Origin of the sequence: Pseudomonas sp. yb_2, assembly GCF_043103905.1 — a bacterium.
Lineage (GTDB): Bacteria > Pseudomonadota > Gammaproteobacteria > Pseudomonadales > Pseudomonadaceae > Aquipseudomonas > Aquipseudomonas alloputida.
The window spans coordinates 1-57,671 of the sequence record NZ_JBICKH010000002.1 but is presented as its reverse complement, the minus strand read 5'-3'; the positions used below and the strand labels follow the sequence as shown (position 1 = coordinate 57,671).

Here is a 57,671-nt window from a genome sequence, read left to right as displayed (position 1 = left end):
CTCACCGGAGAGCACCGGTTGCCCTTCGATTTTCGGCATGGCTTCGGCAAACGCCTTGGCCAGCACATCGAAGGTTTGCGCCAGCGCCAGATCAAGCACGAGGCTGAAAGCCACGGCGAACACGGCACTGGCGAGCAACACCCGGCTCCAGGGGTGCTCGGCACGCAACATGGCGGCCAGGGCCAAGGCACCCGCAATCACCAGAAAGGTGATGGGATCACCCATGACCCACACGGCCAGCCCGGCCAGCAAGCCGCCGGCGATGACCGATGTAGCATCCTTGAACCCACGCCGCAGCAGCACGAGGCTGCCGGCAGCGGCACTCAACCAGAACAGCAGCGGCAGTACCGCGCTGATGACCACCACGAGGGTGGCCTGCACACGACCGCGCATGATGAAACTTGCTAACGCTCGCATGCTAATCCCTTACTGCTTGTCGACGACCCGGTCTCAGCGGCCGTGGCTGTCGGTGTAGGGCAGCAGGGCCAGGAAGCGGGCGCGCTTGATAGCGGTAGCCAGCTGACGCTGATAACGAGCTTTGGTACCGGTGATACGGCTTGGAACGATCTTGCCGGTTTCGGATACGTAAGCTTTCAGGGTGTTGAGATCTTTGAAGTCGATCTCTTTCACGTCTTCAGCAGTGAAGCGGCAGAATTTACGACGACGGAAGAAACGTGCCATTTAATAGGCTCCTCTAAAGGTCCGTGGATTACTCGTCAGCGTTATCGCTGGAGTCGCTGTCATTGCTGTCGTCGCCTTCGGCGGAGTCAGCATGCTCAGGACGCTCGCGACGCTCACGGCGCTCGCTGCGGTTCTCTTCAGCCTTCAGCATCTCGGACTGGCCGGTAACGGCTTCGTCGCGACGGATGACCAGGTTACGGATAACGGCATCGTTGTAGCGGAAGTTGTCTTCCAGCTCGGCCAGGGCCTTGCCGGTGCACTCAACGTTCAGCATCACGTAGTGAGCCTTGTGAACATTGTTGATTGCGTAGGCCAGTTGACGACGGCCCCAGTCTTCCAGGCGGTGGATCTTGCCACCATCTTCTTCGATCAGCTTGGTGTAACGCTCAACCATGCCGCCGACTTGTTCGCTCTGGTCCGGGTGAACCAGGAAGATGATTTCGTAATGACGCATGAATGCTCCTTACGGGTTAGTAGTCTGCCAGTGAATCTGGTCAGACAAGGAGTGAATGACACTGTATGTCTTGCACGGAGGGGAGGCACATGAGCGCCTGCCAGCTCGGCAAGGGGCGCAATTGTAGAGAAGCCGGGGCGCACAAGCAAGGTGATTGGTGAATATTTGAACAGCCTGAAACATATTCACAAGCTGCGGGCCCTTTCGCGGGTGAACCCAGTCCTACAGGGGAACGCAATCACCCTGTAGGAGCGGGTTCACCCGCGAAGAGGCCGGAACAGGCTGAGAGTCAGCGCTTGACCTGCCGCTGACGCACGGCTTCGAACAGACAAACCCCGGTCGCCACCGACACGTTAAGGCTGCTGACGCTACCCGCCATCGGCAACTTGACCAGGAAGTCGCAATGCTCACGGGTGAGCCGGCGCATGCCCTTGCCTTCCGCCCCCATGATCATCACCAGTGGCCCGGTCAGGTCCTGCTGGTAGATCTCCTGCTCGGCCTCGCCAGCAGTACCCACTACCCACAGGCCACGCTGCTGCAACTTCTCAAGCGTACGCGCCAGGTTGGTCACAGCCACCAGCGGAATGACTTCGGCCGCCCCACAAGCCACCTTTCGCACAACCGGCGTCAACGTTGCGGATTTGTCCTTGGGCACGATCACTGCCGTGGCACCGGCCGCATCCGCGGTACGCAGACAAGCGCCGAGGTTGTGCGGGTCGGTCACGCCGTCCAGCACCAGGATCAGCGGCGACGTTTCTGTGCGCTCAAGCAGCTCTTCGAGCATCAGCTCGCCCCACACCTGGCTCGGACTGACCTCGGCTACAACGCCTTGGTGCACGCCTTCGACCCAGGCATCCATCTCACGGCGCTCGGCCTGGCCGACCGGCACGCGGTTTTCCGCGGCCAGCGCCAGCAAGGTTTCGAGGCGTGGCTCGCTGCGCCCTTCCGACAGCCAGATCTGCTTGACCCGCTTTGGATGGTGCTGCAGCAATGCCTGCACGGCGTGTACGCCGTAGATTTTTTCCAGCTGACTCATGAATTGCTCTTGTTTTTGCGTGGAGCGCCGGACTTCGGCGGGCCTTTACGGTGCTTGGTCGGTTTGCCGGACGGCTTGCCACCTTTCTCCGATTTGCTGCCAGCACTGCTGCGCGCGTCGGTCATCAGCGCTTTTTTCATCTCGCGGCTTTTACGCACTTCTGCGTTACGCTGCACAGCATCCTTGGGGAAGTACGCTTCGGACGCTTCGCTTTTGCGGCTGCGCGGCTTGGGCGTGGCTTTCGCTTCGGTTGTCGGCTGCTGCTCGGCTTTTTCCGCAACCGGTGCGGCGCCACGCTGCTTGCGGCCGATCGGTGCGGCGAGGGTCTTTTCCGACACTTCGAAGTCGATCTTGCGCTCATCCAGATCAACACGCATGACCTTGACTTCGATGGTGTCGCCCAAGCGGAAGCTGCGACCGGTGCGCTCGCCGGCCAGGCGATGGTGTACCGGGTCGAAGTGGTAGTAGTCACCCGGCAACGCACTGACGTGCACCAGGCCCTCTACATAGATATCGGTCAGTTCGACGAACAGGCCGAAACCGGTCACCGCAGTGATCACACCCGGGAAGGTCTCGCCCACGCGGTCTTTCATGAACTCGCACTTGAGCCAGTTGACCACGTCACGGGTGGCTTCGTCGGCCCGGCGCTCGGTCATCGAGCACTGCTCGCCGAGTTGCTCCAGGGTGTTCTCGTCGTACGGGTAGATACGCGCCTTGGGAATGCTCATGGCGCCGGCACGCTTGACGTGCGGGGTATCGACCTTGGAGCGGATGATGCTGCGGATGGCGCGATGCACCAGCAGATCCGGGTAACGACGGATCGGCGAGGTGAAGTGGGTGTACGCCTCGTAGTTCAGGCCGAAGTGGCCGTTGTTCTCGGTGCTGTACACGGCCTGGCTCAGCGAGCGCAGCATCACCGTCTGGATCAGGTGGAAGTCCGGGCGACCGGCGATGCTCGCCAGCAGGGCCTGGTAGTCCTTCGGCGACGGGTCCTTGCCCTTGTGCAGGCTAAGGCCCAACTCGCCGAGGAAGGCGCGCAGTTTTTCCAGGCGCTCCGGCGGCGGGCCGTCATGCACGCGGTACAGGGCCGGTACGCCGTGCTTCTGCAGGAACTCGGCGGTGGCCACGTTGGCCGCCAGCATGCATTCCTCGATCAGCTTGTGGGCGTCGTTGCGCACGGTCGGGCGGATTTCGGCGATCTTGCGCTCCTCGCCGAAGATGATGCGGGTTTCCTGGGTCTCGAAGTCGATGGCACCCCGGGTGTGGCGCGCCTCCACCAGCACCTTGTACAGGTTGTACAGGTTCTTCAGGTCCGGCACGACCTCCTTGTACTCTTCGCGCAGCGCCTTGCCCTCACGGGTACGCGAGTGCTCGAGCATGCTGCTGACCTTGTTGTAGGTCAGACGGGCATGGGAGTGGATCACGCCTTCGTAGAACTGATAGTCGACCATCTGGCCGGCTTTGTTCATGGTCATTTCACAGACCATGGCCAACCGGTCGACATGCGGGTTCAGCGAGCACAGGCCGTTGGACAGCTCTTCGGGGAGCATCGGTACCACGCGCTCGGGGAAGTACACCGAGTTGCCGCGCTGCTGGGCTTCGACATCCAGGGCAGAGCCCAGACGCACATAGCTGGAGACGTCAGCGATGGCCACGTACAGGCGCCAGCCACCGGAGAACAGACGCAGCTTGCCCAGCGGTTCGCAATAAACGGCATCGTCGAAGTCGCGGGCGTCTTCACCGTCGATGGTGACGAACGGCAGATGACGCAGGTCGACACGCTTCTCTTTGTCCTTCTCCTCGACTTCGGAGCGGAACTTGCGTGCTTCCTTGACCACATCATTGGGCCAGACGTGCGGAATGTCGTAGCTGCGCAGGGCAACGTCGATTTCCATGCCCGGCGCCATGTAGTTGCCGATGACTTCGACCACATCGCCTTGCGGCTGGAAGCGCGGAGTCGGCCAGTGGGTGATCTTGATCTCGACGAACTGGCCGATCTTGGCACCGCCGTTGCGCCCGGCGGTCACCAGCACTTCCTGCTGGATCTTCGGGTTGTCCGGGGTCACGTAGCCGATGCCGCCTTCTTCGAAATAGCGGCCGACCACGCTTTCGTGGGCACGGGAGATGACTTCGACCAGCACGCCTTCACGGCGGCCACGGCGGTCGACACCGGAGACGCGGGCCAAGCCGCGGTCGCCGTCGAACACCAGTCGCATCTGCGACGGGCTGAGGAACAGGTCTTCGCTGCCGTCATCGGGAATAAGGAAGCCGAAGCCGTCGCGGTGGCCGGAGACGCGACCACAGATCAGGTCCAGCTTGTCTACCGGGGCATAAGTGCCGCGCCGGGTATAGATAAGCTGGCCATCGCGCTCCATGGCACGCAGGCGGCGGCGCAGGGCTTCGATCTGGTCTTCTTCATACAGACCGAACTCTTTTGCCAGCTCCTCGCGGGCAGCAGGTTCGCCTCGGTCGGCGAGACGCTGCAGGATCAGCTCACGGCTGGGAATGGGGTTGTCGTATTTTTCCGCTTCGCGAGCGGCCTCGGGATCGAGGGATTGCCAATCGGCCATCAGAAGGGGTTCACCTTGGGGTATATAGATAGGAATTCTGGCATAGGCGTATTGAAACCGGAAATGTCTGCCTTGGACAGCCCCCGCTGCAGTGCATAAACAGCAGAAATAGGCTTGTGGAATCAACAAGTTGAATTTTTTGAATTTTTTTTCGATTGGGGGCTTTACAGCCTTGGGGAGCGTCCGTATAGTGCGCACCACAACGACGGACAACCCCGAAGTTGTAGTAGAGATGAACGACGCTGTAAAGCATCAAGTAACCTCGAATGTGTGCCCAGGTGGCGGAATTGGTAGACGCGCTGGTTTCAGGTATCAGTGACCGCAAGGTCGTGGAAGTTCGAGTCTTCTCCTGGGCACCAAATATTTTCAAGTAACAGATGACCAAGGATCTGTTACTACTGTGTGAAAGCGAACGATAGTCGCCTTCTGCAGATGATGTAAAGCTTTGCCCAGGTGGCGGAATTGGTAGACGCGCTGGTTTCAGGTATCAGTGACCGCAAGGTCGTGGAAGTTCGAGTCTTCTCCTGGGCACCATACAAAAACCCACTAGCTTGCTAGTGGGTTTTTTCTTGCCTGCGATTTATGTGCCCCCTCCCCCCCCTTGCACCATGGTCTGACCATGAATTTCTCGTCACACGGCCACTTGAGAAACAATTTCGTTTACCATTGTTTCCAAATATGTAGCCGTAAGCGAGGAAGTACCCGCATGACGATCCGCCCGCAACCGCTGATGCGTACCCTGGCCGCCGCAGTGCTGAGCCTGGTCATCGGCGCTCCGGCCGCCATGGCAGACGCACCGGTCACGCTGACCATGTACAACGGTCAGCACAAGGAAATTGGCGAAGCCATTGCCAAGGCCTATGAGGCCAAGACCGGCATTCACATCGACATCCGCAAAGGCAGCAGCAACCAGCTGGCCAGCCAGATCATCGAGGAAGGTGATCGTTCGCCGGCCGACATCATCTACACCGAAGAGTCCCCGCCCCTGAACAACCTGGGCGAGCTGGGCCTGCTGGCCAAGATTGACGACGCCACGCTGAACATGATGCCCAAGGAGTACGTTGGCGCCAACGGCACCTGGATGGGTATCACCGCCCGTACGCGCATCGTGGTGTACAACCCGAAGAAAGTCGACGAGAAAGACCTGCCGACCACGGTGATGGACTTCGCCAACCCTGAGTGGGAAGGGCGCGTCGGCTACGTCCCTACCAGCGGTGCGTTCCAGGAGCAGGCCGTGGCCATTCTGAAGATGCACGGGCGCGAAGCCACTGAAGAATGGTTGACCGGCCTGAAAGCCTTCGGCAAGACCTACACCAACAACATGGTCGCCCTCAAAGCTGTGGAAAAAGGTGAAGTGGCTGCAGTACTGGTTAACAACTACTACTGGTACGCACTTGAACGCGAACGCGGCAAGCTGGACACCAAGCTCTACTACCTGGCCGACGGCGATGCTGGCAACCTGGTCACTATCTCCGGCGCAGGCGTGGTCAAGGCCAGCAAACACCCGAAAGAAGCCCAGGCCCTGCTCAACTGGATGGCCAGCGAAGAAGGCCAGCGCGTGATCACCCAGACCACCGCCGAGTACCCACTGCACAAGGGCATGGTTTCTGACCGCGGCCTGAAACCGTTCGACGAGCTGCGCCCGCCGAAGATCTCGCCAGCTGACCTGGGCAATGCCGAGGAAGCCATCGAACTTGAGCGTGAGGTCGGCTTGCTCTGATGACTGCCGCCCTGTCCGAACCGGTGCCGGTACGCTTCGTACCGCGCCGCAAGCGCCCTTCCATCTGGGTAGTGCTGCCTGTGCTGTTCCTAGTGGCAATGAGCTTGCTGCCACTGGCTTATGTCGCCATCAAAGCCTGGGAAGCCGGCTGGCGCGAAGCCTTGCACCTGCTGTGGCGGCCCTTTGTCTGGGGGCTGATGCGCAACACCCTGCTGCTGATGGTCGGGGTGACGCTGACCTGCATGGTGGTCGGCCTGGCACTGGCCTGGCTGCTGGAGCGCAGCAACCTGGCCGGCCGCCGGTTGTGGGGCGTGGTGCTATGCCTGCCATTCGCCGTGCCGTCGTTCGTCAGCAGCTTCACCTGGGTGTCGCTAAGTTCGGACTTTGAAGGCCTGGGCGGCGCGATCATGGTCATGGCCCTGTCCAAATACCCGCTGGTGTTCCTGCCCGTTGCCGCGACCCTGCGCAACCTCGACACCTCGCTGGAGGAGTCGGCACGCACCCTGGGTTGCAGCCGCTGGGGCGTGTTCAGCAAAGTCACCCTGCCGCTGCTGTGGCCGTCGATGCTCGGCGGTGCGCTACTGATTGCCCTGCATATGCTGGTGGAGTTTGGCGCATTGTCGATCCTCGGCCTGCAAACCTTTACCACGGCGATCTACCAGCAGTTCGAACTGGAGTTCAGCAACGCCAACGCGGCCATGCTGTCTGCCGTGCTGCTGGCGATGTGCCTGGCAATGCTGTGGCTGGAACTGCGGGTGCGCGGCAAAGCCCGCCATGTACGCATCGGCCAGGGCGTAGCGCGGCGTGCGCAACCGGTGCGGCTGCGCGGCTGGGCGGTGCTGGCGCAACTGTTCTGCGTGGGCCTGGCGGTGCTGGGCAGCGGCATTCCGCTGGCGATGCTCGGTTACTGGCTGAGCGTGGGTTCGTCGGCGGCATTCCCGGTGGCGGCCATCTCGAAGGCGTTGTTCACCTCGCTGTCGGTGTCGCTGGGCGGTGCCGGCTTCTGTGTGCTGCTGGCTCTGCCTATCAGCTTCCTGGTGGTGCGCTACAAAGGCCGCCTGGCGATTTGGGCCGAGCGTCTGCCCTATCTGCTGCACGCCCTGCCCGGCCTGGTGATTGCCCTGACGTTGGTGTTCTTCGCCCTGCACTACGTGCCGGCGCTGTACCAGACCACGGCCTTGCTGCTGTTGGCCTATGCGCTGCTGTTCCTGCCGTTGGCGCAATCACCGGTGCGCACCGCGCTGAACAAGGCTTCGCCGACGCTGGAAGAAGCCGCGCGCACCCTTGGCGCGAGCAGCTTTGCCGCGTTCTGCCGGGTGACCTTGCCGATCATCTTCCCGGCCATGGCGGCAGCCTTTGCGCTGGTGTTCCTGGATGCCATGAAAGAGCTGACGGCTACCCTGCTGCTCAGCCCGACCGGCATGACCACCCTGGCCACCGAGGTGTGGGCACACACAGCCAACGTCGAGTTCGCGGCGGCGGCGCCGTATGCGGCGTTGTTGATTGTGGTGTCGGGGTTGCCGGTGTATTTGCTGACTACGCGGATGTATTTGAACAAGGCTTGAAAGCTTGCCCAGGCCGCCATGTGGCCTGGGCACAAGCCTGAGTGCCTAGACTTCATCACAAGTTCACTTTAAAACTCTCACTAGCCAGTTGAAAGCAAAGAACAAGGTCGTAGATACTACAAGCCCCACCCAAGAGGGTAACAAAACTCTTTTCATAGACCTTGGAAAATTCTCGAGATCTGAAATATCTGCCACACCTTTTCGAACAAACAACCCTGGAATCATGAGCATATTTGCTGCCAGGCAAGTACGCATTAGTTTTCCAGCAAGGCCAGCCGCTGAAAAGTTTTTTCCCTATTATTCTGAATATACTTGCATTTCGCTAAAGCTTTTTCGATAGCTTCTATAGATCGACAAGCTGGGGTTTCAGCTGGCGGCTGCTTGAGTGCTTAGAAAACAATGGGTTGCATTCTTTTTGACCAGGGCTTACCTCAAGTACTCTATCCAAACAAAAAAAAGAACAATCAGTGCAATCAGCAAAATTTGCACGGTCCACAAGCGCACTAACAGCCTTTGCAGGTCGGCGGGAGCCTTAGCAACATCATTGCGATCTAATAGGCCCTTTCGAACGCTAAAATATTTCATAGACAGCATTGCAGAGATTGATCCTAGCCGCATGACTTTCCCAAGCAGCCCAGCATGAGAATATATTTCTCTGTTCACAGCCACCATTCGGCTATTTGACAAGATTGATTCGATACGATCCAGATATCGATACGCAACGAATACCCACACACCAAACATCAAAAACGGGGAGATAATTACAAACACACCAAGCACTGCCAGGTGCAAGTTACTCATCGCACTGCCTCATACAAAATCTCCACCACGCTTTCTCCCAATACCTCACCAAACTCACCGCCAGCAATACCTCCAGCCGCTCCCCCCAATACCGCACATGCGAAAGTTGCCGTTCCACCGGTGGGAATACCTACAGCAACACATGCTATTGGCCCCAATAGGCCCCCGACATGTCCACCCATTCCTCCTAGCCCCAAGCTCGCAACTAGCGAACTCCTCTCGACATACTCAGCCTTTCTGCACTCCTCCTCCCGCCCAAGCACGCAAGCGTTACGAATTGACAGTTCGGTTGACGCCACTTCTTCCAGGACGACTTCGTAGTACTTGAGCTTGTCGCCACCCGCACGACACAGCACGAGCTTCACTTCCTTCAGGTGCTGCCCGGCACAGCTCGCCTCCAGCAGCTTGCAGCTGGCACTGTCCAGGTACTTAGTGAAGGTGAAGTTGGTGAGTGTGGTGCGGCCTGACGATGCGCCGCCTGCGGAGCTTGCGGTGGCAGAGGTGCTCTGGTTGGCACCGAACTTGTAGCCGATGATTTCGATCCAGTTGGCGTACTGCTCATCCAGTGCTTCGCCAGTGACTTCCGCGATATGAACATAAGCATCGAAAGCCATGCTTACCTCTCCCTGGTAAAGGTCCGGCTGATAACGACGATGTTCAGACGTCGTCATCCTGAGGTTGCTCCCGAAGTAAAACGGCGGCCGGTACCGACCGCCTTCAGGCTCAATACAACACTAACCCCTGTGTCAGCCCTTGCAACAGCAAACGCCCTATCAAGGAATATTTGGGAAATCTCCTACAGATTCGACGATGATAACGATTTGGTCAGTAAAAGAATGTTTCCTGGTCAGTTTCGATGCTGCTTAAAGCTTCTCCAGCATTTTCCTTACGATCAGGCCATGCACCATGCCGACCGGCAGCATGTACAACCGGCCAAAAGTATTGAGGCACAGCACCGATGTGGTCACGCTTAAGCTTTGCCCGTACACATCCATGCAGACCATCACCGCCAAGTGCGTATCACGCGAAGTCAGCACCAGCTGCTGGTCGCTGATGGTCTCGACAGTGAAGAAGTCCAGGCGCTCACCGACGGCTGGCACATGCGTTGGATCGCCGCGAGTGAAGCCGTGAATATCGGCGACATTGAAACGGCGTGAGATAAAGTCGCGAATGCGGAAGGCCCGGGCCAGCCAGCAGGGGACGTCCGAGGTCATGGCGCAGTAGGCTTGCAGGGCGGTCATCGGGTCAGTGAGCTTTACGCTGTCACTGTGCAGGAAATTCAGGTCGGCCTGGGCAGCGATTAGTTGGGCGGACATGAGCAACTCCTTTTGCCATGTGTCGCCGACAGCATAGCAACACCGCTCAGGTGTGGAAGCGGCCTTGTGTCGCGAAAGGGCCGCATAGCGGCCCCGGCAATTTCCGCGTGTATGCAACAAACCTGGGGCTGCTATGCAGCCCTTTCGCGACACAAGGCCCACAAAGGACCGCGCAGGCTTCAGGCCCGGAACTGGCCCAGGCTGGCGCGCAGCTGAGCCGCCAGATCATCCAGCACCTTGCTACTGGCCGTGGTCTGCATCACCACCTCAGCCGAGCGTTCGGCCTGGGCATGGATGTTCTCCACCCGCCCCCGCACCGCCTGAGCGCCATGGGCCTGCTGTTCGGCAGCGCGAGTCGCCAAACCAATGGCCGCGTGCACCTGCTCCACCGCAGCCTGCACCGACTGCTGGCGACGCTCGTTGTCACGCAGCACCAACAACCCTTCACTCGCCTTGAGTCCAGCCTGACTGATGGTGGCCACTGCTTCCTTGGCACCTTTTTGCAGCGCGGTAATGTGCGCCTGAATGTCGCCGGTAGAGCTTTGCGTCTTGCTCGCCAGCGCCCGCACCTCATCGGCCACTACAGCGAATCCGCGGCCAGTTTCACCAGCGCGCGCGGCTTCGATTGCAGCGTTGAGGGCCAGCAGATTGGTCTGCTCGGCAATGCCATGGATGACAGTCAGCACCACTTCAATCTGTTCGCTCTGCTTGGCCAGGCGCTCGATCACCTGAGAGCCCGTTTCAACCTGCCCGGCAAGGTTCTCAATCAGGCTCGCCAGTTGCGTCGAGGAACGGCTGTTCTCATCCGTCGCCTGACGAATGTCCACCACCTGCTGCAACGCCGCCTGCATGGCATGGCTTTCAGCCTGAGCCTCGTCAGCCATGCTCGACAGGTCGCGCAGGCTGGCGGCCACTTCGTCACGCTGCAACGCCGCCGCGGCATCGGCACCGGCATTGCGCTGGGCCATGGCGCCGATCTCGACGCCGGTACGCTGGGCCACCTCGCCGGCCTCGCGGACGATGGGCTGCAGCTTGTCGACAAAGCGATTGACCGCCGACGCCATGTCGCCGATCTCGTCGCGGCTGTCGAGGGTCACGCGCTTGGTCAGGTCGCCTTCGCCAGCGGCAAGGTCGTTGAGCGCTGCGATCAGCAGGCGCAGTTTGCTGAGCACCCGGCGGCCTAACACCAAAGCGACCACCAGCAGCACACCCAGGCCCACCACCACCAGGCCCAGGCCAATCCGCCAGCGCAGCTCGGCAGCCGCATCGCGCACGGTCTGTGCAGTGTTGGCCTGCATCGCGGTGGCGCTGGCCTGCGCAACTTCCAGGCGCTCGCGCAGGGCCTTGCCACTGTCGGCAGCCGCCGCGCCCAGGCTATCGCCAACCAGTTGCTCGCCACTGGCGATCAGGGCACTGAAGCGCTGGTCGAGCGCCTTGAGCTCCTGGTCAATGCCGGCTGTAGAAACCCCCATCAGGACTTTGCCGATCTCGGCGCCATTGGGGTTGATAGAGGCTTCGACGAAGTACACCAACGGATCACGACGCGCGGCATCGAGCACCTTGTCCAGCGCTCGTTCGCCCTGGCCCTTCTCGATGAGCGTCTGGTTGATCGGGTTCTGCCGGTTCAGGTAGCGAGTCAGGTGCTGGCCCTGGGCATCGTCATAGATCACGAACAGCACGTTCGGGTTGCGCTGAGCGCGTCGTGCGAAATCCGAGAGCACCGGCACGTCGTTGTCCCAGATCGCCCGCGGCGCAACCGAAGCCAGCAGCTCGGCCATGTCGTTGGCGGAATCCTTGAGGTTCTTTTCCAGGGTGCTGCGTAGTTGCTGCTGCTCGCTTTGCAGGCGCTCCGACAACCCTGCGCTCAGGCGCTGGCGGGTACTGCTGGACAGGCCGTCGAGCCCAGAGCGCACATCTTGCCCGGCTTGCTCCAGATCGCTTGCGAGTTGGCGGCTGTCATTACCCAGCCGTTCGCCAAGGTCGGCCTCCAGGGCGGTGACCGTGCTTCGGGTGAGCGCAACGGCAACCAGCACCTGCACCAAAAGAGCGATACCAAGGGCAACAAACACAGGCCGCAAGAGGCGGCTTCGTAACAGTGAGAGGATGGCAGACACGGTGTAACCCTCGTGTTTTCTGGCGCCACTATTTTGATGGCATCTACAGAAACTTCTTACAGCAAGGGTTGTGCCGCAGGCAGCGGGGAAATGCGCCAAGGTCTAGCAATGGGGTTTCGTGTGCAGGCCCATTCGCGGGTAAACCCGCTCCTACAACGGCCTGCGCCCAACCATCGTTGTGTGCCCACATAGGAGCGGGTTTACCCGCGAATACGGTAGCGGCGGCAACGGTGGATTACCGGTGGATATTGGCCAGCACAGACATGCCCACAAATGAAAACGCCGCGGCCCTTCTCAGGGCCGCGGCGTCAGATCAGCCTGGAAGGCAGATCAGGCGAACGGGTGACGCAGCACGATGGTCTCGTTGCGGTCCGGGCCGGTCGAAATGATGTCGATCGGCGCGCCAACCAGCTCTTCGATGCGCTTGATGTAGTCACGCGCAGCTTGCGGCAGCTCTTCCAGGGTTTTCACACCCAGAGTCGACTCGCTCCAGCCTGGCATCTCTTCGTACACCGGCTCAAGGCCAATGTAGCTGTCGGCATCGGAAGGCGCGTCGATGACGGCACCGTTCTCGTTCTTGTAGCCAACGCAGATGTTGATGGTTTCCAGGCCGTCCAGTACGTCCAGCTTGGTCAGGCAGATGCCCGAGATGCTGTTGACGTCGATGGCGCGACGCAGGATCACGGCATCGAACCAGCCGCAACGACGGGCACGGCCGGTGGTGGAACCGAACTCGTGGCCACGCTTGGCCAAGGTAGCACCGGTCTCGTCGAACAGTTCGGTCGGGAACGGACCGGAACCCACGCGAGTGGTGTAGGCCTTGGTGATACCGAGGATGTAGTCGAGGTACATCGGGCCGACGCCGGAACCGGTGGAAATACCACCGGCAGTGGTGTTGGAGCTGGTGACGTACGGGTAGGTGCCGTGGTCGATGTCCAGCAGCGAGCCCTGGGCGCCTTCGAACATGATGTCCTTGCCGGCGCGACGCAGGTTGTGCAGCTCGGCGGTGACGTCGAGCATCATCGGCTTGAGCTGTTCGGCGTAAGCCATGCACTCGTCCAGCGTCTGCTGGAAGTCGATGGCTGGCTCTTTGTAGTAGTTCACCAGCTGGAAGTTGTGGTAATCCAGCAGCTCACCCAGCTTGGCAGCGAAACGCTCGCGGTGGAACAGATCACCCACGCGCAGGCCGCGACGTGCCACCTTGTCTTCGTAAGCTGGGCCGATACCACGGCCGGTGGTGCCGATCTTGGCTTCGCCACGGGCTTTTTCGCGGGCCTGATCCAGGGCCACATGGTACGACAGGATCAGCGGCGCAGCCGGGGAAATGCGCAGACGCTCGCGCACCGGTACGCCTTTCTCTTCCAGCTTGGTGATTTCACGCATCAGTGCATCCGGGGCAACGACCACGCCGTTACCGATCAGGCACTGCACGCCTTCACGCAGGATGCCGGACGGAATCAGGTGCAGAACGGTCTTTTCACCGTTGATCACCAGGGTGTGACCCGCATTGTGGCCACCCTGGTAGCGCACTACGGCGGCAGCATGTTCGGTCAGCAGATCGACGATCTTGCCTTTGCCCTCATCACCCCACTGGGTGCCCAGGACGACGACATTCTTACCCATTACATTGGTCCTCATTCACGCAAACTTGGTTGCCGGCCTGTTGCCGACGCAGAAACTCACTGGGCCAGCGGCAGAACCTGCCAGCGCCCGTCTTGCTGAATCAATTGCCGATCACAATCCGCCTCGAGAGCAGCACTCAACGGCTGGCCAGGCAGAGCCTGAACCACACGCTGGCCCTCGTTGCGCAACTGGCAGACTTGCTGCCAGAGGGCCGCATCGCCACTGTCCGGCATCCAGATGCCGCCAGTTGGCAATACGACCTCCGCTCGCCCCAGTGTGACCAGGGTCTTCAAATCCGTGGAGAAACCAGTGGCCGGGCGCGCCCGGCCAAAGTCGGCGCCGATATCGTCGTAGCGACCGCCCTGGGCGATCGATTGGCCTTCGCCTGGCACAAACACGGCGAACACCACGCCCGTGTGGTAGTGGTAACCACGCAGCTCGCCGAGGTCGAAGTACAGCGGCAGGTCCGGGTAGCGCGACGCCAGGCGATCAGCGATCGCCAGCAGGTCATCCAGCGCCGCCAGCACGCTGGCCGGGGCGCGACCGAGGCGCACGCGGGCTTCAGCCAGTACTTCCCGACCACCACACAGCTCGACCAGGGCGCGCAGCATGCTGCCCAGGTCTTTCGGCAGGTCGGCCGTCAGCGCCTGCACTTCATCGACAGCCTTGCGTTGCATGGCGTCGAACAGCTGCTGTTCGACCGCGCCGGACAGACCGGCGGCACGGGCCAGGCCGCGGTAGATGCCGACATGGCCCAGGTCCATGTGAACATCCGGCACATCGGCCAGTTGCAGCGTGGCGAGCATCAGGCTGATGACTTCGACATCGCTGGTAGGGCTGGCATCGCCGTACAGTTCGGCACCCAGCTGGATCGGGCTGCGCGAGGTGGACAAGGCACGTGGCTGAGCGTGCAGCACGCTGCCGGCATAGCACAGCCGGCTCGGGCCTTCACGGCGCAGTGTGTGCGCATCGATACGCGCTACCTGCGGGGTGAAGTCGGCGCGGAAGCCCATCAGGCGGCCGGACTGCGGGTCCACTACCTTGAAGGTGCGCTGATCCAGGTCCTGGCCGGCGCCGGTAAGCAGCGACTCCAGGTACTCGATATGCGGGGTGACGACCAGTTCGTAGCCCCAACTCTGGAACAGGTCCAACACCTGGCGGCGCGCGATCTCGATGCGCGCAGCCTCAGGTGGCAGTACTTCCTCGATGCCATCTGGCAGCAGCCAGCGGTCTACCGTTGCCATTACGCCATTTCCCCTCTGGTCCGGGCGGCTTGCCAGCAGGCAAACCGTCAGAAAAGCCGGTATCGCGCACAGCAGCGGGCAGCACTGATCCCAGCGCAGCCACCGTACCCGACACCCTCAAATTGCCTTGCGAGCTGACCAAACCGTCAACCGGCGCTGAGCCAATCAACCTTGCAGACGCAAAAAAGCCGGGAAATTTCCCGGCTGCCTCATCATACACCCCTTTTCATTCAGGATGCACCCCGCCTGGTGCATTAGCTGCCAGGCGGGGCGCCGCTGCATGAAAATCAGGGCCTGAGCATCAAGGCCTGCTCTTGTCCAGGTAACGGAAGAACTCGTTCTTCGGATCCAGGACCATCACGTCGCTCTTGCTCGAGAAGCTCTCGCGGTATGCCTGCAGGCTACGGTGGAACGCATAGAAATCAGCGTCCTGGCTGTAGGCCTTGGCATAGATAGCGGCCGCCTGGGCGTCGCCATCACCACGGGTTTCTTCTGCTTCGCGATAAGCCTCGGCCAGCAGCACACGGCGCTGACGGTCGGCATCAGCACGGATACCTTCAGCCAGCTCGTTACCCTTGGCACGGTGCTCGCGGGCTTCACGCTCACGCTCGGTGCTCATGCGGTCGAACACGCTGCGGTTGACTTCCTTCGGCAGGTCGATGGCCTTGACGCGCACGTCGACCACCTCGATGCCCAGTTCCTTGCTCGCCATGCGGTTCAGCGATGCAGTGATGTCAGCCATCAGCGCGTCACGTTCACCGGAAACCACTTCGTGCAGGGTCCGTTTACCGAACTGGTCGCGCAGGCCACTTTCCAGACGACGCGACAGACGCTCGTCGGCGATCTGCTTCATGCCGGACGTGGCGGTGTAGAAGCGTTCAGCGTCCTTGACACGCCACTTGGCATAGGCGTCGACCATCACCGCTTTCTTTTCCAGGGTCAGGAACCGCTGGGTCGGAGCGTCGAGGGTCATCAGTCGGGCGTCGAACCTGCGCACCTGGTTAACGTATGGAATCTTCACGTGCAAGCCTGGCTGAACATCCGCCTCGACCACCTTACCGAAGCGCAGCAGTACCGCACGCTCGGTCTGGGACACGATGTAGAAGCTGTTCCAGGCCACGATGGCCAGGACCACGGCGGCGATCAGGGCGATCAGCGATCTATTGCTCATCAGCGGCTCTCCCTAGTACGCAGCGGCTGCTGTTGCTGTTGCATGTCCTGTGCGGCACGGGCGGCCGCATCGTTGGCCGATGGCGACACGCTGGTGGTTGGCACGGACGGCCTGCGGCTGCCCTCGACCATCTTGTCCAGCGGCAGGTAGAGCAGGTTGCTCTGCCCGTCCTTGGTTGCCACCATGACCTTGCTCGAGTTGCTGTAGACCTCTTGCATGGTCTCCAGATACAGACGCTCACGGGTTACGTCAGGTGCCTTGCGGTACTCGGCAAGCAGCTTGGTGAAGCGGTCTGCCTCACCCTTGGCGCGGGCGATGACTTCGTCGCGGTAACCATTGGCGTCCTCGATGATGCGCTGGGCCTGACCACGGGCTTCCGGCACCACGCCATTGGCATAGGACTCGGCCTGGTTGCGGGCACGCTGCTCGTCTTCGCGGGCGCGGATCACGTCGTCGAAGGCTTCCTGCACTTCACGCGGGGCTGCCGCGCTCTGTACGTTGACCTGGGTAACGGTGATACCGGTACGGTAGGTGTCGAGGAAGCGCTGCAGGCGTTCGCGGATATCCACGGCCATCTGCTCACGACCCTCGGTCAACACCTGGTCCATCGAAGTGGAACCCACCACGTGACGCAGTGCACTCTCGGTCGCGTGCTGCAAGCTCACCTCAGGCTGGTCGACGTTGAGCACGAAGTCCTGCAGGTTGCTGATCTTGTACTGGACGGTCAGCGGCACCTCGACGATGTTCTCGTCTTCGGTCAGCATCTGGCCCTGCTTGGTGTAGGCACGCTCACGCGTGACGTTTTCCATGTACTTGCGATCAAGCGGCGGGAAGTAGATGTTCAGGCCGGGACCGACCGTCTCATAGTACTTGCCGAGGCGCAGCACAACCGCCTGCTCCTGCTCGTCGACCACATACACGGCGCTGTACAGCCAGATTGCAGCCAGCACCGCCAGGCCGATGCCCAGCAGGCCCAGGCCACCGCCCTTGCCGACATTGCGATCACCGCCGCCACGTTTCTTGCTGCCGCCGAACATGCCATTCAGGCTGTCCTGCAGTTTGCGGAAGGCCTCGTCCAGATCCGGTGGACCTTTCTTGTCACCACCGCCGCCACCGCCACCGCGGCGGCCGCCCCAGGGATCCTGATTGTTCGAGTTGCCACCCGGCTCGTTCCAAGCCATAGCGCTCTCCATCTGATAAAGCAAAGACGCGCCCACGGCGCGCCGTCCAATGCTACAGAATGCCTGTCACTGCTGCCCGGCGACCTCGACGAGCATTTATTGCAAAGTGTGTTGCTGGACAAACACTTGCGGCTCCATGCCTTCGCGGCTGACCAGGCGATTCAGTTCGACCATGGGCAGTCGCACGCTCAGCAGGCTGCGCCCTTCTTCATCATGCTCTTCACTCTGCACGGCACCCAAGGCAAAGAATTGCGCGCGCAAGCGGGCAAAACGCTGCTCCAGGCACAGGGTACCGACAAACAGATCATCCCCCAGCAACTCGGCAACCGCCTGGCCAACCAGCTCCAGGCCACGCCCATCGCGTGCCGATACCCAGACCCGTTCCGGCTTGCCATCGGCATTGCGCTGGATCTGTGGCTCGACATCTTCGAGCAAGTCGAGTTTGTTGTACACCTCCAGGATCGGCAACCCCTCGGCACCAATCTCGCCCAACACCGCCAGCACCTGCTCGATCTGCTCCATGCGCTCTGGCTCATGGGCGTCGATCACATGCAGCAGCAGGTCGGAGTTGCTCGACTCTTCGAGCGTAGCCCGAAATGCCTCGACCAGCTTGTGCGGCAGGTGGCGAATGAAGCCTACGGTGTCGGCCAGCACGATCGGCCCCAGGTCGTTGAGCTCGAGCCGGCGCAGGGTCGGGTCGAGGGTGGCGAACAACTGGTCCGCGGCATACACCTCGGATTCGGTCAGGGCGTTGAACAGCGTGGACTTGCCGGCGTTGGTATAACCCACCAGCGACACCGAGGGGATATCCGCGCGCTTGCGCCCGCGACGCGCCTGCTCACGCTGGCTGCGCACTTTCTCCAGGCGCGACTTGATCTGGCGTATACGCACCCGCAACAGGCGGCGGTCGGTTTCCAGCTGGGTTTCACCCGGGCCGCGCAGGCCGATACCACCTTTTTGTCGCTCAAGGTGAGTCCAGCCGCGCACCAGCCGCGTGCTCATGTGCTCCAGCTGGGCCAGTTCGACCTGCAGCTTGCCTTCATGGGTACGCGCCCGTTGGGCGAAGATATCGAGGATCAGCCCGGTACGGTCGAGCACACGACACTCGAACACACGTTCAAGGTTGCGCTCCTGACTGGGCGTGAGGGTGTGATTGAAAATCACCAGGTCTACCTGTTCGGCATGGACCAGGTCGTGCAGCTCTTCGACCTTGCCACTGCCAATCAGGTATTTGGCGGAAGGCTGATGCCTTGTCACCGTGACCAGCGAGACGATGTCGGCACCGGCCGACAATGCCAACTCCTGAAACTCCTGCGGGTCTTCGCGCGCCTCAGGGTTCTGACCTTCCAAGTGAACGAGCAACGCCCGCTCACCACCACCGTGGCGCTCAAAGAACAATGCAGGCTCCTATCAGGCGTTGCCTGGCTCGCTGTCGCCGTGCTCGCTGTCGGTCGGGCTTGGCAGGCGGACCGGACGGGCCGGAACTACGGTCGAGATGGCGTGCTTGTAGACCATCTGGCTGACGGTGTTCTTCAGCAATACCACGAACTGGTCGAACGATTCGATCGAGCCCTGCAGTTTGATACCGTTGACCAGGTAAATGGATACCGGGACCTTTTCTTTTCTCAAGGTGTTCAAGTAAGGGTCTTGTAGCGAATGCCCTTTTGACATATGCCGCACTCCTGTAAGGATAAATAATAGAAAATCAATAAAATCGATAAATTAGGCCGCCCCTTCGCAAGAATAGACGGCAATCAGCAGGGACTCAGCTCAATATGGAGATGGCCCCAAGGTATTTCAAGGTGCGGGACAGATTGTCGCAGGCCAGGCTGTCAAGCCAGTGCACTTCAGGCCAGCCACGCAACCAGGTGAACTGCCGCTTGGCCAGCTGCCGGGTAGCGATGATACCGCGTTCACGCATCTCATTCTCAGTCAGCTTGCCATCCAGGTAATCCCAGACTTGCCGATACCCCACTGCCCGTATAGACGGCAGCCCGGCGTGCAAGTCACTTCTGGCTCGCAGCGATCGGACCTCGTCAACGAAGCCCTGTTCCAGCATCTGCGAAAATCGTAACGCAATTCGCTGATGCAAAATGTGACGATCTGTAGGAGCAATCGCCAAACTGGCGACAGTATAGGGCAAATGTCCGCCGGCGCCTGCGTCTGCGCCGCGACTTTCCGCGAATTGACGCCGACGATGAGCTGTCATGCTCTCGCCACTCACCCGGTATACCTCCAATGCCCGGATCAACCGCTGCGGGTCATTGGGGTGGATACGTGCCGCGGACTCCGGGTCGACTTCGGCCAACTGGCGGTGTAGCTCGGCCAGGCCCAGGGCTTCAGCCTGCGCTTCCAGCTCGGCGCGCACCGTCGCATCGGCGGCCGGCATGTCGGCCAGGCCATCGATCAACGCCTTGTAATAGAGCATGGTGCCGCCGACCAGCAGCGGGATCTTGCCGCGCGCGGTGATCTCGGCCATGGCCTCCAGCGCATCGGCACGGAACTGCGCGGCGGAATAGCTCTGGGCCGGGTCGAGAATGTCGATCAGCCGGTGCGGGTGGGCAGCGAGGACTTCTTTCGACGGCTTGGCCGAACCGATATCCATGCCACGGTAGACAAGTGCCGAATCGACGCTGATCAGTTCACACGGCAGCACTGTGGTCAGTTCGATGGCAAGGTCGGTCTTGCCGGCCGCCGTCGGACCCATCAGGAATATTGCAGGGGGCTTGCCGCTCATTTCATCGACCGCGCAGGAAAAGTTTGTCCAGATCGTCCAGCCCCATCTGAGTCCAGGTAGGACGGCCATGGTTGCACTGGCCGCTGCGCTCGGTGTTTTCCATGTCGCGCAGCAGGGCGTTCATCTCGGGAATTGCCAGACGCCGGTTGGCGCGCACGGCACCGTGGCAAGCCATGGTGCCGAGCAGCTCGTTGAGGTGCGCCTGAATGCGATCACTGGTGCCGTACTCCATAAGGTCGGCAAGCACGTCCTGCACCAGGCGGTTGGCTTCAGCCTGCTTGAGCAAGGCCGGGATCTGGCGAATCGCCAGGGTCTCGGGGCCCAGGCGCTGCAATTCGAAGCCCAGGCGCTGAAACCACTGTGCATGCTCTTCGGCACAGTCGGCTTCACGCTGGCTGAGGGCCAGGGTCTCCGGCACCAGCAGCGGCTGGCCGCTCAGGCCCTCGCTGGCCATGGCCACCTTGAGGCGCTCGTACATTATCCGCTCGTGGGCGGCGTGCATGTCCACCAGCACCAGGCCAACAGCATTCTCGGCCAGGATGTAGATACCCTTGAGCTGCGCCAGGGCATAGCCTAGCGGGGGAATGTCGCCCTGGCTTTCGGGCAGTGCCGTCGCAGGCGCAGCACCTGTTTCCAGCGGCTTATAGAACTCGCGGTACACCGCCTGTGCCTCTGCGGCCGGCAGCGGCTGCGAGGGACGTGGGGTGTATTGATACTGGTAACCGGCGCCGCTGCCACCATTGGAAAACGACTGTTGCGGGGCTCGAGGCTGTTCAAGCACCGGCGAGGCCAGGCGCATTTCACCCTGGGGCCCGAACTCACCGGCCTGCTGGCCGGTGGGGCGAACCAGCTCAGGTACGGCAGCAGGTGCGGCCAGCTGGTCTTCCGGACGTACATCGGCCAAGGCACGGTGCAAGGTGCCATACAGGAAGTCATGCACCGAGCGCCCTTCGCGGAACCGTACTTCATGCTTGGTTGGGTGCACGTTCACATCGACGCCGTTGGGCTCCAGTTCCAGGAACAGCACGAACGTGGGGTGGCGGCCGTTGAACAGCACGTCCCGGTAGGCCTGACGCACGGCATGGGCGACCAGTTTGTCGCGCACTGCCCGGCCATTGACGAAGAAGTACTGCAGGTCTGCCTGGCTGCGCGAGAACGTCGGCAGGCCGACCCAGCCCCAAAGGCGCAGACCGTTGCGCTCGACGTCGATCGGCAGTGCCTGCTCCATGAAGCCCGGGCCGCAGATGGCACCCACCCGCCGTGCACGGGCGATTTCGTCGTGGGCCTCGTGCAGGCTGAGGATGCTCTTGCCATTGTGGCGCAGGTGGAAGCCGACATCGAAACGGGCCAGCGCCAGCCGCCGGATCACTTCCTGCAAGTGATCGAATTCGGTTTTCTCGGCTTTGAGGAACTTGCGCCTGGCCGGGGTATTGAAGAACAAATCGCGCACTTCCACCGAGGTACCGACCGGGTGCGCCGCCGGCTGCACCCGCGGCGTCATGTCGCGGCCTTCGGTTTCTACTTGCCAGGCCTCACTGGCACTGGCGGTACGCGAGGTCAGGGTCAGGCGCGCCACCGAACTGATCGAGGCCAAGGCCTCGCCACGGAAGCCCAGGCTCAATACCCCTTCTAGGTCTTCCAGCTCGCGGATCTTGCTGGTGGCGTGTCGAGCCAGGGCCAGCGGCAGGTCGTCGGCAGAAATGCCGCTGCCATCATCCCGCACCTTCAGCAGTTTGACGCCGCCCTGCTCGACTTCGATATCGATGCGCCGGGCACCGGAGTCCAGGCTGTTTTCCAGCAGTTCCTTGGCCACAGACGCCGGCCGCTCGACAACCTCGCCGGCGGCAATCTGGTTGGCCAGCCGCGGGCTGAGCAACTGAATTCGCGAACCGCCACTCATCATTGCGCGGCCAAGGTTGTGGCGGGTACATCGAGGCGCTGGCCAACCTTCAGCTCATCGGTCTTGAGGCTGTTGATGCTGCGCAGACTGGCCACACTGACCTGGTAACGCACGGCGAGCATCGCCAGGGTTTCGCCAGGGCGTACGGTGTGTTCACGCGGGCCGGCGGCGATCTTGCCGGTGTCACGCAGCCAGGCGATATAGGTGCCAGGTGGTGGGTTCTGCTGGAAGTACTGGTGCACCCCAGTGCGGATCGAACGGGCCAACGCTTGCTGGTGGCTCGACGAGGCCAGCTTGGCTGCTTCGTTGTTGTTCGAGATGAACCCGGTTTCAACGAGGATCGACGGAATATCCGGCGACTTCAGCACCATGAACCCGGCCTGTTCCACGCGCTGCTTGTGCAACGAAGTGACCCGCCCCATGTTGCCCAATACCTTTTGCCCCACGTTGAGGCTGGAGCTGAGCGTAGCGGTCATCGACAGATCAAGCAGCACGCCAGCGAGCATGCGGTCCTTGTCGTCGAGGCTGACATTACCCGCACCACCGATCAGGTCAGAACGGTTTTCCGTGTCGGCCAGCCAGCGCGCCGTCTCGGAGGTGGCTCCACGATCGGACAGGGCGAACACCGAGGCGCCAAAGGCTGCGCGCGACGGGGCCGCGTCGGCGTGAATCGAAATGAACAGGTCGGCGCCTTTCTTGCGGGCGATTTCCGTACGCTTGCGCAGCGGGATGAAGTAATCGCCGGTGCGGGTCAGCTCTGCACGGAAACCTTTTTCGCTGTTGATCTGACGCTGCAGTTCCTTGGCGATCTGCAACACGATGTCTTTTTCGTGCTGGCCACGCGAGCCGGAAGCGCCAGGGTCTTCGCCGCCGTGCCCGGCATCGATGGCAACCACGATGTCACGCTTGCCACTGGGTACCGGTGGCAGCTTGATCGCCGGCTGGGTCGGCGTCACGGGCACCGCGGGCGTTGTTGCAGGCGTTTGTACCGGGGCCGGCGCAGGTGGCGGCGTGCTGGCCGCGATAGCGTCAGCCTCCTGGTCATACAGGTCGACCACCAAGCGGTTGCCGTACTGTGCGTTGGGCGCCAGGGTGAAGCTTTTCGGGGTAACCGACTTTTTCAGGTCGACCACAACCCGAAGGTCGGTTGGCGTACGCTGAGCCGAACGCACACTGCTTATCGGCGTGTTGGAGGTGGCCACATTCAGTGGCGCGGCCAGTGTTGCGCCATTGATGTCGATGACCAGGCGATCGGGTGCGCTCAGGGTGAAGACACTATGCTGCACGGGGCCAGACAGGTCGAAGACCAGCCGCGTGTTGTCCGGTGCGCGCCACAGGCGCATGCTCTTGACTTGAGTGACGGCCAGAGCCTCAACGGTCACCGTTGTCAGCAGCAGCCCAACGATGGCGACCAGTGCGCGTATGCGCATACCTACCCCACTTACTGTTTATAGTGTTCGGCCAGTGCCACGCACCAGGCCTCGCCGCGAGCCCCCTGCGGCGAAAGGTTCAGCGAGCGTCCACTCGCTTGGGGGCTTATGGTAATGGTCAGGTCAGGCTTTGGCAAAACGCCCGCACCCTTTTGTGGCCATTCGAACAGGCACAGCGGGTCGCCCTCGAAATAGTCACGAATGCCCATGAACTCAAGCTCCTCCGGGTCGACCAGGCGATACAGGTCGAAGTGAAAGGCTCGGACCTCGCCGATTTCATAGGGTTCGACCACGGTGAACGTCGGGCTTTTCACAGCACCAGTATGGCCCAGACCGCGGATCAGGCCACGCGACAGGGTCGTTTTACCCGCGCCCAGGTCGCCCTCGAGGAAAATCACGCCGCGACCGCCGGTCACCTCGGCCAGTGCTGCACCGAATTTGACCGTGGCCTCTTCATCGGCCAGAAACAGATTTAAGCCAGACACGCAGAATGCTCCTCCAACAACTCACGAATGGCCGGCGCCAGATCACTGGCCGCCAGGCCTCTACCTTTTTTCCCAAGGCGCTCGCCGGCACAGGCGTGCAGCCACACCCCCAGACAGGCTGCGCCCCAGGCATCCAGGCCTTGGGCCAACAGGGCTGCCAGCACGCCAGTCAGCACATCGCCCAGGCCGGCGCCGGCCATCGCCGGGTGCCCGCGCTCGCACAACGCCAGCTGCCCGCTCGGGGCTGCCACCAGGGTGCCGGCACCTTTGAGTACACAGACGCTGTTATAACGGCGCGCCAGCTTGCGCGCAGCACCAGGACGGTCGGCCTGCACGGCTTCAGTGGCAATGCCCAGCAGCCGCGCCGCCTCCCCTGGGTGCGGAGTAAGGATGCTGCCACTGGGCAGGGCCAGCGGGGTTCGCGCCAGCAAATTCAAGGCATCGGCATCCCACACTTGCGGCCGCTCGGCGTTGGCCACCGCCGACAACAGGCTACAGCCCCACGCCGCCTGCCCCAGGCCGGGTCCGACCACCAGGACCGAGGCGCGCTCCAGCACACCCATCAGTTGGTTGGCCGAACGGACACCCAGGCACATGACCTCGGGCAGGCGCGCCAGGCTGGCCGACACGTGCTCGGGCCGGGTTGCCACGCTGACCAGCCCGGCGCCGCAACGCAGGGCGGCTTCGGCACTGAGCAACACAGCGCCTCCGGTACCCAGGTCGCCCCCGACCACCAGTACATGGCCAAAGTCGCCTTTGTGGGCATGCGCCTGCCGTGCCGGCAGGCGGGCAACCGTCACGCTGCTGAGCAATTGTGGGGCATTACTGGGGTGTTTGGTCTGCGGCATGGGGTCAAAGGCTCCAATGTCTGGCAGAATTATACGCACCTGAGCCCGTATTGCCTTGCCCATCCATGTCCGCCTCTACACCTGACCTCGCCCAACTGGCCCAATCGATCAAGATTTGGGGCCAGGAACTCGGTTTTGCCCATGTTGGCATCGCCGGGGTCGACCTTGGCGAACACGAACACCACCTGCAGCGTTGGCTCGACGCCGGTTATCAGGGTGAAATGGAATACCTGGGCGCCCACGGCAGCAAAAGGTCACATCCCGACCAACTGATCCCCGGCACGGTACGCGTGGTCTCGCTACGTATGGACTACCTGCCCGGCGATACGCAGATGGCGCAGCGCCTTGCCCAGCCCGAGAAGGCCTACGTGTCACGCTACGCGCTTGGCCGGGACTACCACAAGCTGGTGCGCAAGCGCGTGCAGTTCCTCGCCGACCGCATCCAGGAAGCCATCGGCCCGTTCGGCTACCGCGCCTTTGTGGACAGCGCCCCGGTACTGGAAAAAGCCCTGGCCGAACAGGCTGGGCTGGGCTGGATCGGCAAGAACACACTATTGCTCAACCGCAAGGCGGGTAGCTACTTCTTCCTTGCCGAACTGTTCGTCGACCTGCCGTTGCCGGTGGACGAAGCCACCACCAGCGAGCACTGCGGGCGTTGCCAGGCCTGCCTGGACATCTGCCCGACACAAGCGTTTGTCGGGCCCTATGTGCTGGATGCGCGACGCTGCATCTCGTACCTGACCATCGAGCTGAGGGGCGCGATTCCTGTCGAGTTACGCGCAAAGATGGGCAACCGGGTATTCGGTTGCGACGACTGCCAGATCGTCTGCCCCTGGAACCGTTTTGCCAAGCACAGTCAGGAGCAGGACTTCCAGCCACGGCACGGGCTGGAAAATACCGACCTGGCGGCGATGTTCCTGTGGGATGAACGCACCTTCCTGCGCAAGACCGAGGGCGGGCCTTTGCGGCGGGCGGGGTACGAGCGGTTCTTGCGCAACCTGGCGGTGGGATTGGGCAATGCGCCCTCCACGATTCCGGTGATCGAGGCGCTGAAGGCCAGGCGTGACGATGAATCGGAATTGGTGCGCGAGCATGTGGAGTGGGCGCTGGCCCGACACGGAGCTCAATAGCGACCAGCCTCAGAGCATGCGTCATCCTTGTGGGAGCGGGCGCGCCCGCGAAGCAGGCAACACAGGGAATGGCACCACTTCGCCGGTGTTCGCGGGCACGCCCGCTCCCACAAGGGCCATGTTGCGCTTGTAAATTGCGTCACTGCTGGTCGTTGTAGTGGAACTTGGGCATTTCCCAGTGGAAGCGTATCGCCAACAGGCGCAACAGGAAGCCGCCAAACAGAGTCAGCAACATCGCCTGCTCCGCCGGCACCTTGAAATACACGCATCCCAGATAGAACCAGGCCGCCGCGAATGACACGCTGGCATACAGCTCACGGCGGAACACCAGCGGGATGTCGTTGCAGAAGATATCCCGCAGGATCCCGCCAAACACCCCGGTGATCACCCCGCTGATCGACGCCACCAGCATGCCCTGCCCCATCTCCAGCGCCGTCATGCAACCTATCAGGGTAAACGCCACCAGCCCCAGGGCATCGAGCACCAGGAACAGCGAGCGAAGGCGGCGCATCATTGGCGCGATGAAAATGGTCAGCAGCGCCGCAAAACTGGTCAGCACCAGGTACTCCGGGTGCTTCACCCAGGTCAGCGGATAATGCCCGAGCAGCACATCACGCACCGAGCCGCCCCCAAGCGCAGTGACGCAGGCGATCAGCACCACGCCAAACCAGTCCATGCCGCGACGCCCGGCAGACAGCGCGCCAGTCATGGCTTCGGCGGTAATGGCGATAAGGTAGAGCATCAACAACATGGTGCGGGTCCGTGCAGGAAAGGCGCGCAGTCTAACCAGTTGCCCAGGGCACCAAAAGGGGGCGCAGATACAATATCTGCGCCGATTCGACTCACAGCTTGATGAAGTGCTCGCGATAGTGACGCAGTTCGGCGATCGATTCGCGGATATCGTCCAGCGCCAGGTGGGTATTGCCTTTCTTGAAGCTGTCACGCACGTCCGGCGCCCAGCGCGCGGCCAGTTCCTTGAGGGTGGAGACATCCAGGTTGCGGTAGTGGAAGTAGTTTTCCAGGTTGCGCATGTGGCGGTAGAGGAAACGACGATCCTGGCAGATGCTGTTGCCGCAGATCGGCGACTTGCCTTTAGGCACCCACTGCTCGAGGAAGGCGATGGTCTGCGCCTCGGCTTCGGCCATGCTGACCTTGCTCTCGCGCACGCGCTGGGTCAGCCCCGAAGCGCCATGGGTGCGGGTGTTCCACTCGTCCATGCGCGCCAGCACTTCGTCACTGTGGTGGATGGCGATCACCGGGCCTTCGGCCAAGGTATTGAGCTCGCTGTCGGTGACGATGGTGGCCATTTCGATGATGACGTCGCTGTCCGGATCCAGGCCGGTCATTTCCAGGTCGATCCAGATCAGGTTCTGTGGGTTTTGCATGCAGGGGCTCCTCATATAGGCGGTCATATTAGCCTAGTGGCCAAGGCACGCCCATTCACGGCACAAAGGTGAGCAGAATAGTCCAGCGGCGGGCGTGCTAAACTGCCTGCCGTTTTCAATGCCCCACGCCGGGCCTCTCTTACGGTACCTTCATGGCCAAACGCCAGCTCAATCGCCGCCAAAACTGGCGGATCGAAAAAATCCAGGGCGAGCGCGCCGCTCGCGCGGCCAAACGCGAGCAGCATGCACTGCAGGAACTGGAAGGTGGCGATCTGGGGCCGGAACAACTGGGCCTGGTGATCGCGCACTTCGGCGTGCAGGTAGAAGTTGAAGCTCAGGATGGCGAAACCGCAGGCCAGGTGTTCCGCTGCCATTTGCGCGCCAACCTGCCAGCACTGGTCACCGGCGACCGTGTCGTGTGGCGTGCGGGTAACCAGGGCATCGGCGTGATCGTGGCGCAGATGCCGCGCAGCACCGAACTGTGCCGGCCGAACAACCATGGTCAACTCAAGCCGGTGGCAGCCAACGTCGACCTGATCGTGATCGTGTTCGCCCCGGCGCCGGAGCCGCACCCGAACCTGATCGACCGCTATCTGGTAGCGGCCGAGCACGCCGGCCTGCGCCCGCTGCTGCTGCTGAACAAAGCCGACCTGATCAACGACGAGAACGGCCCCGGCCTGCATGCGCTGCTGGAGGTCTACCGCGAACTGGGCTACCCGCTGCTGGAAGTATCGGCTCACCAGGGCGACGGCATGCAGCGCCTGCAGCAACAACTCGACGGCCATATCAGCGTGTTCGTCGGCCAGTCGGGGGTGGGCAAGTCGTCGCTGGTCAACAGCCTGCTGCCAGACGCCGGCACCCGCGTCGGCGACTTGTCGGAATGGTCAGGCCAAGGTACCCACACCACCACCACGGCGCGGCTGTACCACTTCCCCAACGGCGGCGACCTGATCGACTCGCCGGGTATCCGCGAATTCGGCCTTGGCCATGTCAGCCGCGACGACGTGGAGGATGGCTTCATCGAGTTCCGCGACCTGTTCGGCACCTGCCGCTTCCGCGACTGCAAGCATGACCGCGAACCGGGCTGCGCGCTGCTCAAGGCACTGGAAGAGGGGCGCATCAAGCCGCAGCGCATGAACAGCTACCGCTCGATCATCGCCAGCCTGGCAGAAGACAGCTACTGAAACGCTCGAATTGAAAGTTGCCGCGATCCCTTGTATGAGCGGGTTTACCCGCGAATACGGTGGCGACTGCAACGGTGAACGGCGGGTGGAAATTGGCCAGCAGGTCCGGCCCTTTCGCGGGTGAACCCGCTCCTACGACGGCCTGCGCCCAATCACCGATGTGTATGTAGCGGCTTTAGCCGCGAACACCGGCAACGCCGGTGCCATTCACCGCGCTGGAGGCTTCGCGGGTAAACCCGCGCCTACAGTGATCGCGCCAGCGTTCAGGTGTTGGGTAGCACAGTTGCCCACCCCCAAAAAGCCGCTTACTGCTCCTTGGCTTCATCCATCTTCAGCGTGCCATCTTCAAAGATGTTCAGCTTCTGGCGCAGCTCACGCGGTTGCATCGGTGGCTGTTCAGTTGCCACTGGGGCAGCCGGTGCCGAAGCCCCTGGCGCTGCAGGAGCAGTTGGCGCAGCTGGCGGTGTTTCCGGCGCACCCTGCTCACCTTCGATATTGCGCTGGGCTTTCTTGGTCAGCACGATGATGTCGATACGGCGGTTGACCGGGTTGAACGGGTCCTTGCGGTCGAACAGTGACGACGAGGCGTACCCCACCACCCGTGCCACCTGGCCGTCCGGATACCCCCCCGCCACCAGGGCACGCCGCGCGGCGTTGGCGCGGTTGGCCGACAGCTCCCAGTTACCGTACTCGCCAGTGCCAGCATACGGCTTGGCATCGGTATGGCCGCTGATGCTGATCTTGTTCGGCACCGCCTTGATGGTGTCGGCCATGGCCAGCAGGATATCTTCGAAGTAGGGCTGCAGGCGCGCGCTACCGATGTCGAACATCGGTCGGTTCTCGGCATCCATGATCTGGATGCGCAGGCCGTCCTGGGTGATTTCGAACAGGATCTGGTCCTTGAACTTCTGCAGTTGCGGGTTCTCTTCCACCTTGTTCTGCAGTTCCTGCAGCAGCAGCTCCAGACGCTCGCGCTCGACCTGCTCGGCCATGGTCTCGACCTGGTCCTTGCTCAGCTGAGTGGGGGACTGCTGCGTCGGCTCGGTCTTCACTTCCGGATTGATGGTTTTGTCCGGCGCCATCTCCGGTGAACCACCCAGGTCGATGACATAAGGCGTGCCACTCTCGGAGAAACCGATAGGGTCCTGGAAGTACCCGGCAATGGCGATCTTCTGCTCAGGCGTGGCCGTGGACAACAGCCACAGCACCAGGAAGAACGCCATCATCGCCGTGGCGAAGTCGGCAAAGGCGATTTTCCAGGCGCCACCATGGTGGCCGCCGCCAAAGCGCTTGACGCGCTTGACGATGATGGGCTGATTGTTCTCCATGACTCAGCGACCGCGAACCGCTTGTTCCAGTTCGGCGAAGCTTGGGCGGTGCTTGGGGTACAGCACCTTGCGCCCGAACTCGACCGCCAGCGAAGGAGGCATGCCCGACGCCGAGGCCACCAGCGAAGCCTTGATCGATTCGTAGAGGTTCAGTTCTTCCTTGGCATCGTGCTCCAGGCACTTGGCCAAAGGGCCGAAGAACCCGTAAGCCGCCAGAATACCGAAGAAGGTACCCACCAGCGCCGCACCTACGTGCATGCCGATGGCCGCCTGATCGCCATCGCCCAGCGAGGCCATGGTCACCACGATACCCAGTACCGCCGCAACGATACCGAACCCGGGCATACCGTCGGCGATGCCGGTCACCGCGTGGGACGGGTGCTCCAGCTCTTCCTTCATGCTCAGCAGTTCCATGTCGAACAGGCCCTCGAGCTCGTGCGGGGCCATGTTGCCGGTGGACATGATGCGCAGGTAATCGCAGACGAACGCGGTCATGCGCTCATCGGCCAGTACCGTCGGGTACTTGGCGAAGATCGGGCTGGCAGCGGCGTCCTCGATGTCGGCCTCGATGGCCATCATGCCTTCGCGACGGCTCTTGTTGAGGATTTCGTAAACGAGGCCCAGCACCTCCAGGTAGAAGGCATGGCTGAAGCGCGAGCCGAACATCTTCATCGACTTCTTGATGACGTGCATGGTCATGTGGCCAGGGTTGGCCTGCAGGAATGCACCAAAGGCCGCACCGCCGATGATCAGTACTTCGAACGGCTGGATCAGCGCTGCGATCTTGCCGTGGGAGAGCACGTAGCCGCCGAGCACGCTCGCGAATACGACGATGATGCCGATAATTTTAGCCATAGGTTCAAAGCACTTGCTGTCGTGGTCAGGGGAAGAGACGGGAGCTTTAAAACTCTTCTTCTACTTATCGGCAGAACTGCGCCAGACTATAGCCACTCAATGCGAAAAGCCAGTTCGGACTGATGTCAAAATGCCAATTGAAACCAAGGTGCCCACTCAGGCCCCGCGTACGCTAGAGGCCTGGGTAAAGCTGCTCGAGAGTGTTCGCATCCCCGTGCCGAAGCACAGCTACGACCGGGTCATGGCTGCCATCCACGATAGCCGTCGCTCGCTGCGCGATATCGCCGAACTGATGCAGGATAGCCCGGCACTGGTGCTGTCAGTGATGCGCGAAGCCAATCACCCCACCAATGCCAGCCTTGCCGAACCCGCCGAAAGCCTGGAGGTTGCTCTCAACCGCCTGGGCCTGGAGCGCAGCGAGCAGCTTCTCAAACGCCTGCCGGCGCTGCCCGTGGAGGAAATTCCGCCGGTACTGTGCCAGTTCCAGATGATCAGCCAGCATGCGGCACAGCAAGCCAGCGGCCTGTTCGCCAGCCGCCTGGCACGGCTGTGGCAAGAGATTCACTGGGGCAGCCTGCTGTTCCTGTCGCCACTCTGGCCACTGGCACTGGCCTACCCCAAGCTGCTCGACACCTGGGAGCTGCGGGTTATCCACAAAGGTGAAGACGCCGCCCACGTCGAGGAAGAACTGTTTGGCGTGCGCATCATGGCGCTGTGCCAGACCATGGCCGAGTATTGGCGCCTGCCCCAGTGGGTCACCCAGGGTTATCGCCTGCTGCTGGAAGAGCGCGAGCAACTGGCCCAGGTGCTGAATATCGCCCGCGACGAAGACCTGCTCAGCCAGCAACACCGCATGGATGCCGAGCCCGGTCTGCGGCGCTGGTTCAACCAGCCGGCCAATACCGTACTGCTGGCCAACAACCTGGCCCTGGCGGCACAGGTCGGCTGGGACAACCCGCATCTGCTGCGCTGGCAACTGCTGACCGCGCTGTACCTGCAAACCTCGCTGGAAGACGTGCAGCAGCAGGTGCACCAGCAGGCGGCCGCCAGCGCCCGCCGCCACGCCCGGCACGCCCTGTTCCACCCGGCCGAGGCCTTGATCTGGCCGTGGCACCAACGCCGCCCTCACCCGGACATGCTGGCCCCGCCACCGCCCAGCAGCGACGACCTGGCACGCTGGCGCACATTGTGCCAGCACCTGCTGGCCCAACCCAGCCCGTTCACCAACGCCGTGCACCTGGCCACCCAGGCCCAAGAAGCCCTGCTGGCCTGCGGCATGCAACGCATCATGCTGCTTAGCCTGGACAAGGCCAGCGACTACCTGCGCGTGCAGCAAATTGCCGGCCTGCCCAAGGAGGCCGGTGCCCTGGCCCTGCAGGTATCGCAGAACAAACTGCTGCAAAAGCTGCTGAGTCAGGCCGGGCAGCTGCGCATCACACCGGAAAACCACAGCCAGTTCTCGGCGCTGTTGCCCGCCCCGCTGCGCACCTTGTTCCGCAGCGAACATGTACTGCTTCGCTCGCTGGCAGCCAACGACCAGGTGCTGATGCTGTTGGTGGCCGACCAGGGCTGCCGGCCTTTGGCGGATATCAGCGTGCAAGCCTTCGGCAAGACCGCACAATGCATCGAGCGGGCCTTGTCGGTGTTTACCAACCGCAAGGGTTGAGCCTTGCGCTACAATCGCCCCTCTTTCCACACTGGAGACCGTGGATGACCGACTTTTCCGGCCTGCCCCTGGTGATCGAAGCTGCAGACCTGCTGCCACGCCTGGATTCGCCGCAGCTGATCCTGGTCGACCTGAGCAGCGCCAACCGCTATGTCAGCGGGCATATCCCCGGCGCACGCTTTGTCGAAGGCAAGCGCACCCAGCTCGGCCAGCCCCCGGCGCCCGGCCTGCTGCCAGCCCTGGGCGAGCTCGAAAAACTGTTCAGCGAACTCGGCCACCGCGCCGATGCCGTGTATGTGGTGTACGACGATGAAGGCGGCGGCTGGGCCGGGCGCTTCATCTGGCTGCTCGATGTCATCGGCCACAAGCGCTACCACTACCTCAATGGCGGTATCCAGGCCTGGCCGGCAGACAAACTGTCCACCGCAGTGCCTGCCATTGGCAGCGCCCCGGTGCACCTGCACATAGACAGCGCACCCACTGCCACCCGCGAGTACCTGCAAAGCCGCCTGGGCGCCGATGACCTGGTCATCTGGGACGCACGCGGCCCGCAGGAATTCAGCGGCGAAAAAGTGCTGGCAGCCAAAGGCGGCCACATCCCCGGCGCGATCAACTTCGAGTGGACCGCCGGCATGGACCTCAACGACCACCTGCGCATTCGTCAGGACATCAAACAAGTCCTCGAGCAACTGGGCATCACCCCTGACAAGGAGGTGATCACCCACTGCCAGACCCACCGCCGCTCCGGTTTCACTTACCTGGTGGCCAAGGCCCTCGGCTACCCACGCGTCAAGGCCTACGCCGGCTCGTGGAGCGAATGGGGCAACCACCCGGACACGCCTGTAGAAGTCTAAGGAACCTGCATGAAATCCCGTCTGTTCATCATCAGCCAGTACCTGCTGCCGCACCACCTGCTGTCGCGGCTGGCCGGCTGCATCGCCGAGTGCCGCGTGCGCTGGTTCAAGAACGCCTTCACCGCATGGTTCGCCAAGCGCTACCAGGTGAACATGAGCGAGGCGCTGGTCGAAGACCTGAGCGCTTACGAGCACTTCAATGCGTTCTTCACCCGCGCCTTGAAACCTGGTGCCCGTCCGCTGGACGAAACCCCGGGCGCCATCCTGTGCCCGGCCGACGGTGCGGTCAGCCAGCTTGGCCCGATCGAGCACGGTCGTATCTTCCAGGCCAAAGGCCACGGTTTCAGCGCGCAAGAGCTGCTGGGCGGTGATCCGGCCATGGCCGCGCCGTTCATGGGCGGCGAGTTTGCCACCATCTACCTGTCGCCCAAGGACTACCACCGCGTGCACATGCCGCTGGCCGGCACCCTGCGCGAAATGGTCTATGTGCCGGGCCGCCTGTTCTCGGTCAACCAGACCACTGCAGAGAATGTCCCCGAGCTGTTCGCTCGCAACGAGCGTGTGGTCTGCCTGTTCGATACAGAGCGTGGGCCAATGGCTGTGGTACTGGTCGGCGCGATGATCGTCGCTTCGATCGAAACGGTATGGGCCGGGCTGGTCACGCCGCCCAAACGTGAGCTGAAGACCTTCCGCTACGACGAAGCCAGCCGCACGCCGATCCACCTGGAGAAAGGTGCCGAACTAGGCCGCTTCAAGCTGGGTTCGACCGCCATCGTGCTGTTCGGGCCGGAGCAGGTAAAGTGGGCTGAAAGCCTGGGTGCGGGTTCTGCAGTGCGCATGGGGCAGCAGCTGGCGGCGCCTGTGCAGGCTTGATTCGAGCCATATGAAAAAGGCCCTGCAGAGGCAGGGCCTTTTTCGTTGGGCCATGCGGCCCCAGATTCACGGATCAGCCGCGGGCGTCGCGATCACGCAGGCCCAGCAGATACAGCACCCCGTCCAGCCCCAAGGTGGAAATCGCCTGCTTGGCCGACTGGCGCACCAGCGGCTTGGCACGAAACGCCACGCCCAAACCGGCCAGCGACAGCATCGGCAGGTCATTGGCACCATCGCCCACGGCGATGGTCTGCTCCAGTTGCAAGCCTTCGTCGCTGGCCAGCTTCTTCAACAAATCGGCCTTGCGCTGGGCATCGACAATCGGCTCAACAGCCACGCCCGTCACCTTGCCATCGACCACTTCAAGTTCGTTGGCGAACACATAGTCGATACCCAGGCGCGCCTGCACCTGACGAGCGAAATAGGTAAAGCCACCGGACAGAATCGCGGTCTTGTATCCCAGGCGCTTGAGCTCGGCAAACAGGTTCTCGGCACCCTCGGTCAGGCGCAGCGATGCCCCGATCTCGTCCAGTACCCCCACATCCAGGCCCTTGAGCAGCGCCATGCGCTCTTTGAAGCTGGCGCGGAAGTCCAGTTCACCGCGCATGGCGCGCTCGGTGATCGCCGCCACCTGCTCACCCACACCCGCCGCCTTGGCCAGTTCGTCGATGACTTCGGCCTCGATCAGCGTGGAGTCCATGTCGAACACCGCCAGGCGGCGGTTACGGCGGAACAGATCGTCCTTCTGGAAGGCGATGTCGACGCTCAACTCTTCAGCCAGGGCAAAGAAGTCGGCACGCAGGGCCTGGGCATCGCTCGGCACACCGCGCACGGAGATCTCGACGGCTGCCTTGCCCTTGTCGGTTTCGGCATCCAGTGCCACCCGGGCCGACAGGCGCTCGATACGCTCGATGGTCAGGCCGTACTGGCTGATCACCGCACTCACCCGCTGCAGTTGCTCGGGAGTGATCTTACGGCTGAGCAGGGTAACGATGTGGCGCGCTTCGCCATGCCCATCAGCCCAATGCTGGTAGTCCGCCTCGGAAATCGGCGTGTAACGGGCCTGCAGGTTCAGTTCGTGGGCTTTAGCCTGCACGCTTTGCAACAGCGCGGTAGCCACTTCGTTGTCCGGGATGTCGACCAGGATGCCAAACGACAAGGTGCCGTGCATGACCGCCAGGCCGATGTCGAGGATACTCACACCGCCCTGTAGCAGGACGCCGGTGATAGCCGCAGTGAGACCGGGACGGTCCTCACCGGTGATGTTGATCAGGACGATTTCGCGCACAACCTGGCTCCGACTTCGATGAAAAATGCGCATTCTACCGATTTTCCATGACCATCGGGCGCCAACGATACTTTGCCGACAAAACCCGGCTCGCTATACTCCCCCCACTTTCATGCCATTAAGAGCCGAGCTCTGTGAACCGGCCCACGCCAGTCAAACCAGACAATTTCTTCCTGATGATCTATCGCGCCCTGAGTCAACGTCGTGTGCCGCTGGCACTGCGCATCGCCTGCACCAACATTTTCCTGGTGGCGCTGGCGCTGGTGATCTACGCCTGCGTGATGGGCCTGCAGTTCAAGCAGGCCATGCATGAGCAGGCCGATGCCTTGGGCCAGAGCCTGACCACCCAGACTGCAACATCGGCCACCGAGCTGCTGGTGTCCAACGACATCCTCAGTCTCAACGTGCTACTGGGCAACCTGGTTAAAAACCCGCTGGTGGCCCATGCGGCAATCTACAGCGTGGATAACCGTATCCTCGCCGAAGCCGGCCAGCGCCCGCGCAATAGCCTGCTGGGCGAGGCCGAAGGCCTGTACCAGACCAAAATCACGTTCCAGGACGTGACGGCCGGGCAGCTGCGCATAAGCCTGGACATGAGCCAGTTCCAGCAGCCGATGCTGATCAGCCTGCAGAGCATGGGCATTCTGGCCGCCATCCTGCTTACCCTGGCCTTGGCCCTCAGCTTGCGTCAGGGTCGCTTTATCACCCTGCCACTGCTGCAACTGCGGGTATGGCTGCGCGACCCGCAGCCCTATACCCCGGCCACCGACCGCCAGGACGAGATTGGCGACATCGCCCGCCAGCTGCATGCACGCCTGGCCCCGCCTCCGCCCCCGGAGCCGGAGCCCGAGGAAGACGACGACGAGCAGTTCGACGACCTGCACGCAGCGGCCCCGGCACCCAAGGCCGCACCGCGCGCCAAGGTTGCCCTGGAAGACGAGGATGACGACGAAGCCTTCGCCGGCCTGCTGGACGACGACACTGCCCCCAAAGCCGCCGCAGAGGTCGAGTCCGACGAGCCGCAGTACAGCGCTGTGCTTGCCGTGCAGCTGGGCTCGCAGGAGCAACTGCGTCGCCTGCCACGCACACGCCTGGCCGAGCTGACCGAGCGCTACCGTGATTGCCTGGAGCACGCGGCCTCGCTCTACGACGGCGAAACGCACACGCTGAACGACGGCAGCACCCTGGTGCTGTTCCACAGCCGCGAGTGTGGCGAGGACTACCTGACCAACGCCATTTGCTGTGGCGAACTGTTGCGCGCCCTGGGCCACGCCCTGCAGATCGAGGTAGCTGACAGCGGCATTACCTTGCAACTGCAGCTAGGCCTGGTCTTGGGCAACGACCTGCATGGGCTGGAACTGGTTGACCTGCTGATGGCCGAGAAGGTCCAGGATGCCCTGGCGTTGTCGCAGCACAGCCGCAACCTGTTGCTGGTGGAGCGGCAGATCAACGATGACGCCCTCATTCGCCAGCGTGCACGTATTCGCCCGATCGCCAGCCCCGAAGGCGCCTGCTGTGTGGAGCGACTTATGGAGCCCTACCCGTCAATGCTGGAACGGCAACTGGCGCGCATGCATGAGCACCGCGCCTGACAGGTAGACGCGACATCTACAGCGCATGTCTTGAGCCAGGCTGGTTTCCTTGCGATCACCTGCCTGGCGCAAGATCCAGCCAATAGCGCAAACCCGCTCCTACGAAGACCGGCAGATACAAAAAAGCCCGCAGCGAATGCGGGCTTTGTCGTATCTGGCCGTTTGATCAGAACCGATAAACTTCCATATCGGTGCGAATCGGCGAGGCCATCGGGATTTTGGGTTTCTCCGGCCCCTTCTTCACCTGCGTCGGTGCAGCGGGCTTTTTCGGTGCTTCTTCGGCAATCGCCGGCTGGTTGGCCAGCGGCTTCACCGCCGTGCTCAGCTGTTCCGCCAGCTTCTGCAGCAGTTGGCCCTGAGCCTGCACCTGCGACGACTCACTGCCCTCGTGCTGCTGCTCGAGGTGGATGATACGGTTGTCACGCACATGGCCACGGCGGTCAAGCAGACGCCACTGGGCATCCAGGATGGCCGGCTGGTTCTTGCCAGAATCCAGGCGTGTGATCGACAACAGCACTTGTACGTCCGGGCTGAAGCCTGCGGTCGCCGGGGCCAGTACTACGCGTTGGCTGTCCAGACGCCAGGCCAGTTGACGCACCAGCAGCTGGTCGATATCCGATGAAAGGCTGCCAGCCCAACGACCGTCGGTCGCCGCGCTCAGGCTGCCATCAGGTTGACGCTGCAGGAATGTCTCACGCTGAAGGTAATCGGCCACCGATACCGGGCCGAGTACCACGGCCATGCCCGCACTCTGCGACGGCTGGCCAGGATCACCACTGTCGAGCTGATACAGGGCAACCGGCTGATGCATGGTGCACCCGCCAAGGCCCAGCAGGCCAGTCATCAACAGCGCAAATGGAAGGCGCAGAAATTTCATCATCCCATCCAGGCGGCTGCCACAAGGCACACCGCAGTGATACATGTAGATTCAAACGGGCACACGGCCACGCCGGCACCGCAAGAGGCATATCATCCGCGAAATAACCGTCCGACTCCAGCATTTCTGCCCGAAACGGCGTTGAAATTGCCGTTCCAGACATTACAACCGGTTATGTCGGCACTTCCACCTGCAACCCATCGACGCGCTGGAACCCGCGTGGCAGCTTGCTGCCGCGCCGACCGCGCTCGCCCTTGTAGTGCTCCAGGTCGTCCGCCTTCAAAGACAGGGTACGCTTGCCGGCCTGCAATACAAGGGTCGCGCCTTCGGGAATCACGGCCAGATCGGTAACAAATTCTTCACGGCTGGCCACCCGGTCACCCGGCACGCCAATGATCTTGTTGCCCTTGCCTTTACCCAGCTGTGGCAAGTCGCTGACCTTGAACACCAGCAGGCGGCCTTCGGTGGTCACCGCCGCCAACCAGTCCTGCTCGCGATCGGCCACCGGGCGCGGGGTCATGACCTTGGCCCCGTTGGGCAAGCTGAGCAGGCCTTTGCCGGCCTTGTTCTTGGCCTGCAGGTCTTCACCCTTGACCACGAAGCCGTAACCGGCATCCGAAGCCACCACGTACAGCGCATCGTCGTCAGGCAACAACACACATTCGAAAGTCGCCCCCGGTGGCGGCGTCAGACGGCCAGTCAGCGGCTCGCCCTGGCCACGCGCCGATGGCAGGCTGTGGGCGGCCAGCGAGTAGCTGCGACCGGTGGAATCGATAAGCACGGCAAACTGGTTTGAACGCCCGGCCGCAGCAGCCTTGAAGCCGTCGCCGGCCTTGTAGGAAAGGCCAGTGGCGTCGATATCGTGGCCCTTGGCGCAGCGCACCCAGCCCTTCTCCGACAGCACCACGGTGACGGGCTCGGTCGGCATAAGCTCGTTTTCCGACAGCGCCTTGGCTTCGGCACGCGCTACGATCGGCGAGCGACGATCATCGCCATAGGTTTCGGCATCCTTGATCAGCTCGCTGCGCACCAGCTTGCGCAGTTTGGCCTCGCTCCCCAGCAAGGCCTGCAGCTTGGCTTGCTCCTTCAGCAACTCATCCTGCTCACCGCGGATCTTCATCTCTTCCAGGCGCGCCAACTGCCGCAGGCGGGTCTCGAGGATGTAGTCGGCCTGTATCTCGGTCAGCTCGAAACGTTCGATCAGGGCCTGCTTGGGATATTCCTCGGTACGGATGATGTGGATCACTTCATCCAGGTTGAGGAATGCAGTGAGCAAACCGTCCAACAGGTGCAGACGCTTCTCGACCTTTTCCAGACGATGCTGCAGGCGGCGACGAACGGTATTGGTGCGGAACTCCAGCCACTCCACCAATAGGGTTCGCAGGTTTTTCAACTGCGGCCGGCCGTCCAGGCCGATGATATTCACGTTGACCCGATAGGTGCTTTCCAGGTCGGTGGTAGCGAACAGGTGCTGCATCAGCTCGTCGACATCGACGCGGTTGGATCGCGGGATGATGACAATACGGCACGGGTTCTCGTGGTCCGACTCGTCGCGCAGGTCGGCGACCATCGGCAGCTTCTTGGCCTGCATCTGCGCGGCAATCTGCTCCAGCACTTTGGCCCCGGAGACCTGGTGCGGCAGCGCAGTGACGACGATGTCGCCATCCTCGACGCGGTACACGGCGCGCATGCGGATCGAGCCGCGGCCGCTTTCGTACATCTTGAGAATTTCAGCCCGCGGCGTGACGATCTCTGCCTCGGTCGGGTAATCCGGCCCCTGAATGTGCTCGCACAACTGCTCGATGGTTGCCTTGGGCTCATCGAGCAGTCGCACACAGGCACTGGCCACCTCTCGCAGGTTGTGCGGCGGTACGTCGGTGGCCATGCCCACGGCGATACCGGTGGTACCGTTGAGCAGGATGTTGGGCAGGCGCGCAGGCAGCACGGCCGGCTCCTGCAATGTGCCGTCGAAGTTCGGCACCCAGTCCACGGTGCCCTGGCCGACTTCGCTGAGCAGCACTTCAGCGTAGCGTGACAGCCGCGCCTCGGTGTAGCGCATGGCGGCGAACGACTTCGGATCATCCGGCGCACCCCAGTTGCCCTGGCCATCGACCAGGGTGTAGCGGTAGCTGAACGGCTGCGCCATCAGCACCATGGCCTCGTAGCAGGCCGAATCGCCATGGGGATGGAACTTGCCGAGCACGTCACCGACGGTACGTGCCGACTTCTTGTGCTTGGCATCGGCATCGAGCCCCAACTCGCTCATGGCGTAGACGATGCGTCGCTGCACCGGCTTCAGGCCGTCGCCGATATGCGGCAAGGCACGATCCATGATCACGTACATGGAGTAGTTGAGGTAGGCCTGTTCGGTGAAGTCAGCCAGCGAGCGGCGTTCGACGCCGTCCAGGCTGAGTTCCAGTGAGTCGCTCATGCGGGCCTCGTCATTATTTCAGGTTCTGGCGCAGCAGCATGGTGCCACCGCGCTGGGTAAATTCAAGTTGTTGCAGGGCACTCATGCCCAGCAGTACGGTGGACCCATCCAGGCCCGGCACCACGATGGCGCGTACGTTCTGCAGGCGGATATCGCCCAGTTGCAGGCTGGTCAGGCGCGTGCGGTAACCTTCGGTGCGGCCGTTGGCGGTGCTCAGTAGCACCGGGCTACCGCGCTCCAGGCTCAGTTCACGAGCCAACGCCTCCGGGATCGCCACGTCGGTGGCGCCGGTGTCGAGCATGAAGTGCACCACCTGGCCGTTGATGGCACCATCCACCACGAAGTGGCCCTGGCCATTACTCAGCAGGCGCACTTCGATAAAGCCTTGACCATGCTCGGATTGCACCTGGCGGTTGGGGTTACGCTGGCTGTCTTCCCACTGGCCGAAAAAGCGCGTGGCAAGAAACAGCGCCGCCGCCCAGGCGACGATCATCAGTAACTTGCCCGCGCGCTTGCCCGGCGCCTGGCTCATGGTTTGGCGCTCCAGCCGCCTTCCGGTGCGTCGAAGCGCCAGACGACCGGCCGGGTTTCACCGTCGGCACGGGCGCCGTTGTTGTTGTCCAGGCCAATCCAGGCGCCCTTGGCATCGATCACCAGTGCTTCGGCCAGGCCAAACGGCTGCGCGTAGCGCCGTGACTCGACCAGCGCATCAGCAGCGAACGACCAGCAACGCTCGACCTTGCCACTGTCGATATCACGTCGGCACACCCGGTAGGCGTTACGTTCGAGGGTAAACAGCTTGCCCTCGAACCAGGCCAGGTCAGCGAAGTCGCGCGACAGGGCCCTGGCATTGGGCATCTGCGCGGGTTGCATTTCGACCCCCGCCTCGCTCAGCAGCACGCAACCACGCCCGCAGGTCCAGACCGACTGCTGGCGCTCGATGGCCACCAGGCCACGGCGCTCACGCTCGGCAGCCAGCCACAGGCGGTCACCCGCCGGGTTGATCGCCAAACCTTCGAACAGGGCATTGAAGTTCAGCAGCATGCCGCTTGCCCGGGCCTGGCGCACCATGGCCGAGTCGATCCGCAACCAGTCCGGCTCGCCGTCCAGCGGCAATTGCAGCACCGCGGCATGCGCCTCGCTGACCAGATAGAGGTTACCCGCCTGATCACAGGTGATACCTTCGAAATCCAGCTCGCCACCGCGAATGTACGATGCCGCCCAGTTGCGCGACTTCAACCCCCATGGCAGGCCGCTTTCCGGGACAGCCGGCGGGGTGAAGGTAAGCGGCTGCGCGCGCCAGGTCGGGTTCTGCTGATCGAAGCGGTAGATACGGTCGTCGTCACGATCGGACACGCCCCACAACCCGCCCCGGCATTCCACCAGCCCCGACAGGTTGCCACCGCGCATACCGTCGATCGGGTGCTCGGCTGTCATCTTCAGCTCTGGCCAGTTGCCCGCCAGACAAGGCAGGGCAACCAGCGCCAGGCAAACGGCAAGTACTTGCCGAATCAAACCATGACCTCGGCCAGGTTGCCCTTGGTTTCCAGCCAACTCTTGCGGTCACCGGCGCGCTTTTTGGCCAGCAGCTTGTCCATCAGCTCGCAGGTGGCCTCTACGTCGTCCAGGGTCAGTTGCACCAGGCGCCGGGTGTTCGGGTCCATGGTGGTTTCGCGCAACTGCGGCGGGTTCATCTCGCCCAGGCCCTTGAAGCGTGTTACCTGCGGCTTGCCGCGCTTCTTCTCGGCCACCAGGCGGTCGAGGATGCCGTCACGCTCGGCTTCGTCGAGGGCGTAGTAGATTTCCTTGCCCAGGTCGATGCGGTACAGGGGCGGCATGGCCACATAAACATGCCCAGCCTCGACCAGTGTCCGGAAGTGTTGAACGAACAGCGCACACAGCAATGTGGCGATGTGCAGACCATCGGAGTCAGCGTCGGCGAGGATGCAAATCTTGCCATAGCGCAGCTGCGCAAGGTCGGTTGCCCCCGGATCGACGCCAATGGCCACGGCAATGTTGTGCACTTCCTGGCTGGCCAGGACTTCACCACCGTCCACTTCCCAGGTGTTGAGGATCTTGCCGCGCAGCGGCAGGATGGCCTGGAATTCCTTGTCCCGCGCCTGCTTGGCCGAACCACCGGCCGAGTCACCCTCGACGAGGAACAACTCGGCACGCATCGGGTCCTGGCCCGCACAATCGGCCAGCTTGCCGGGCAATGCCGGGCCCTGGGTGATGCGCTTGCGCTCGACCTTCTTGCTGGCCTTGAGGCGGCGACCGGCGTTGCTGATGGCGAGTTCTGCCAGTTGCATGCCCAGCTCGGGGTGGGCGTTGAGCCACAGGCTGAAAGCATCCTTGACCACACCGGAGACGAACGCGGCCGCCTCGCGTGATGACAGGCGCTCTTTGGTCTGCCCGGAGAACTGCGGGTCCTGCATCTTCATCGACAGTACGAAGGTGATGCGCTCCCAAACGTCTTCCGGCGCCAGCTTCACCCCGCGCGGCAGCAAGTTGCGGAACTCGCAAAACTCACGCATGGCATCCAGCAGGCCCTGGCGCAGGCCGTTGACGTGGGTGCCGCCCTGGGCGGTGGGGATCAGGTTGACGTAGCTTTCCTGAATGCTGTCGCCGCCTTCGGGCAGCCACAGCAAAGCCCAGTCAACCGCTTCCTTGTTACCCGCCAGGCTGCCACAGAACGGCTCGTCGGGCAGGCGCTGGAATTCGTTGACCGAGTCGACCAGGTAGGAGCGCAGGCCATCCTCGTAGTGCCATTCCACCTTTTCGCCGCTGGCCTTGTCCTCGAAGCTGACCAGCAGCCCCGGGCACAGTACCGCCTTGGCCTTGAGCACGTGCTTGAGGCGGCTGATGGAAAACTTGGGCGAGTCGAAGTACTTCGGGTCGGGGCTGAAGTACACGCTGGTGCCGGTGTTGCGCTTGCCGACCGAGCCGACCACTTCCAGCTCGCTGGCCTTGAAGCCATCGGCAAAGGTCATCTGGTATTCATTGCCGTCACGCTTGACGCGCACACGCACCTGCGTCGACAGGGCGTTGACCACCGAGATACCCACCCCGTGCAGGCCGCCGGAAAACTGATAGTTCTTGTTGGAGAACTTGCCGCCGGCGTGCAGCTTGGTGAGGATCAGCTCGACCCCGGACACGCCCTCTTCCGGATGGATGTCCACCGGCATGCCGCGGCCGTCGTCGCTGACTTCCAGCGAGTGGTCGGCATGCAGGATGACCTGCACCGAACGCGCGTGGCCGGCCAGTGCTTCGTCGACACTGTTGTCGATGACTTCCTGGGCCAGGTGGTTGGGGCGGCTGGTATCGGTGTACATGCCCGGCCGCTTGCGGACCGGATCAAGGCCCGAGAGGACTTCGATGGCGTCTGCGTTATAGGCGCTAGCGCTGGGATTGGCCATAGGGTCTCGTCGTCAGTCTGGTGAATGCAAAAAAGTCAAAATACAGAAAAATCGAGCGCCGCATACTGCCCACGGGCAATGCCGGCGAACGCCAGCAGTGTCGGCAGGCGCTCGGCGAAGCCCTGGAAGCTGTGGTCGCCACCGGCCTGGATACGCAGGGCACAAGCACGGTAATAGCGCTCGGCGTGTCGATAGTCCAGGGTTTCATCGGCGGTCTGCAGCCACACTTGATAGCGGTCGGCATCGGCCGGGGCCGCGACTTCCAGCTCGGCCAGGGCCTGCACGTGATCGTGGGTCAGCTCCCAGGTTTCACCGCTGTAATGATTGCGCTGGGTGCCCAGGTAACCGTCGAAATGCTTGTGCGGGGTTACCGCCGGGTTGACCAGCAGGGCCTTGAGGCCATGGCGCTCGGCCAGATGGGTGGCATAGTAGCCGCCGAGCGAACTGCCCACCAGCAGTGGCGCACCCAGTTCGGCGATGGCCGCTTCGAGCTGGACCATGGCTTGCCGTGGGTGGTGGTGCAGGGCCGGCACTCGCAGCTGGTCGGCCAGGCCGAGCTGCTGCATGACTGCCTCCAGCTGACGCGCCTTGGTCGAAAGCGGCGAGCTGTTGAAGCCATGTATATAGAGGATGGAACCCGACATGCTGCCCCCGGAATCTGTGGCTTCGCGCCTGGTAATGCGGGCGCAGGGACGCGCAGTGTAGCGCGTTCGCCGGGTTTTGACGCAGTGCCACGGATTTCGCAATACATTTCCGGCAGGCTGACGTGGCCTGCTCAATACCCTGGGCTGTCGAAGTCGAGCTGCACCTCGAAATCCAGCGCCCGCTCCACCCCGGTCTCCAGCCGCCCGTCGGCATGCAGGCGCAACCAGCGGTACCCCGGATGCTCTTCGCTCACCTGGAAGTCTTCGCTGCGCGCCGCGAACTGAATGCAGGTCGACGGCGTGGCCAACAGGCGCCGCCCCTCTCGAACCTCATCCCATTCCTGATGCACATGCCCCCATAGCAAAGCCCGTACCTGTGGATATCCTTCAACGATATCGAAAAGCGCCTGGGCATTGCGCAAGCCGATCGGCGCGATCCAGGCGCAGCCGATGTCCACTGGCTGATGGTGGAAGCACACCAGGCAATGCCGCTCGCCGGCCTCTTTCAAGGCGGCTTCCAGTACGGCCAGCTGGTCATCTTGCAGAAACCCGTGGGTAGCACCCTGCACGGCGGTGTTGAGCATGACCACCCGCCACGCGCCGATATCAGTCACCGCCTGCACCAGTTCCGGCGCCACCTGCGCCATCACCTGAGCCTCGTCATGGTTGCCCGGCAGCCAGCGAGTGGGTACGGCAAACGGTGCGGTCAGCTCCCGAAACGCTTCATAGGATGCCACGCTGGCATCCTGGGACAGGTCGCCCGTGCACAGCAGCAAGTCGACAAGCGGCTGCTCGCGCCGCACCTGGGCCACCACGTGGCGCAGGCTGTCTCGGGTCTTGAGGCCCAGCATGCTGCCAGCCGGGTCGGCGAACAGGTGGGCATCGGTCAGTTGCACCACATGCACGGGGCGGGATTGGTCTGGCGGCGACAACGGCCATCTCCTCGAATGGATTCAGCGGGAATTATGGCTGTGCGACGGTGACGAGCAAACACCCGCAAACGACTCACGTCACAATTCAGCGAACACTTGCCAGTTCGTGGCCGCAGGCCAGGCAGTGGCTGAGCCATTCACCCAGGAACAGGTTGAGCTGGGCCTTTTCGTCCGGCTGGTGCATGGCATCGTTCGGATACGGGTAGATGCTGCGCAGGCGCCGGGTGTGTTCGGCGCTGACCACTTCGGCCATGCGCGCATCGTGATACACCTGCACTTCCAGGTGTGGCACTGGCAACCACGGCAGGCTGTGTTCCTGGCGCACATGCAGGGTGGTGGTATACGGGCAGGCCAGCACCACGTCGAGCACCAGCACGCCAAGCATCTGGTCACCCTGGGTCATGCCGATGCGGCGCGAGCTCTGGGTGGTGCGCATGTCGGGCAACAAGCGCATCAGCCGGGCATAGTTGGCCTCGCAGGCTGCCTGCAGCCCGACCAGGTCAACTCGATAGCGCTCGCGCAGCAGGTTCACTTCCACATACCTCTTACTTCGTCACGGTTCAGCGCCAGCCATTGCAGGCCAATGATGGTGGCCGCATTGCAGATGCGCCCGTCGCGCACCGCCTGCAGGGCATCCTCGAACGCCCACACGCGTACGCGAATGTCTTCGCCCTCTTCCTCCAGGCCATGCAGCCCTCCCGCGCCCTCGCTGCTGCAACGGCCGAGGAACAGATGAACGTATTCGTCACTGCCGCCAGGCGACGGGAAGTAGCGGGTCATCGGCCACAGGGCGCTGAAGGTCAGGCCGGCTTCTTCTTCAGCCTCGCGATGGGCGACTTCCTCGGGCTGCTCGTCTTTGTCGATCAGCCCGGCAACCATCTCGATCAGCCAGGGGTTGGCGACCTTGTCCAGGGCGCCCACGCGAAACTGTTCGATCAGCACCACTTCATCGCGCGCTGGGTCGTACGGCAGCACGCATACCGCATCGTGGCGCACAAACAGTTCGCGACTGATCTCGCGCCCCATGCCCCCGGCAAATAGCTCGTGGCGCAGGCGTAACTTGTCGAGCTTGTAAAAGCCCTGGAAGCAATTGGCCCGCTCGATGATTTCGAAGCCCTTGGGCACAGCGTTCAACGCGTCTGACATGGAAATCCTCATTACCTCGAATACTGCTTCGCGCCATCCTACTCCGCACGCCTGTTGGTTTCACCCCTTTCCAGCAACCGCTGGCGCACTCGGGACAGCAGCCCTTCACTCTGTTAGCTTAGTGGCGAACTGAAGGCCGCGCAGACGGTCAAAGGCCGACTTTTCCCTGTTCTGCAAGGATCATCATGACACTTGTCAAACTGACTTCCGTGGCCGTGCTGGCACTCGCTCTGGGCGCCTGCCAGAGCCTGTTCACGCCCAACTACCGGGCCCCGCTCGAGGTCAAGCGCGACGCCTGGGAGCATGTCAAACCCGGCTGCAGCGAGAGCGACTGCCCGCTGGTGAACATCGACATGATCCACTTCCCGGCCCTGCCCAAGCTCGACGGCATCGTCGAAAAACGCCTGCTGCAACTGACCGAAGACAATCAGCATGGCACCGCACCAGCCACCCTGCAGGCCTACGAACAGCAATATCTGGCCAGTGCCGACAAACGTAACAGCAGCTACTTGCAAGCCAAGGTACGCGAGCAGCATGACGGGCTGGTGATCATCGAGTTGTCCAGCTACCTGGACAGCGGTGGTGCCCACGGCATGCCCGGGCGCGGCTTCATCAACTATTCACGCAAACTGGACAAGGTGCTGACCCTGCAGGACATGCTGGTGCCCGGCCAGGAAGACACCTTCTGGAAAACCGTCGAAGAATCGCACCGTGCCTGGCTGATGAGCGTGGGAATGGACAAGGATGCCGAGTTCGTCAAGACCTGGCCGTTCAAGAAATCGCCGCACGTCGCCCTGACGTACGGCGCGGTAGTGGTCAAGTACGAGGTCTATGCCATCGCGCCCTATTCCATGGGCCACGTGGAACTGAAGATCCCCTACCCGCGCCTGAATGGCGTACTCAAGCCTGAACTGTTTCCCGGCCGCGGCTGAGGCTTAGCAGCCCATGCAGCACACCTGCCAGCAGCAATGCGGGCAGGGTGGCGCCCAGTTCGGGCGCCTTGGCGGCAATCAGGTGATAGGCCACCGCCCCGGCAAACCAGGCCACCAACGCCTGCCAGTGCAAGCCATTGACCTGTGCTGGCAGACGGCGTCGACGGACCACGTAGTGGTCCATCAGCACCACGCCGAACAGCGGTGCGAACACCGAACCGATCAGCAACAGGAAGTTTTCGTACTGTGCCAGTGGCGCCAACAGGGCGATCAGGGTGCACATCACGCCGATGGCCAACGCCAGGTGCTCGACCTTCAGCGGTAGCAGCACACCGGTGGAAACCGCCGCCGAGTGGATGTCGGCGAAGGCCTTTTCCGACTCGTCCAGCAGAATAAGCAGCAGCGGAATCCCCATGCCGGCGCCCGCCAGGGCCAGCAGCAAGGCATTGACTTCGCCACTGGCGGCGAACGCCAGCGTGTACGCCACGCCCAGGCTCATCAGCCAGGTGTTGCCGATGAAGTAGCCCACTACCGTACCGCCGAACACATGCCTGCCATTGCGGGCAAAGCGCGAGTAGTCCGCGATCAGCGGCAGCCAGGACAGCGGCATGGCGATGACGATATCGAAGCCAACCGCCAGCGACATCGAACCATCCCCGGCACGGTTCCACAGCTCCGCCAGGTCGGCCTTGGCGAACAGGTTCCAGCTCAGCCACAGGCAAGCGCCCAGCAACAACCAGATGCCCCAGGCGCGCAGTACCTTGCGCACGAAGGCCAGTGGCCCGCTGACAGCCAGCAGGGTGGCCAGGGCACCGAAGCACAGCGTCCAGAGCATGGGGCTGTTCCAGGCACTTTCCTCACCGAACGCTCGCGCACCCAGCAAGCTGGCAGCATCGCGCATGACGATAATCTCGAAAGCGCCCCAACCCACCAGTTGCAGCAAGTTGAGCAGCGCCGGCAAGCGCGCGCCATGGCTGCCCAGGCTGAGTTTCAGGGTGCCCATGGCGGACAGGCCGGTGTCGCTGCCGATAACCCCCGCCGCACCCAGCAACAGCACACCGACACCGGTGCCCAGGGCGATGGCCAGCACGGCGCCAGCAAGGCCTAGGCCTGGCGCCAGCATGGCGCCGACCTGCAGCACCATCAGGCCGATGCCGAGGGAAAACCACAGTGAAAACAGGTCGCGAGCACCGAAAATGCGCTGCTGGATGGGGATTGGATGGTCGGGAGAGAACTGGCTGGGTGATGTCATGGTCATGTCCGCAGGAGTGATGTTAAGTGGCATACACCACCCTGTGGGAGCGGGCTTGCCCGCGAACACCGGCAAAGCCGGTGCCATGCACCGCAGTGCTTGCTTCGCGGGCAAGCCCGCTCCCACAGGGTAAGGTGCTGCGGTTTAGACTTTGTGGTACAGCTGGCTGCCTTCCTGGCGGAACCGCTCGGCCTGCTCACGCATGCCTTGTTCGACCGTCACATCCACGGCCTCGATCTTGGCAGCGTACTCACGCACTTCCTGGGTGATCTTCATCGAGCAGAACTTCGGCCCGCACATCGAGCAGAAGTGCGCGACCTTGGCCGATTCCTTCGGCAGGGTCTCGTCGTGGAAAGCACGGGCGGTGTCCGGGTCGAGGCCCAGGTTGAACTGGTCTTCCCAACGAAACTCGAAACGCGCCTTGGACAGGGCATTGTCGCGAATCTGTGCACCCGGGTGGCCCTTGGCAAGGTCGGCGGCATGCGCGGCGATCTTGTAGGTGATGATGCCGGTCTTGACGTCGTCCTTGTTCGGCAGGCCCAGGTGCTCCTTCGGCGTGACGTAGCAGAGCATGGCGCAACCGAACCAGCCGATCATTGCCGCACCAATGCCCGAGGTGATGTGGTCGTAACCCGGCGCGATGTCGGTGGTCAGTGGGCCGAGGGTGTAGAACGGCGCCTCGTCGCAGCACTCCAGCTGCTTGTCCATGTTCTCTTTGATCAACTGCATCGGCACGTGGCCGGGGCCTTCGATCATGCATTGCACGTCGTGCTTCCAGGCAATCTTGGTCAGCTCGCCGAGGGTTTCCAGCTCACCGAACTGCGCGGCGTCGTTGGCGTCTGCAATCGAGCCAGGGCGCAGGCCGTCGCCCAGCGAGAAGCTGACGTCGTAGGCCTTCATGATTTCGCAGATTTCGTCGAAGTGGGTGTACAGGAAGTTTTCCTTGTGGTGAGCCAGGCACCACTTGGCCATGATCGAGCCACCGCGGCTGACGATGCCGGTGACCCGCTTGGCGGTCAGGGGCACATAGCGCAGCAGCACACCGGCGTGAATGGTGAAGTAGTCCACGCCCTGTTCGGCCTGCTCGATCAGGGTGTCGCGGAACAGTTCCCAGGTCAGGTCCTCTGCCACGCCGTTGACCTTTTCCAGGGCCTGGTAGATCGGCACGGTACCGATCGGCACCGGCGAGTTGCGAATGATCCACTCGCGGGTTTCGTGGATGTGCTTGCCGGTGGACAGGTCCATGACCGTGTCCGAGCCCCAGCGGATGCCCCAGGTCAGCTTGGCCACCTCTTCCTCGATCGAGGAACCCAGGGCGCTGTTGCCGATGTTGCCGTTGATCTTCACCAGGAAGTTGCGGCCAATGATCATCGGCTCTACTTCCGGGTGGTTGATGTTGGCCGGAATGATCGCGCGGCCACGGGCGATTTCCTGGCGGACGAATTCAGGGGTGATTTCTTTCGGGATGTTGGCACCGAAGCTGTGGCCGGCATGTTGCTCATTCAGCAGGCCGGCAGCGCGGGCCTCCTGTAGCTTCATGTTTTCGCGGATGGCCACGTATTCCATTTCGGCGGTGATGATGCCCTGACGGGCATAGTGCATCTGCGAGACGTTGGCGCCGGCCTTGGCCCGGCGCGGGTTGCGCACATGGGCAAAACGCAGCTTGGCCAGCTCTGCATCGTTCAGGCGCTGCTGACCGAAGTCGGAGCTCAGACCTTCCAGGCGCTCGGTGTCACCGCGGGCTTCGATCCACGCCGAACGCACATCGGGCAGGCCTTTGCGCACGTCGATGATCACGTCGGGGTCGGTGTACGGGCCAGACGTGTCATACACCAGCACCGGGGCGTTGGACTCGCCGCCGAAATCGGTCGGGGTGTCATCCAGGCTGATTTCACGCATGGGGACGCGGATGTCCGGGCGCGAGCCTTCGACATACACCTTGCGCGAACGCGGGAAGGGTTGCACGGACTGCTGATCGACTTGTGCCGATTCGCTGAGGTTGATCGCTTTTTCTTGTTTGGTCATCACAGGCTCTCCTGACGGCTTCCTAGCAGTGGAATGTCGGGGTGAACCTGAAACGCGCGGACGCACCCTCTTTGGGTGCAGTGCCGGACATGGGGGTGCCTGAAGCTGTATGCAGCTGTGACAATCCCGGACCTGGCACAAGAGGCTCCCCGGGAAGGCGAGCAATCTTGTTCCCTACGCAGGCGCTAACCTGATCAGGTTCAACGGGATCCGCACCTCTGCGATCTCAGCCTTTGCTTCAAGGCACCCCGACAAGAACATGCGCAGTCTAGACTGGAGTGGTCAGCAAAGCCAAGCAGGTAAATGCGCGGATGATGAAAGGCACACCGAGCGATTGTTGCCGGGTGCGCATGGCACTACACTGGCCCATCGCTCGATACTCAACAGTTCAGTAATTAAATTTCGTACAAGGATTGCCTCTATGCTGCGCAAACTCTCACTGGCGATAGCCGTGTCTTGTGCGTCCAACGGAGTGGTCTGGGCAGCGGACGTGCCCTCGACAGTCAAAACCGATCTGGTCAGCGTCTACCAGGAAGCAGTGGACAACAACGCCGACCTGGCTGCAGCCCGCGCCGATTACGGGGCGCGCCGCGAAGTGGTGCCGCAGGCCCGCGCCGGGTTGCTGCCAAACCTGTCGGCCGGTGCCGAGATGATGAACACCCGCACCAAGCTGGACGAGCCATCCATCACGTCCAATCGCAGCGGCAACTCCTGGAGCGCGACCCTGGCTCAGCCGATCTTCCGCGCTGATCGCTGGTTCCAGTTGCAAGCCGCCGAAGCAGTCAACGAACAGGCAGCCCTGGAGCTGTCGGCGACCGAGCAAAACCTGATCCTGCAAACCGCGCAAAACTACTTCGCCGTCCTCCGCGCCCAGGACAACCTGGCCGCCACCAAGGCAGAAGAAGCCGCCTTCAAGCGCCAGCTGGATCAGTCCAACGAGCGTTTCGACGTGGGCCTTTCGGACAAGACCGACGTGCTGCAATCCCAAGCCAGTTATGACACTGCACGGGCCAACCGGATCATCGCCGAACGCCAGGTGCAGGATGCCTTCGAGGCCCTGGTGACCCTGACCAACCGTGAGTACACCTCTATCCAGGGCGTGGTACATAGCCTGCCGGTACAAGTGCCAACGCCCAACGATGCCAAAGCCTGGGTCGAAACCGCCGGGCGCCAGAACCTCAACCTGCTGGCCACCAACTACGCGGTTTCTGCCGCAGAAGAGACCCTGCGTCAGCGCAAGGCCGGGCATGCACCGACCCTGGACGCAGTGGCCAAGTACCAGAAGGGTGACAACGATAGCCTTGGCTTCACCAACCCATCGCAACTGGGGGTGCGCTACAGCGGCGACGTCGAGCAGACCAGCGTTGGCCTGCAACTGAACATACCGATCTACAGCGGCGGCCTGACCAGCTCGCAGGTACGCGAGGCTTACCAGCGCCTGAGCCAGAGCGAGCAACAGCGTGAAAGCCTGCGCCGCCAGGTCGTGGAGAACACCCGCAACCTGCACCGCGCAGTGAACACCGATGTGGAACAGGTACAGGCGCGCAAGCAGTCGATCATTTCCAACCAGAGCGCGCTGGAAGCCACCGAAATCGGCTACCAGGTCGGTACCCGCAACATCGTCGACGTGCTTGATGCCCAGCGCCAGCTGTACACCTCGGTGCGCGACTACAACAATAGCCGTTACGACTACATCCTCGACAACCTGAGCCTGAAGCAGGCAGCCGGCACCCTGAGCCCGCAAGACCTGCAGGACCTGAAGCGCTACCTGAAACCTGACTACAACCCGGACAAGGACTTCCTGCCGCCGGACCTGGCGGCGGCAGCGGCCAAGAACTTCGAGCGCAGGCCTTGAGATAGGGGCTGGACTCTTCGCGGGCTTGCCCGCTCCCACACGGTGCCAGGCCTGAAGGCATGATGCACCTGTGAGAGCTGGCTTGCTGGCGATAGGCCTCCAATATCACTCCAGCCCTGAACGACAACGCCTAGGCGGCTACGGCAATCGTCGAGTCGATGCGTTGCGCCGACATATCACCTATAAGCACAGGCCCCGCAGGTTCAGGGGCGAACGCAGCCATTGCGTCAACAAGATTCCCCAGGCTCGGTAGCGAGTGCTCGACAGCAACCAGCGATGACCCTGCTGAAAGGGCGGAAATCTCTGCCACGGCAACCGCTTCAGATGTGACCATTGCCGGCTGCGCGAAGATAAAGTCCTCCGCTGTCACCTGCGCAACTTCGAGCGCATCCAGGTACAGCATCTTCACTATACCTTCCTGCCCCGGCACTGCCTGGGTATCAACGGCTACACCGTGAATCTGCGCAAAGTCATTGAGTTTGAAGCGCTGGACTTTGCTGACGTGCAGATCCTCGAAGCGACTGATGCCTACCTGGGTCAGGTCAATCTTGTCGATACCGTGTCGGAACCCCCGAAGGGTGTTCTTGTAATCGCTCACACCTTCTTGTTTTGTCACCAGAAACACGCTGGGCGCAACCGTCGGCGGGGAATATATCGTGCCTGCCAACGAAGCCACCAACTGCCCGGATGCGTCACTGGCAAGCGACACGCCACCTGCACCACCGGTAAGCAGAACATTCGCGCTGACAGGCGGGGTCGTCTGCTCTTCAGGGCTGCCCTCGAAATAACCTGGCGCAGCGGTGAAAGCGTCAAGGAAACGGAAGTTCGCTGACCGCAGTTCGGCAATCGTAGTGTCCGCAATCGTCAGCTTCTGCCCACTGCCAAGGTCGAGCAAAGTCGAATTGCCGTCCTGTTGCATCTGCAAGTCAGCAAACCCTGAACCACCAAAGCCGACCAGGTCGATCACCTCACGCGAAGTCTCGAACTGCTTGAGTACATCGTTACCGCCTGCACGCCTGTGGATGACAAAGCGGTCGGTACCCTCACCCCCCTTGAGGAGGTTGTACCCACGGCCACCATCCAGTAATGCCCCGGCGGTCCCGGCAATCAAGGTATCGTCGCCATCACCACTGATAAGGTTTTGCACCGAACCAGGGGCTATGGTGAGCGCCGCACCGGCAATACTGGCGCTGCCGCTGGCCAGATCCACCGAGATACTGCGACTTACTGCAGCCGCATTCAACGTATTGCGCCCGCCAGCGGTGCCGCTGATGGCATCGTCAAGCTTCGCGCGCCCTGGGTTTTCTGCCACCAGGTTCGCGTAGTCATCGGTGAAGTAATAGACATCATCGGTGGTGCCGGGGCTGCCGACGAGGCGCAGCGTCCAGCGATCAAGCGTTAACGGTAAGCCAGCAACAGCATTACGCACCTCAAGCTTCCACTCCCCAGCCGAGCGCTCTGCGCGATGATGGGTCGACATGAACCCATATTTGAACGCCCCTGAACGCGAATCGCCCAGATCGTCATCACCAGAGCCCGGCGCCTTGCCTGTGCGATCGAGCAGTACGCTGCGCGTGCCGCCAGGCGACACCAGCGTGAGCGTCATGTCGCCAAGGCGGCCGACCATCGAGTGGACATCGACCTCCACATGCTCCACCAGCAAATCAGCCGGCAGGGTCAAAGACAAAGTCGCAACCTGCCCCGCCGCAACCTGTTGAGCCACTGGTTCACTGCTGGCTGTCAGCAGCCGTTCATTGGCCTTGGTCGCCCGGCTCCCCCAGGACTCGGCAAGGCGCACCGCCGCGCGGGCGTCGATCATGCCAAAGCCGTAGTCGTGGCTGGCGTGCATGCCACCGCCATTCCAATTGCGCCCTGCGTTGTAAGCCCATTGGGTTGATGCGTCATCCACTTTGCGCGCAGACAGTGCGAGGATCTGCTGAACATCCCGGTAACCCAACCCCGGGTTGGCCTGCAACATCAACGCCACCACGCCTGAGACGATCGGCGCGGCGAAGCTGGTGCCCTGAGTCGTGCTGTAGGCGCTGCCGACCGACGCACCGCGCTCCGCTTCAAGGCTGACGCCACTGGATAGAACATGGCTCCCCGGTGCAGCGACCAGCAAGCTGGAGCCTGGATTGGAAAAGGGTGCCGTGGCAGCTTGCAGTACCGAGAGGTCTGCCTTTGCGTTGATGGCCGCCACTTCAATGGCGTGGCGGTTGTTGTTGGTCAGCGAGCCCTGTGCATTACCGCCTTTATGGCGCTGGTTGCCACCAGAGGCGACGACGATGGTGCCTAGCCCGCCACGGCCGTTGGTGGCGGCAAGCGTAGTGCTGAATGCCAGCGCCAGAGCAGTATCGACTTTTCCTTCTGGAACATTTGTAAGTCCGAAGTCCGTTTTGAAACCCCAACTGTTGTTGGCTATGTCGTAGTTGACCATTTGCCCCAGATTGGTCAGGTCATCGCCTTTGTTGGCCAGGTAGTGCCCGCCGATCTTCGCCTCATATGCGATGCCGATCCCTCCTTGATCATTGCGCGCGCCAACCATGACCCCAGCCACTTGAGTGGCATGATTGGACGCCAGAGCGGGCAGCGTGCCATTGGTGCGTTGGGTTTGCAGCCAGATGGGATCGATATTCGGCTTGAGATCGGGGTGCCCGATGTCGAAGATTTCCGGCGCCACGGCAAACTCCCCACCCGGCTCGAACTGCCCTATCCTCACCCCCTTGCCCGTGAAGTCACGCCATACCGGCGCGACATTGATCTCGTCCAGATACCACTGCCGCCCCGACAGCGGGTCAGCGGGGGATTGTTCATGGCGCAACGTTACCGTTGCCCGCAAGGGTGCTGATGCAGCACTGCCCACCTCGGTCACACTCATGGAGGCGTTGCCGGCAGCATCGACCAAGTCGTAGCGGAAACTGACATCACCGTCATGGCCTGGCAACGGCGTGACCTCCACATCACCCTGCTCATTCAGCCGCACTGTTGCACCCTTGCCAGCGCTGACTGAGGCGATGCGCAATGGCCCGCTGCTGCCAAGTGGCTGGTCATTGCCCAGCAGCGCCGTTGCAGGGACTATCAGCGCCGTGTCAGTGGTGGCGAATGTAGCCAGTTGCTCAGGCGAGAGCCTGTCGCCGATTGGCATGGCTCCCCGGCCGAGAAGATCGATGGCAGCAATGTCGGCGAAGCTGAGTTTCTGGATGTTGCTCAGGCTCAGGCGGCCATCTCGTCCCGCCACGGTGTCGGTGATCAGGTGGCCCGATTCGGTACGTGTGATCAGGTACTCGTCGTGAGCACCATGCAAACTGACCAGGTTGGTGCCCGCGCCTCCGTCGATCGTGGCATCGCCGCGTCCGGCCTCGATCACGTCATCGGCAGCACCGCCCGTAATCCGATCAGCGCCACCACCGGCGTAAATGATACTTCCGCCCGCCGAGGCCCGGATGCGATCCCCCTTGGGGCCCGCATAGATCACCGACTTGCCGGTACCACCGATGATGTCGTTACGGCCTGTACCACCCACAAGCACATCGTTGCCGCCCCCGCCAATCAGCAAGCTGTCGCCCGAGCCGCCCTTGATGAATACTCCGCGTTGACCGCCGCTGGCGATGATGTCCTTACCCCGCCCGCCTTGCGCAATGGTCAGCCCGGCCTTGGCCATGTTCAGCCCAACGCCATGCTCCCCCACGATCAGTGCCGTGTCGCGCCCACCATTGCCCTGCATGTTCGCCCAATCGTCGCTGGCACTGATCACGAATACATCGTCGCCCGCCCCGCCGTGATAGGTGTTGCTGCCACCGCCACCAACCAGCCAACTGCCCTCTGGAGCCGCGGTCAAGACATCATCGCCCGCGCTGCCGTACAGCGTCTGTACGCCGAGCGCTGCGGCGTCCAGCGTGCTTTCTTGAGCACTCTGGCTGATGTAGGCCCTTCGGGAAGTGGGCCCGCTTGACGAAGTCAGTAGAGTGCCACCCTCCTGGGCCTCGATCCGATTACCGACGGTATCGGCAAGAAACCTCACCGCCAGTACTTCCCGGTCCTCACCATTGACAGTGAAAGCGCCTCGGGAAATGACCTCGTTACCTTGACGCACCTCTCCTACCGGCTCGACCTGGCCGAGCTTGATCTGGCTAATGCCATGCTCCTGCAATGCCCTCAGCTCACCGGCATCGGCACGCCCGTCGTGGTTGCCATCGACCCACACCTTCAATTGCGCCCAGACGGCGTCTTCAACGTTGATGACGCCATCGGCGTTGGCGTCAACACTTGCCAGGGCGGCGAAGCCATCCTTGAACGGTGTTTCACCAGAGCTGCCGTCGCTGCCTGCCTTGCCGCCGTAGTATTCGGAGAACAGCTGGCTGACGTTGCTCACCTGGCCAGTACCGTTGTCATGCACCAGCATCCCGCTCAGCCGGTCTGCCCAGCCGGTGCGGCGCAGTGAACCACTGTTGTCGATATCGAACAGTACGCCCTCCTCGATACCCGTCAGGCCAACGCCCTTGCCGCTGAGGTCGAGCAAGAGCGGGTCGACAAACGTGTTCACCGTAGTCATTGCTGCCAACCCGTTGAGTACCACGGCATTGCGCAGGCTGAAATCCGGTTGTTCATTGCCATCACGATAGAACTGAGCCAGGTGCTGATTGGGTCGCACGTTGGGGTCGATCTGGAGCTCGCCGGGGCGAACACCACCGCTGGCCAAACTGCCCAACTGAGCGGAGGTGAAGTCGGTGTTGTCGAGGGTGCTGTCGGTGAATGCGATACTGTGGGTCAGGCGACGATCGACGTAGCCGTTGGAGACGTCATTGCGGATATCGTCCTGGCCTTGGAGGTCGCGGCGGGATTCGGTTGTGGGGGTGATTTCGATTTTGATTGAGGCGTCTGATGCACCTCCACCTAAACCAGTATCTTGATGTATGAAAAAATCAACCAGTTTGTCGAAAGTAGTTGACGCAAGATCGAACCATCCCGTGGGTGCTTCGATATGATGAAACCACTTTCTAGCAGCTCCAATTACCTCTTTTGAACCCAACACACTTTTTTGGCTCATAAAAGCATGGGTACGCCCTGCCAGCTCTAGCTCCTTCGCGGGATCCCCCGCAGAGGACAAAACCAGTCCCCAATATATCTGTT

46 protein-coding genes, 2 tRNA genes, 2 pseudogenes and 1 riboswitch (1 of these 51 running past the window's edge) are annotated in these 57,671 nt (G+C 62.2%); of the genes and pseudogenes, 12 read left to right on the top strand and 38 right to left on the bottom strand.

The annotated features are described in order from the left end of the window. The 5 genes from ACF8FB_RS00705 to rnr form a co-directional block, all read right to left on the bottom strand. Positions 1–417 carry the 5' portion of a hypothetical protein gene (locus ACF8FB_RS00705; RefSeq protein WP_003249565.1) on the bottom strand. It extends 447 nt beyond the left edge of the window, so 417 of the gene's 864 nt are visible here — the first part of the coding sequence; its start codon is at positions 415–417; its stop codon lies off the left edge, out of view. Positions 418–450: 33 nt separating this feature from the next. Continuing rightward, positions 451–681 carry a 30S ribosomal protein S18 gene (rpsR, locus tag ACF8FB_RS00700; protein ID WP_003249563.1) on the bottom strand — a complete coding sequence of 77 codons (231 nt, stop codon included), beginning with the start codon at positions 679–681 and terminating at the stop codon, positions 451–453. Between the two features lie 28 nt (positions 682–709). After that, positions 710–1,135 carry a 30S ribosomal protein S6 gene (gene rpsF / locus ACF8FB_RS00695; protein ID WP_003249557.1) on the bottom strand — a complete coding sequence of 142 codons (426 nt, stop codon included), beginning with the start codon at positions 1,133–1,135 and terminating at the stop codon, positions 710–712. Between the two features lie 289 nt (positions 1,136–1,424). Then, a complete protein-coding gene (rlmB, locus tag ACF8FB_RS00690) occupies positions 1,425–2,171 on the bottom strand; it encodes a 23S rRNA (guanosine(2251)-2'-O)-methyltransferase RlmB (RefSeq protein WP_392510806.1) in 747 nt (248 codons plus the stop codon). Beyond that, positions 2,168–4,741 carry a ribonuclease R gene (gene rnr / locus ACF8FB_RS00685; protein ID WP_392510804.1) on the bottom strand — a complete coding sequence of 858 codons (2,574 nt, stop codon included), beginning with the start codon at positions 4,739–4,741 and terminating at the stop codon, positions 2,168–2,170. The genes rlmB and rnr overlap by 4 nt, the downstream gene beginning before the upstream one ends. A gap of 272 nt (positions 4,742–5,013) precedes the next feature. On the opposite strand from rnr, the gene ACF8FB_RS00680 reads away from it, so the two are divergent. From ACF8FB_RS00680 to ACF8FB_RS00665, 4 genes are all read left to right on the top strand, one after another. Beyond that, positions 5,014–5,100 (top strand) — tRNA-Leu (locus ACF8FB_RS00680). Between the two features lie 88 nt (positions 5,101–5,188). Then, positions 5,189–5,275 (top strand) — tRNA-Leu (locus tag ACF8FB_RS00675). Positions 5,276–5,447: 172 nt separating this feature from the next. Further along, positions 5,448–6,461, top strand: a complete 1,014-nt coding sequence (locus ACF8FB_RS00670; RefSeq protein ID WP_003249550.1) for an extracellular solute-binding protein — start codon at positions 5,448–5,450, stop codon at positions 6,459–6,461. After that, positions 6,461–8,026: an iron ABC transporter permease gene (locus ACF8FB_RS00665; RefSeq protein ID WP_020192088.1), complete on the top strand. Its 1,566-nt coding sequence runs from the start codon at positions 6,461–6,463 to the stop codon at positions 8,024–8,026. Before ACF8FB_RS00670 ends, ACF8FB_RS00665 begins: the two co-directional genes overlap by 1 nt. Before the next feature lie 426 nt (positions 8,027–8,452). Here the strand turns inward: ACF8FB_RS00665 and ACF8FB_RS00660 are convergent, their stop codons facing one another. The 16 genes and pseudogenes from ACF8FB_RS00660 to ACF8FB_RS00585 all read right to left on the bottom strand — a co-directional run bounded on the left by ACF8FB_RS00660 (position 8,453) and on the right by ACF8FB_RS00585 (position 24,876). Beyond that, complete coding sequence (locus ACF8FB_RS00660; RefSeq protein ID WP_392510598.1) at positions 8,453–8,827, bottom strand: hypothetical protein; 375 nt, start codon at positions 8,825–8,827, stop codon at positions 8,453–8,455. A 278-nt stretch (positions 8,828–9,105) separates the two neighbouring features. Next, positions 9,106–9,441, bottom strand: a pseudogene (locus tag ACF8FB_RS00655) (Hcp family type VI secretion system effector); the annotation flags it as partial. Between the two features lie 249 nt (positions 9,442–9,690). Next, on the bottom strand, positions 9,691–10,143 hold the full coding sequence (locus ACF8FB_RS00650; RefSeq protein WP_392510599.1) for a DUF2867 domain-containing protein: 453 nt from the start codon (positions 10,141–10,143) through the stop codon (positions 9,691–9,693). A gap of 179 nt (positions 10,144–10,322) precedes the next feature. Then, entirely contained in the window at positions 10,323–11,027 is a 705-nt protein-coding gene (locus ACF8FB_RS00645; protein ID WP_370626951.1) for a methyl-accepting chemotaxis protein, read from the bottom strand. Between the two features lie 201 nt (positions 11,028–11,228). Beyond that, positions 11,229–11,441 (bottom strand): annotated as a pseudogene (locus tag ACF8FB_RS00640) (methyl-accepting chemotaxis protein); the annotation flags it as partial. Between the two features lie 1,146 nt (positions 11,442–12,587). Then, positions 12,588–13,880: an adenylosuccinate synthase gene (locus ACF8FB_RS00635; RefSeq protein ID WP_003249542.1), complete on the bottom strand. Its 1,293-nt coding sequence runs from the start codon at positions 13,878–13,880 to the stop codon at positions 12,588–12,590. A gap of 56 nt (positions 13,881–13,936) precedes the next feature. Next, positions 13,937–15,124, bottom strand: a complete 1,188-nt coding sequence (locus ACF8FB_RS00630) for an ATP phosphoribosyltransferase regulatory subunit (protein ID WP_010955481.1) — start codon at positions 15,122–15,124, stop codon at positions 13,937–13,939. A gap of 301 nt (positions 15,125–15,425) precedes the next feature. Continuing rightward, positions 15,426–16,295, bottom strand: coding sequence for a protease modulator HflC (gene hflC / locus ACF8FB_RS00625; protein WP_014592592.1), 870 nt, complete (start codon positions 16,293–16,295; stop codon positions 15,426–15,428). After that, positions 16,295–17,476 carry an FtsH protease activity modulator HflK gene (hflK, locus tag ACF8FB_RS00620; protein ID WP_020192569.1) on the bottom strand — a complete coding sequence of 394 codons (1,182 nt, stop codon included), beginning with the start codon at positions 17,474–17,476 and terminating at the stop codon, positions 16,295–16,297. The genes hflC and hflK overlap by 1 nt, the downstream gene beginning before the upstream one ends. Before the next feature lie 96 nt (positions 17,477–17,572). Further along, positions 17,573–18,874, bottom strand: a complete 1,302-nt coding sequence (gene hflX / locus ACF8FB_RS00615; RefSeq protein WP_003249534.1) for a ribosome rescue GTPase HflX — start codon at positions 18,872–18,874, stop codon at positions 17,573–17,575. Between the two features lie 12 nt (positions 18,875–18,886). Then, complete coding sequence (gene hfq / locus ACF8FB_RS00610; RefSeq protein ID WP_003249532.1) at positions 18,887–19,147, bottom strand: RNA chaperone Hfq; 261 nt, start codon at positions 19,145–19,147, stop codon at positions 18,887–18,889. A 94-nt stretch (positions 19,148–19,241) separates the two neighbouring features. Further along, on the bottom strand, positions 19,242–20,213 hold the full coding sequence (gene miaA / locus ACF8FB_RS00605; protein WP_010955483.1) for a tRNA (adenosine(37)-N6)-dimethylallyltransferase MiaA: 972 nt from the start codon (positions 20,211–20,213) through the stop codon (positions 19,242–19,244). Position 20,214: 1 nt separating this feature from the next. Next, the gene (gene mutL / locus ACF8FB_RS00600) at positions 20,215–22,113 is read right to left on the bottom strand and encodes a DNA mismatch repair endonuclease MutL (protein WP_010955484.1); all 1,899 of its coding nucleotides are present in this window, start codon (positions 22,111–22,113) and stop codon (positions 20,215–20,217) included. Then, a complete protein-coding gene (locus ACF8FB_RS00595; RefSeq protein WP_003249525.1) occupies positions 22,113–23,543 on the bottom strand; it encodes an N-acetylmuramoyl-L-alanine amidase in 1,431 nt (476 codons plus the stop codon). The genes mutL and ACF8FB_RS00595 overlap by 1 nt, the downstream gene beginning before the upstream one ends. Positions 23,544–23,554: 11 nt before the next feature. Then, on the bottom strand, positions 23,555–24,028 hold the full coding sequence (gene tsaE, locus ACF8FB_RS00590) for a tRNA (adenosine(37)-N6)-threonylcarbamoyltransferase complex ATPase subunit type 1 TsaE (protein ID WP_003249523.1): 474 nt from the start codon (positions 24,026–24,028) through the stop codon (positions 23,555–23,557). Then, on the bottom strand, positions 24,016–24,876 hold the full coding sequence (locus ACF8FB_RS00585; protein ID WP_350298519.1) for an NAD(P)H-hydrate dehydratase: 861 nt from the start codon (positions 24,874–24,876) through the stop codon (positions 24,016–24,018). The genes tsaE and ACF8FB_RS00585 overlap by 13 nt, the downstream gene beginning before the upstream one ends. Positions 24,877–24,941: 65 nt before the next feature. Between ACF8FB_RS00585 and queG the strand changes: the two genes are divergently transcribed. Further along, the gene (queG, locus tag ACF8FB_RS00580) at positions 24,942–26,006 is read left to right on the top strand and encodes a tRNA epoxyqueuosine(34) reductase QueG (RefSeq protein WP_014754621.1); all 1,065 of its coding nucleotides are present in this window, start codon (positions 24,942–24,944) and stop codon (positions 26,004–26,006) included. Between the two features lie 139 nt (positions 26,007–26,145). On the opposite strand, the gene ACF8FB_RS00575 is transcribed toward queG, so the two are convergent. Next, positions 26,146–26,757, bottom strand: a complete 612-nt coding sequence (locus ACF8FB_RS00575) for a trimeric intracellular cation channel family protein (protein WP_020193322.1) — start codon at positions 26,755–26,757, stop codon at positions 26,146–26,148. A 91-nt stretch (positions 26,758–26,848) separates the two neighbouring features. After that, a complete protein-coding gene (orn, locus tag ACF8FB_RS00570) occupies positions 26,849–27,391 on the bottom strand; it encodes an oligoribonuclease (RefSeq protein ID WP_003249514.1) in 543 nt (180 codons plus the stop codon). A 152-nt stretch (positions 27,392–27,543) separates the two neighbouring features. On the opposite strand from orn, the gene rsgA reads away from it, so the two are divergent. Continuing rightward, the gene (gene rsgA / locus ACF8FB_RS00565; protein WP_014592599.1) at positions 27,544–28,575 is read left to right on the top strand and encodes a small ribosomal subunit biogenesis GTPase RsgA; all 1,032 of its coding nucleotides are present in this window, start codon (positions 27,544–27,546) and stop codon (positions 28,573–28,575) included. A 305-nt stretch (positions 28,576–28,880) separates the two neighbouring features. Here the strand turns inward: rsgA and motB are convergent, their stop codons facing one another. Both motB and motA read right to left on the bottom strand, forming a co-directional pair. Then, positions 28,881–29,903 carry a flagellar motor protein MotB gene (gene motB, locus ACF8FB_RS00560; RefSeq protein ID WP_392510800.1) on the bottom strand — a complete coding sequence of 341 codons (1,023 nt, stop codon included), beginning with the start codon at positions 29,901–29,903 and terminating at the stop codon, positions 28,881–28,883. Between the two features lie 3 nt (positions 29,904–29,906). Further along, entirely contained in the window at positions 29,907–30,758 is an 852-nt protein-coding gene (gene motA / locus ACF8FB_RS00555) for a flagellar motor stator protein MotA (protein ID WP_003249507.1), read from the bottom strand. Positions 30,759–30,888: 130 nt separating this feature from the next. Between motA and ACF8FB_RS00550 the strand changes: the two genes are divergently transcribed. Genes ACF8FB_RS00550 through asd form a run of 3 tightly spaced genes read left to right on the top strand, consistent with a single transcriptional unit; the run spans position 30,889 to position 34,151 of the window. Then, a complete protein-coding gene (locus tag ACF8FB_RS00550; protein WP_010955488.1) occupies positions 30,889–32,424 on the top strand; it encodes an HDOD domain-containing protein in 1,536 nt (511 codons plus the stop codon). A gap of 44 nt (positions 32,425–32,468) precedes the next feature. Beyond that, positions 32,469–33,278: a rhodanese-like domain-containing protein gene (locus tag ACF8FB_RS00545; RefSeq protein WP_392510603.1), complete on the top strand. Its 810-nt coding sequence runs from the start codon at positions 32,469–32,471 to the stop codon at positions 33,276–33,278. Positions 33,279–33,287: 9 nt separating this feature from the next. After that, entirely contained in the window at positions 33,288–34,151 is an 864-nt protein-coding gene (gene asd / locus ACF8FB_RS00540; RefSeq protein ID WP_003249501.1) for an archaetidylserine decarboxylase, read from the top strand. A 73-nt stretch (positions 34,152–34,224) separates the two neighbouring features. On the opposite strand, the gene serB is transcribed toward asd, so the two are convergent. Continuing rightward, positions 34,225–35,439 carry a phosphoserine phosphatase SerB gene (gene serB, locus ACF8FB_RS00535; RefSeq protein WP_003249498.1) on the bottom strand — a complete coding sequence of 405 codons (1,215 nt, stop codon included), beginning with the start codon at positions 35,437–35,439 and terminating at the stop codon, positions 34,225–34,227. Between the two features lie 134 nt (positions 35,440–35,573). On the opposite strand from serB, the gene ACF8FB_RS00530 reads away from it, so the two are divergent. Next, the gene (locus ACF8FB_RS00530) at positions 35,574–37,031 is read left to right on the top strand and encodes an AhpA/YtjB family protein (protein ID WP_010955492.1); all 1,458 of its coding nucleotides are present in this window, start codon (positions 35,574–35,576) and stop codon (positions 37,029–37,031) included. Positions 37,032–37,197: 166 nt separating this feature from the next. Here the strand turns inward: ACF8FB_RS00530 and ACF8FB_RS00525 are convergent, their stop codons facing one another. From ACF8FB_RS00525 to ACF8FB_RS00485, 9 genes are all read right to left on the bottom strand, one after another. Then, positions 37,198–37,908, bottom strand: coding sequence for a membrane integrity-associated transporter subunit PqiC (locus tag ACF8FB_RS00525; protein WP_019437569.1), 711 nt, complete (start codon positions 37,906–37,908; stop codon positions 37,198–37,200). A 172-nt stretch (positions 37,909–38,080) separates the two neighbouring features. Continuing rightward, entirely contained in the window at positions 38,081–40,339 is a 2,259-nt protein-coding gene (gene parC, locus ACF8FB_RS00520) for a DNA topoisomerase IV subunit A (RefSeq protein ID WP_392510796.1), read from the bottom strand. A gap of 13 nt (positions 40,340–40,352) precedes the next feature. Next, positions 40,353–40,871 carry a TIGR02281 family clan AA aspartic protease gene (locus ACF8FB_RS00515; protein WP_350298517.1) on the bottom strand — a complete coding sequence of 173 codons (519 nt, stop codon included), beginning with the start codon at positions 40,869–40,871 and terminating at the stop codon, positions 40,353–40,355. Further along, entirely contained in the window at positions 40,868–41,854 is a 987-nt protein-coding gene (locus tag ACF8FB_RS00510; RefSeq protein ID WP_392510794.1) for an esterase-like activity of phytase family protein, read from the bottom strand. Before ACF8FB_RS00510 ends, ACF8FB_RS00515 begins: the two co-directional genes overlap by 4 nt. Next, positions 41,851–43,755, bottom strand: coding sequence for a DNA topoisomerase IV subunit B (gene parE / locus ACF8FB_RS00505; protein ID WP_010955497.1), 1,905 nt, complete (start codon positions 43,753–43,755; stop codon positions 41,851–41,853). Before parE ends, ACF8FB_RS00510 begins: the two co-directional genes overlap by 4 nt. Before the next feature lie 35 nt (positions 43,756–43,790). Further along, positions 43,791–44,399: a YqiA/YcfP family alpha/beta fold hydrolase gene (locus ACF8FB_RS00500; RefSeq protein WP_350298516.1), complete on the bottom strand. Its 609-nt coding sequence runs from the start codon at positions 44,397–44,399 to the stop codon at positions 43,791–43,793. A gap of 131 nt (positions 44,400–44,530) precedes the next feature. After that, positions 44,531–45,331: a 3',5'-cyclic-AMP phosphodiesterase gene (gene cpdA, locus ACF8FB_RS00495; protein ID WP_014859643.1), complete on the bottom strand. Its 801-nt coding sequence runs from the start codon at positions 45,329–45,331 to the stop codon at positions 44,531–44,533. Positions 45,332–45,416: 85 nt separating this feature from the next. After that, a complete protein-coding gene (locus ACF8FB_RS00490; RefSeq protein ID WP_003249480.1) occupies positions 45,417–45,869 on the bottom strand; it encodes a DUF1249 domain-containing protein in 453 nt (150 codons plus the stop codon). Continuing rightward, complete coding sequence (locus ACF8FB_RS00485; RefSeq protein WP_003249478.1) at positions 45,860–46,477, bottom strand: NUDIX domain-containing protein; 618 nt, start codon at positions 46,475–46,477, stop codon at positions 45,860–45,862. The genes ACF8FB_RS00490 and ACF8FB_RS00485 overlap by 10 nt, the downstream gene beginning before the upstream one ends. Positions 46,478–46,662: 185 nt before the next feature. Here ACF8FB_RS00485 and ACF8FB_RS00480 point away from each other — a divergent pair, with 185 nt between their 5' ends. Next, positions 46,663–47,409, top strand: a complete 747-nt coding sequence (locus ACF8FB_RS00480) for an RsiV family protein (RefSeq protein ID WP_003249476.1) — start codon at positions 46,663–46,665, stop codon at positions 47,407–47,409. On the opposite strand, the gene cytX is transcribed toward ACF8FB_RS00480, so the two are convergent. Together cytX and thiC are read right to left on the bottom strand one after the other, a co-directional pair. Next, positions 47,378–48,661 (bottom strand): putative hydroxymethylpyrimidine transporter CytX, encoded by a 1,284-nt coding sequence (gene cytX / locus ACF8FB_RS00475; protein WP_392510605.1) that lies wholly within the window; start codon positions 48,659–48,661, stop codon positions 47,378–47,380. The genes ACF8FB_RS00480 and cytX overlap by 32 nt on opposite strands. Positions 48,662–48,805: 144 nt before the next feature. After that, positions 48,806–50,686 carry a phosphomethylpyrimidine synthase ThiC gene (gene thiC / locus ACF8FB_RS00470; RefSeq protein WP_010955502.1) on the bottom strand — a complete coding sequence of 627 codons (1,881 nt, stop codon included), beginning with the start codon at positions 50,684–50,686 and terminating at the stop codon, positions 48,806–48,808. Between the two features lie 154 nt (positions 50,687–50,840). Then, positions 50,841–50,947, bottom strand: a riboswitch (TPP riboswitch). A 160-nt stretch (positions 50,948–51,107) separates the two neighbouring features. Between thiC and ACF8FB_RS00465 the strand changes: the two genes are divergently transcribed. After that, positions 51,108–52,541 (top strand): TolC family outer membrane protein, encoded by a 1,434-nt coding sequence (locus ACF8FB_RS00465; RefSeq protein ID WP_010955503.1) that lies wholly within the window; start codon positions 51,108–51,110, stop codon positions 52,539–52,541. Between the two features lie 130 nt (positions 52,542–52,671). Here ACF8FB_RS00465 and ACF8FB_RS00460 read toward each other — a convergent pair whose 3' ends face one another. Continuing rightward, complete coding sequence (locus tag ACF8FB_RS00460) at positions 52,672–57,588, bottom strand: S8 family serine peptidase (protein WP_392510790.1); 4,917 nt, start codon at positions 57,586–57,588, stop codon at positions 52,672–52,674. Between the last annotated feature and the right edge of the window lie 83 nt (positions 57,589–57,671).

Excerpts from the sequence above, each read along its gene's own strand:
- ACF8FB_RS00480 (WP_003249476.1), top strand. The coding sequence starts at position 46,663 with ATGACACTTGTCAAACTGACTTCCGTGGCCGTGCTGGCACTCGCTCTG.
- orn (WP_003249514.1), bottom strand. The coding sequence starts at position 27,391 with ATGCAAAACCCACAGAACCTGATCTGGATCGACCTGGAAATGACCGGC.
- parC (WP_392510796.1), bottom strand. The coding sequence starts at position 40,339 with ATGAGCGACTCACTGGAACTCAGCCTGGACGGCGTCGAACGCCGCTCG.
- queG (WP_014754621.1), top strand. The coding sequence starts at position 24,942 with ATGTCCGCCTCTACACCTGACCTCGCCCAACTGGCCCAATCGATCAAG.
- ACF8FB_RS00645 (WP_370626951.1), bottom strand. The coding sequence starts at position 11,027 with ATGGCTGACGAGGCTCAGGCTGAAAGCCATGCCATGCAGGCGGCGTTG.
- ACF8FB_RS00515 (WP_350298517.1), bottom strand. The coding sequence starts at position 40,871 with ATGAGCCAGGCGCCGGGCAAGCGCGCGGGCAAGTTACTGATGATCGTC.
- mutL (WP_010955484.1), bottom strand. The coding sequence starts at position 22,113 with ATGAGTGGCGGTTCGCGAATTCAGTTGCTCAGCCCGCGGCTGGCCAAC.
- asd (WP_003249501.1), top strand. The coding sequence starts at position 33,288 with ATGAAATCCCGTCTGTTCATCATCAGCCAGTACCTGCTGCCGCACCAC.
- rpsR (WP_003249563.1), bottom strand. The coding sequence starts at position 681 with ATGGCACGTTTCTTCCGTCGTCGTAAATTCTGCCGCTTCACTGCTGAA.
- parE (WP_010955497.1), bottom strand. The coding sequence starts at position 43,755 with ATGGCCAATCCCAGCGCTAGCGCCTATAACGCAGACGCCATCGAAGTC.
- ACF8FB_RS00485 (WP_003249478.1), bottom strand. The coding sequence starts at position 46,477 with ATGTCAGACGCGTTGAACGCTGTGCCCAAGGGCTTCGAAATCATCGAG.
- motA (WP_003249507.1), bottom strand. The coding sequence starts at position 30,758 with ATGGCTAAAATTATCGGCATCATCGTCGTATTCGCGAGCGTGCTCGGC.
- ACF8FB_RS00630 (WP_010955481.1), bottom strand. The coding sequence starts at position 15,124 with ATGGCAACGGTAGACCGCTGGCTGCTGCCAGATGGCATCGAGGAAGTA.
- ACF8FB_RS00650 (WP_392510599.1), bottom strand. The coding sequence starts at position 10,143 with ATGTCCGCCCAACTAATCGCTGCCCAGGCCGACCTGAATTTCCTGCAC.
- miaA (WP_010955483.1), bottom strand. The coding sequence starts at position 20,213 with ATGAGCGGCAAGCCCCCTGCAATATTCCTGATGGGTCCGACGGCGGCC.
- ACF8FB_RS00525 (WP_019437569.1), bottom strand. The coding sequence starts at position 37,908 with ATGAAATTTCTGCGCCTTCCATTTGCGCTGTTGATGACTGGCCTGCTG.
- motB (WP_392510800.1), bottom strand. The coding sequence starts at position 29,903 with ATGGAGAACAATCAGCCCATCATCGTCAAGCGCGTCAAGCGCTTTGGC.
- ACF8FB_RS00545 (WP_392510603.1), top strand. The coding sequence starts at position 32,469 with ATGACCGACTTTTCCGGCCTGCCCCTGGTGATCGAAGCTGCAGACCTG.
- ACF8FB_RS00500 (WP_350298516.1), bottom strand. The coding sequence starts at position 44,399 with ATGTCGGGTTCCATCCTCTATATACATGGCTTCAACAGCTCGCCGCTT.
- ACF8FB_RS00465 (WP_010955503.1), top strand. The coding sequence starts at position 51,108 with ATGCTGCGCAAACTCTCACTGGCGATAGCCGTGTCTTGTGCGTCCAAC.
- rnr (WP_392510804.1), bottom strand. The coding sequence starts at position 4,741 with ATGGCCGATTGGCAATCCCTCGATCCCGAGGCCGCTCGCGAAGCGGAA.
- cytX (WP_392510605.1), bottom strand. The coding sequence starts at position 48,661 with ATGACATCACCCAGCCAGTTCTCTCCCGACCATCCAATCCCCATCCAG.
- hflC (WP_014592592.1), bottom strand. The coding sequence starts at position 16,295 with ATGAGCAATAGATCGCTGATCGCCCTGATCGCCGCCGTGGTCCTGGCC.
- rpsF (WP_003249557.1), bottom strand. The coding sequence starts at position 1,135 with ATGCGTCATTACGAAATCATCTTCCTGGTTCACCCGGACCAGAGCGAA.
- ACF8FB_RS00460 (WP_392510790.1), bottom strand. The coding sequence starts at position 57,588 with ATGAGCCAAAAAAGTGTGTTGGGTTCAAAAGAGGTAATTGGAGCTGCT.
- ACF8FB_RS00595 (WP_003249525.1), bottom strand. The coding sequence starts at position 23,543 with ATGCGCATACGCGCACTGGTCGCCATCGTTGGGCTGCTGCTGACAACG.
- hflK (WP_020192569.1), bottom strand. The coding sequence starts at position 17,476 with ATGGCTTGGAACGAGCCGGGTGGCAACTCGAACAATCAGGATCCCTGG.
- ACF8FB_RS00635 (WP_003249542.1), bottom strand. The coding sequence starts at position 13,880 with ATGGGTAAGAATGTCGTCGTCCTGGGCACCCAGTGGGGTGATGAGGGC.
- ACF8FB_RS00665 (WP_020192088.1), top strand. The coding sequence starts at position 6,461 with ATGACTGCCGCCCTGTCCGAACCGGTGCCGGTACGCTTCGTACCGCGC.
- thiC (WP_010955502.1), bottom strand. The coding sequence starts at position 50,686 with ATGACCAAACAAGAAAAAGCGATCAACCTCAGCGAATCGGCACAAGTC.
- rlmB (WP_392510806.1), bottom strand. The coding sequence starts at position 2,171 with ATGAGTCAGCTGGAAAAAATCTACGGCGTACACGCCGTGCAGGCATTG.
- ACF8FB_RS00575 (WP_020193322.1), bottom strand. The coding sequence starts at position 26,757 with ATGTTGTTGATGCTCTACCTTATCGCCATTACCGCCGAAGCCATGACT.
- rsgA (WP_014592599.1), top strand. The coding sequence starts at position 27,544 with ATGGCCAAACGCCAGCTCAATCGCCGCCAAAACTGGCGGATCGAAAAA.
- ACF8FB_RS00670 (WP_003249550.1), top strand. The coding sequence starts at position 5,448 with ATGACGATCCGCCCGCAACCGCTGATGCGTACCCTGGCCGCCGCAGTG.
- ACF8FB_RS00550 (WP_010955488.1), top strand. The coding sequence starts at position 30,889 with ATGCCAATTGAAACCAAGGTGCCCACTCAGGCCCCGCGTACGCTAGAG.
- ACF8FB_RS00660 (WP_392510598.1), bottom strand. The coding sequence starts at position 8,827 with ATGAGTAACTTGCACCTGGCAGTGCTTGGTGTGTTTGTAATTATCTCC.
- ACF8FB_RS00585 (WP_350298519.1), bottom strand. The coding sequence starts at position 24,876 with ATGCCGCAGACCAAACACCCCAGTAATGCCCCACAATTGCTCAGCAGC.
- hfq (WP_003249532.1), bottom strand. The coding sequence starts at position 19,147 with ATGTCAAAAGGGCATTCGCTACAAGACCCTTACTTGAACACCTTGAGA.